The sequence below is a fragment of the Streptomyces sp. NPDC047043 genome (assembly GCF_040644055.1).
Classification (GTDB): Bacteria; Actinomycetota; Actinomycetes; order Streptomycetales; family Streptomycetaceae; genus Streptomyces.
The window spans coordinates 230,686-286,754 of the sequence record NZ_JBEYVO010000007.1 but is presented as its reverse complement, the minus strand read 5'-3'; the positions used below and the strand labels follow the sequence as shown (position 1 = coordinate 286,754).

General features: G+C 71.9%; 51 protein-coding genes (1 of these 51 running past the window's edge). 17 read left to right on the top strand and 34 right to left on the bottom strand.

The annotated features are described in order from the left end of the window. The 7 genes from ABZ880_RS13520 to ABZ880_RS13490 all read left to right on the top strand — a co-directional run. Window positions 1-141 carry the 3' portion of a hypothetical protein gene (locus tag ABZ880_RS13520; protein ID WP_361260979.1) on the top strand. It extends 198 nt beyond the left edge of the window, so only the last 141 of its 339 coding nucleotides appear in the window; the start codon falls outside the window, past its left edge; it ends in the stop codon at window positions 139-141. A 14-nt stretch (window positions 142-155) separates the two neighbouring features. Continuing rightward, window positions 156-713, top strand: a complete 558-nt coding sequence (gene grpE, locus ABZ880_RS13515) for a nucleotide exchange factor GrpE (RefSeq protein WP_361260977.1) — start codon at window positions 156-158, stop codon at window positions 711-713. Then, window positions 619-2,763, top strand: coding sequence for an Hsp70 family protein (locus ABZ880_RS13510; protein ID WP_361260975.1), 2,145 nt, complete (start codon window positions 619-621; stop codon window positions 2,761-2,763). The genes grpE and ABZ880_RS13510 overlap by 95 nt, the downstream gene beginning before the upstream one ends. Beyond that, window positions 2,760-4,541: an Hsp70 family protein gene (locus ABZ880_RS13505; protein ID WP_361260974.1), complete on the top strand. Its 1,782-nt coding sequence runs from the start codon at window positions 2,760-2,762 to the stop codon at window positions 4,539-4,541. The genes ABZ880_RS13510 and ABZ880_RS13505 overlap by 4 nt, the downstream gene beginning before the upstream one ends. 61 nt (window positions 4,542-4,602) lie before the next feature. Continuing rightward, window positions 4,603-5,970 carry a hypothetical protein gene (locus ABZ880_RS13500; protein ID WP_361260972.1) on the top strand — a complete coding sequence of 456 codons (1,368 nt, stop codon included), beginning with the start codon at window positions 4,603-4,605 and terminating at the stop codon, window positions 5,968-5,970. Continuing rightward, a complete protein-coding gene (locus tag ABZ880_RS13495; RefSeq protein ID WP_361260970.1) occupies window positions 5,967-6,464 on the top strand; it encodes a hypothetical protein in 498 nt (165 codons plus the stop codon). The genes ABZ880_RS13500 and ABZ880_RS13495 overlap by 4 nt, the downstream gene beginning before the upstream one ends. Before the next feature lie 13 nt (window positions 6,465-6,477). Beyond that, window positions 6,478-8,580, top strand: a complete 2,103-nt coding sequence (locus tag ABZ880_RS13490; RefSeq protein ID WP_361260968.1) for a hypothetical protein — start codon at window positions 6,478-6,480, stop codon at window positions 8,578-8,580. Window positions 8,581-8,611: 31 nt separating this feature from the next. Here the strand turns inward: ABZ880_RS13490 and ABZ880_RS13485 are convergent, their stop codons facing one another. From ABZ880_RS13485 to ABZ880_RS13450, 8 genes are all read right to left on the bottom strand, one after another. Then, window positions 8,612-9,961 carry a protein kinase gene (locus ABZ880_RS13485; protein WP_361260966.1) on the bottom strand — a complete coding sequence of 450 codons (1,350 nt, stop codon included), beginning with the start codon at window positions 9,959-9,961 and terminating at the stop codon, window positions 8,612-8,614. Window positions 9,962-9,978: 17 nt separating this feature from the next. Next, window positions 9,979-10,872: a protein phosphatase 2C domain-containing protein gene (locus tag ABZ880_RS13480; RefSeq protein ID WP_361260964.1), complete on the bottom strand. Its 894-nt coding sequence runs from the start codon at window positions 10,870-10,872 to the stop codon at window positions 9,979-9,981. Continuing rightward, a complete protein-coding gene (locus tag ABZ880_RS13475) occupies window positions 10,869-11,528 on the bottom strand; it encodes a tellurium resistance protein (RefSeq protein ID WP_361261087.1) in 660 nt (219 codons plus the stop codon). The genes ABZ880_RS13480 and ABZ880_RS13475 overlap by 4 nt, the downstream gene beginning before the upstream one ends. Before the next feature lie 190 nt (window positions 11,529-11,718). Next, complete coding sequence (locus ABZ880_RS13470; RefSeq protein WP_361260961.1) at window positions 11,719-14,172, bottom strand: GTPase-associated protein 1-related protein; 2,454 nt, start codon at window positions 14,170-14,172, stop codon at window positions 11,719-11,721. 116 nt (window positions 14,173-14,288) lie between these two features. Beyond that, a complete protein-coding gene (locus ABZ880_RS13465; protein ID WP_361260960.1) occupies window positions 14,289-15,041 on the bottom strand; it encodes an ABC transporter ATP-binding protein in 753 nt (250 codons plus the stop codon). Further along, window positions 15,038-15,814, bottom strand: a complete 777-nt coding sequence (locus tag ABZ880_RS13460) for an ABC transporter permease (RefSeq protein ID WP_361260958.1) — start codon at window positions 15,812-15,814, stop codon at window positions 15,038-15,040. Before ABZ880_RS13460 ends, ABZ880_RS13465 begins: the two co-directional genes overlap by 4 nt. Further along, on the bottom strand, window positions 15,811-16,632 hold the full coding sequence (locus tag ABZ880_RS13455) for an ABC transporter permease (protein ID WP_361260957.1): 822 nt from the start codon (window positions 16,630-16,632) through the stop codon (window positions 15,811-15,813). The genes ABZ880_RS13460 and ABZ880_RS13455 overlap by 4 nt, the downstream gene beginning before the upstream one ends. Before the next feature lie 4 nt (window positions 16,633-16,636). Continuing rightward, window positions 16,637-17,614, bottom strand: coding sequence for an ABC transporter substrate-binding protein (locus ABZ880_RS13450; protein ID WP_361260955.1), 978 nt, complete (start codon window positions 17,612-17,614; stop codon window positions 16,637-16,639). Between the two features lie 718 nt (window positions 17,615-18,332). Between ABZ880_RS13450 and ABZ880_RS13445 the strand changes: the two genes are divergently transcribed. Next, on the top strand, window positions 18,333-19,595 hold the full coding sequence (locus ABZ880_RS13445; protein ID WP_361260953.1) for a cytochrome P450: 1,263 nt from the start codon (window positions 18,333-18,335) through the stop codon (window positions 19,593-19,595). Window positions 19,596-19,598: 3 nt separating this feature from the next. Here the strand turns inward: ABZ880_RS13445 and ABZ880_RS13440 are convergent, their stop codons facing one another. The 3 genes from ABZ880_RS13440 to ABZ880_RS13430 all read right to left on the bottom strand — a co-directional run bounded on the left by ABZ880_RS13440 (window position 19,599) and on the right by ABZ880_RS13430 (window position 22,454). Beyond that, on the bottom strand, window positions 19,599-20,768 hold the full coding sequence (locus ABZ880_RS13440) for a damage-control phosphatase ARMT1 family protein (RefSeq protein WP_361260951.1): 1,170 nt from the start codon (window positions 20,766-20,768) through the stop codon (window positions 19,599-19,601). Between the two features lie 43 nt (window positions 20,769-20,811). Next, on the bottom strand, window positions 20,812-21,459 hold the full coding sequence (locus tag ABZ880_RS13435; RefSeq protein ID WP_361260950.1) for a ScbR family autoregulator-binding transcription factor: 648 nt from the start codon (window positions 21,457-21,459) through the stop codon (window positions 20,812-20,814). Window positions 21,460-21,572: 113 nt separating this feature from the next. After that, entirely contained in the window at window positions 21,573-22,454 is an 882-nt protein-coding gene (locus ABZ880_RS13430) for a ScbA/BarX family gamma-butyrolactone biosynthesis protein (RefSeq protein ID WP_361260948.1), read from the bottom strand. A 184-nt stretch (window positions 22,455-22,638) separates the two neighbouring features. Between ABZ880_RS13430 and ABZ880_RS13425 the strand changes: the two genes are divergently transcribed. Next, entirely contained in the window at window positions 22,639-23,274 is a 636-nt protein-coding gene (locus ABZ880_RS13425) for a ScbR family autoregulator-binding transcription factor (protein WP_361260946.1), read from the top strand. A gap of 84 nt (window positions 23,275-23,358) precedes the next feature. On the opposite strand, the gene ABZ880_RS13420 is transcribed toward ABZ880_RS13425, so the two are convergent. After that, entirely contained in the window at window positions 23,359-25,164 is a 1,806-nt protein-coding gene (locus tag ABZ880_RS13420) for a S8 family serine peptidase (RefSeq protein ID WP_361260944.1), read from the bottom strand. Between the two features lie 353 nt (window positions 25,165-25,517). On the opposite strand from ABZ880_RS13420, the gene ABZ880_RS13415 reads away from it, so the two are divergent. Continuing rightward, window positions 25,518-26,453, top strand: a complete 936-nt coding sequence (locus ABZ880_RS13415) for a lytic polysaccharide monooxygenase (RefSeq protein ID WP_361260942.1) — start codon at window positions 25,518-25,520, stop codon at window positions 26,451-26,453. 18 nt (window positions 26,454-26,471) lie between these two features. On the opposite strand, the gene ABZ880_RS13410 is transcribed toward ABZ880_RS13415, so the two are convergent. Further along, window positions 26,472-27,125, bottom strand: coding sequence for a Tat pathway signal sequence domain protein (locus tag ABZ880_RS13410; RefSeq protein WP_361260940.1), 654 nt, complete (start codon window positions 27,123-27,125; stop codon window positions 26,472-26,474). Between the two features lie 652 nt (window positions 27,126-27,777). On the opposite strand from ABZ880_RS13410, the gene ABZ880_RS13405 reads away from it, so the two are divergent. After that, a complete protein-coding gene (locus tag ABZ880_RS13405) occupies window positions 27,778-28,446 on the top strand; it encodes a DUF6230 family protein (protein WP_361260938.1) in 669 nt (222 codons plus the stop codon). Next, complete coding sequence (locus tag ABZ880_RS13400; RefSeq protein ID WP_361260937.1) at window positions 28,446-28,874, top strand: DUF6114 domain-containing protein; 429 nt, start codon at window positions 28,446-28,448, stop codon at window positions 28,872-28,874. Before ABZ880_RS13405 ends, ABZ880_RS13400 begins: the two co-directional genes overlap by 1 nt. Before the next feature lie 83 nt (window positions 28,875-28,957). Here ABZ880_RS13400 and tatA read toward each other — a convergent pair whose 3' ends face one another. Continuing rightward, window positions 28,958-29,179, bottom strand: coding sequence for a Sec-independent protein translocase subunit TatA (gene tatA, locus ABZ880_RS13395; RefSeq protein WP_361260935.1), 222 nt, complete (start codon window positions 29,177-29,179; stop codon window positions 28,958-28,960). A gap of 127 nt (window positions 29,180-29,306) precedes the next feature. Here tatA and ABZ880_RS13390 point away from each other — a divergent pair, with 127 nt between their 5' ends. Beyond that, window positions 29,307-30,854 carry an LCP family protein gene (locus tag ABZ880_RS13390; RefSeq protein ID WP_361260933.1) on the top strand — a complete coding sequence of 516 codons (1,548 nt, stop codon included), beginning with the start codon at window positions 29,307-29,309 and terminating at the stop codon, window positions 30,852-30,854. Between the two features lie 21 nt (window positions 30,855-30,875). Here ABZ880_RS13390 and mgtE read toward each other — a convergent pair whose 3' ends face one another. From mgtE to ABZ880_RS13295, 19 genes are all read right to left on the bottom strand, one after another. Beyond that, the gene (gene mgtE / locus ABZ880_RS13385) at window positions 30,876-31,919 is read right to left on the bottom strand and encodes a magnesium transporter (protein WP_361260932.1); all 1,044 of its coding nucleotides are present in this window, start codon (window positions 31,917-31,919) and stop codon (window positions 30,876-30,878) included. 289 nt (window positions 31,920-32,208) lie between these two features. Then, window positions 32,209-32,955, bottom strand: coding sequence for a VOC family protein (locus ABZ880_RS13380; protein ID WP_361260930.1), 747 nt, complete (start codon window positions 32,953-32,955; stop codon window positions 32,209-32,211). After that, complete coding sequence (locus ABZ880_RS13375) at window positions 32,952-33,572, bottom strand: shikimate kinase (RefSeq protein WP_361260928.1); 621 nt, start codon at window positions 33,570-33,572, stop codon at window positions 32,952-32,954. Before ABZ880_RS13375 ends, ABZ880_RS13380 begins: the two co-directional genes overlap by 4 nt. After that, window positions 33,569-34,753, bottom strand: coding sequence for a chorismate synthase (gene aroC, locus ABZ880_RS13370; RefSeq protein ID WP_361260926.1), 1,185 nt, complete (start codon window positions 34,751-34,753; stop codon window positions 33,569-33,571). Before aroC ends, ABZ880_RS13375 begins: the two co-directional genes overlap by 4 nt. Next, entirely contained in the window at window positions 34,750-35,676 is a 927-nt protein-coding gene (gene metF / locus ABZ880_RS13365) for a methylenetetrahydrofolate reductase [NAD(P)H] (protein ID WP_361260924.1), read from the bottom strand. Before metF ends, aroC begins: the two co-directional genes overlap by 4 nt. After that, window positions 35,673-36,587, bottom strand: a complete 915-nt coding sequence (locus tag ABZ880_RS13360) for a carbohydrate kinase family protein (protein WP_361260922.1) — start codon at window positions 36,585-36,587, stop codon at window positions 35,673-35,675. The genes metF and ABZ880_RS13360 overlap by 4 nt, the downstream gene beginning before the upstream one ends. A gap of 1 nt (window position 36,588) precedes the next feature. Continuing rightward, window positions 36,589-37,752 (bottom strand): methionine adenosyltransferase, encoded by a 1,164-nt coding sequence (gene metK / locus ABZ880_RS13355; RefSeq protein ID WP_361260921.1) that lies wholly within the window; start codon window positions 37,750-37,752, stop codon window positions 36,589-36,591. A 102-nt stretch (window positions 37,753-37,854) separates the two neighbouring features. Beyond that, window positions 37,855-38,478, bottom strand: coding sequence for an NAD(P)H:quinone oxidoreductase (gene wrbA, locus ABZ880_RS13350; RefSeq protein ID WP_361260919.1), 624 nt, complete (start codon window positions 38,476-38,478; stop codon window positions 37,855-37,857). Then, window positions 38,475-39,005, bottom strand: a complete 531-nt coding sequence (locus tag ABZ880_RS13345) for a flavin reductase family protein (RefSeq protein WP_361260917.1) — start codon at window positions 39,003-39,005, stop codon at window positions 38,475-38,477. The genes wrbA and ABZ880_RS13345 overlap by 4 nt, the downstream gene beginning before the upstream one ends. A 115-nt stretch (window positions 39,006-39,120) precedes the next feature. After that, on the bottom strand, window positions 39,121-39,759 hold the full coding sequence (gene phzG, locus ABZ880_RS13340; RefSeq protein WP_361260915.1) for a phenazine biosynthesis FMN-dependent oxidase PhzG: 639 nt from the start codon (window positions 39,757-39,759) through the stop codon (window positions 39,121-39,123). Between the two features lie 20 nt (window positions 39,760-39,779). Next, window positions 39,780-40,613, bottom strand: coding sequence for a PhzF family phenazine biosynthesis protein (locus tag ABZ880_RS13335; protein ID WP_361260913.1), 834 nt, complete (start codon window positions 40,611-40,613; stop codon window positions 39,780-39,782). After that, complete coding sequence (locus tag ABZ880_RS13330) at window positions 40,598-40,909, bottom strand: hypothetical protein (RefSeq protein ID WP_361260911.1); 312 nt, start codon at window positions 40,907-40,909, stop codon at window positions 40,598-40,600. Before ABZ880_RS13330 ends, ABZ880_RS13335 begins: the two co-directional genes overlap by 16 nt. Further along, window positions 40,899-42,779, bottom strand: coding sequence for an anthranilate synthase family protein (locus ABZ880_RS13325; RefSeq protein WP_361260909.1), 1,881 nt, complete (start codon window positions 42,777-42,779; stop codon window positions 40,899-40,901). The genes ABZ880_RS13330 and ABZ880_RS13325 overlap by 11 nt, the downstream gene beginning before the upstream one ends. After that, on the bottom strand, window positions 42,776-43,399 hold the full coding sequence (locus ABZ880_RS13320) for an isochorismatase family protein (RefSeq protein ID WP_361260907.1): 624 nt from the start codon (window positions 43,397-43,399) through the stop codon (window positions 42,776-42,778). The genes ABZ880_RS13325 and ABZ880_RS13320 overlap by 4 nt, the downstream gene beginning before the upstream one ends. 44 nt (window positions 43,400-43,443) lie before the next feature. Continuing rightward, the gene (locus ABZ880_RS13315) at window positions 43,444-44,658 is read right to left on the bottom strand and encodes a 3-deoxy-7-phosphoheptulonate synthase (RefSeq protein ID WP_361260905.1); all 1,215 of its coding nucleotides are present in this window, start codon (window positions 44,656-44,658) and stop codon (window positions 43,444-43,446) included. Window positions 44,659-44,727: 69 nt separating this feature from the next. Next, window positions 44,728-45,207, bottom strand: coding sequence for a PhzA/PhzB family protein (locus ABZ880_RS13310; RefSeq protein WP_361260903.1), 480 nt, complete (start codon window positions 45,205-45,207; stop codon window positions 44,728-44,730). 29 nt (window positions 45,208-45,236) lie between these two features. Next, a complete protein-coding gene (locus ABZ880_RS13305; protein ID WP_361260901.1) occupies window positions 45,237-46,409 on the bottom strand; it encodes an acyl-CoA dehydrogenase family protein in 1,173 nt (390 codons plus the stop codon). 178 nt (window positions 46,410-46,587) lie between these two features. After that, window positions 46,588-47,970, bottom strand: coding sequence for an FAD-dependent monooxygenase (locus tag ABZ880_RS13300; RefSeq protein ID WP_361260899.1), 1,383 nt, complete (start codon window positions 47,968-47,970; stop codon window positions 46,588-46,590). 317 nt (window positions 47,971-48,287) lie between these two features. Then, on the bottom strand, window positions 48,288-49,136 hold the full coding sequence (locus tag ABZ880_RS13295) for an SAM-dependent methyltransferase (RefSeq protein ID WP_361260897.1): 849 nt from the start codon (window positions 49,134-49,136) through the stop codon (window positions 48,288-48,290). A 258-nt stretch (window positions 49,137-49,394) separates the two neighbouring features. Between ABZ880_RS13295 and ABZ880_RS13290 the strand changes: the two genes are divergently transcribed. Further along, window positions 49,395-50,414, top strand: a complete 1,020-nt coding sequence (locus tag ABZ880_RS13290; RefSeq protein ID WP_361260895.1) for an Lrp/AsnC family transcriptional regulator — start codon at window positions 49,395-49,397, stop codon at window positions 50,412-50,414. A 159-nt stretch (window positions 50,415-50,573) separates the two neighbouring features. Here ABZ880_RS13290 and ABZ880_RS13285 read toward each other — a convergent pair whose 3' ends face one another. Next, window positions 50,574-52,025, bottom strand: a complete 1,452-nt coding sequence (locus ABZ880_RS13285; protein ID WP_361260893.1) for an MFS transporter — start codon at window positions 52,023-52,025, stop codon at window positions 50,574-50,576. 390 nt (window positions 52,026-52,415) lie between these two features. Between ABZ880_RS13285 and ABZ880_RS13280 the strand changes: the two genes are divergently transcribed. From ABZ880_RS13280 to ABZ880_RS13270, 3 genes are read left to right on the top strand one after another with little or no spacing between them, the layout of a single operon-like run. Continuing rightward, the gene (locus ABZ880_RS13280; protein ID WP_361260891.1) at window positions 52,416-53,438 is read left to right on the top strand and encodes an NADP-dependent oxidoreductase; all 1,023 of its coding nucleotides are present in this window, start codon (window positions 52,416-52,418) and stop codon (window positions 53,436-53,438) included. A gap of 42 nt (window positions 53,439-53,480) precedes the next feature. Beyond that, entirely contained in the window at window positions 53,481-54,581 is a 1,101-nt protein-coding gene (locus ABZ880_RS13275) for a phenazine antibiotic biosynthesis protein (protein ID WP_361260889.1), read from the top strand. Continuing rightward, complete coding sequence (locus tag ABZ880_RS13270; protein WP_361260888.1) at window positions 54,581-55,981, top strand: aldehyde dehydrogenase family protein; 1,401 nt, start codon at window positions 54,581-54,583, stop codon at window positions 55,979-55,981. Before ABZ880_RS13275 ends, ABZ880_RS13270 begins: the two co-directional genes overlap by 1 nt. The last annotated feature ends 88 nt before the right edge of the window (window positions 55,982-56,069 follow it).

The window sequence follows — 56,069 nt, the reverse complement described above, 5'->3', positions numbered from 1 at the left end:
GACCTGTTCCTGTACGACATCGGCGACGGACCGGGGGCGGACGAGGTGCCGGAGGAGAGCGGTGAGGCGGCGCGGCCCGCCGGACCGCCTCCGGTGTGGGCGGCCCGGCTGCTGGACGACCTGATCCGGTTCGACCGGTGACCGCGAGGGATGCGATGACCGAAGCAGACATGTCCGCGGCCCGGCTCGGCTACGAGCACGCGCGGGAGCTCGCGGCCCGCGAGGCCGCCCACCGGGCGCACCTGGAACGGCTGTTGCTGCTGTGCGCGGACACCCTCGACGACTTCGACCGGGTGCTGGCCGACGGGCCCGTGCGCGACGGCGAGGCCTACCGCGGCAGCATGCGGCGGATCGCCGAGCGCTTCGAGACCGCGCTGCGCGGCGAGGGCCTCGAGCCCATCGGCGTCCCGGGCGAGCGGGCGCAGCCGGCCACCCATCACGTGGTCGAGGTGCGGCCGTCCGCGTCGGCCGCCGAGGGCGAGGTCGTCGAGGTGCTGCAGCGCGGCTACGGCCACGACGGCCGGGTGCTGCGCCCGGCCCGCGTGACGATCGCCGTACCGGACGGTGAACGAGCCGATGAGAGAGGGAAGTTGGCGAACAAGGGGGGGGGGACCAGGGATGACGGCGATCGGTATCGACCTCGGCACCACCAACAGCGTGGTCGCACGCTACGACCCGGACCGCGGGGAGGCCCATGTGGTCCCCAACGGTGAGGCGAGCAACCTGACCCCGTCGGCGGTCGGCATGCTGCGCCGGGAGGGCTCGGAGCTGCTGCTCGTCGGGCAGGAGGGGCTCAACTGGGCGGAGGTGCACCCCGAGGACACGGTGCTGTCGGTGAAGCGGCTGATGGGCCGCGACTTCACCGACGACAAGGTGGCCCGGGCGCGCAACGAGCTCAGCTACGGGATCGTGCCGGGCGAGGACGAGGACCCGCGCGCCCATGTGGTGTTCGGCGACCGCACGGTCACTCCGGCGGAGGTCTCCAGCGCGATCCTCGGCAAGCTCGTCAAGGACGCCTCGCGCAACCTCAACGAGGACGTGACGCACGCCGTGATCACGGTGCCGGCGCACTTCGGCGACGCCCAGCGGGCCGCCACCCGGGAGGCGGCGGAGATCGCCGGGATCACCGTCAAGAAGATCATCGACGAGCCGACGGCGGCCGCGATCGCCTTCGGCATGGACAAGCGGGCCGGGGAGCGCAGCCGCATCCTCGTCTACGACCTGGGCGGCGGCACCTTCGACATCTCCATCCTGGACTCCACCAAGGGCCCTGACGGCACAGCCCAGTTCGCGGTCCGCAAGTTCGCGGGCGACGACTGGCTGGGCGGCGACGACTTCGACCTGGCGGTCGTGAAGCGGATCTTCGAGTGGGTCGAGCGGGAGTGCGGCATCGACCCGTCCGACGACAAGCAGTTCAGGTTCACCGCGAAGAAGTACGCGGAACTCGCCAAGAAACAGCTCAACACCCTGCCCGAGACCGTCGTCAACATTCCCGGCGGGTTCCGCCGGGACGGCGTGAACGTCGACGTCTACATGCCGCTCACCCAGGCCGAGTTCAGGCTGCTGACCGATCCACTGGTCCAGCGCACCATGGACCTGGTCACCGCGACCCTCGAGAAGGACCAGCTGACCACCGCCCAGATCACCGACGTGCTGCTGGTCGGCGGCGGGACGCTGACGCGTTCGGTGTACGAGGCCGTCGAGGCGCTGTTCGGCCGGGACAAGGTCCGCCGGCAGATCAACCCCATGGAGTGCGTGGCGCTCGGCGCGGGCATCCTGGCGGGGACGCTGGACGGGGTGGAGTGCCCGGTCAGGGGCTGCAGGACGGTCAACGACGAGGCGGCGACGGTCTGTTCGGCCTGCGGCACGAGCCTGGCCAACGCCCGCGCGGTGGGCTCGACCGGCCTGTACGAGGTGACGGGCGTGGCCATGGGCATCGCCGCGGTGCGCGGCACACAGCGCGACGTGTTCGTGCCGATCATCGAGAGCGGCACCGCGTATCCGCTGCCCAGTCCGTACACCAAGGTGTTCCACGCGACCGACCCCAAGGTCATCCGGGTGCCGGTGTACGAGGGCAACTCCCCGGTGGCGAGCAAGAACGACGAGCAGGGCGTCGTGGAGTTCGAGCTGTCCCAGGAGATCGAGCTCAACCAGCGTGTGGAGGTGTCGTTCAACTACGACGCCAACCGCACCATCACGGTCTCGGTCAACGTGCCCGGCACCGGCATCCAGTTCCCGCCGACCGCGCCCAAGCGCGAGAAGCCCCGCACCCCGCCGCCCGCCCCGGCCCTCGGCCCGGACAGCGCCACGCTGCGCCAGCGCCTGGAGTGGGCCAAGCGGGACACGGAGAAGTTCCTGCAGCGCTACGGCAACTTCGTCGAGGACCAGCAGGAGATGAAGGTCCGCCGGGATCTGGAGCAGGCCGAGCAGGTGCTCAGGCAGGGCGAGAGCGGCGAGTACAAGCGGCTCACCGAGCTGCTCCTGGACGACATGTACCACCACTGCGGCTACGCCAGTCAGTTCCTGCACGCCGAGGACGCCTCCTACGGCGCGCCCCCGGAGACGGCGGGCCTGATCAACGAGGCGGTCGGCTATGTGAAGAAGGCCCACAACGAGGGCAACCGCGTCATGGCCGCCCAGCAGGGCCGCAACCTCGCCAACCTGGTGGCACAGGCGTACGACGCGCGCCGGGTCTCGACGCTGCGCGACACGGAGCGCTTCGACGGGATCCTGCGGGTCCCCGACGATGCGGCGGACACGTGACGGCGGCGCACGGCCCGGACGTGCCGGGGCACGAGCTGGGGCTCGGCCTCGACTTCGGCAGCACGGGCCTGAGGGCGGTGTTCGGGCGGCCCGGCGGCCCGGTGCGCCGACTGGCGCTGTCCGACGCGGGGTGGCCGTGGCTGCTGTGCGAGCCGACGGTGGCCGGGCCGCTGCCGGTGACGTTCCCGAGCCTGAAGTCCCGGCTGGGCAGCGAGCGTCCGGTCCTGGTCGGCGGGGTGGCGAGGGCGCCGGACGAGCTGGTGACCGGGCTGCTGCGACAGGTGCGGGAGCGGGTCGAGGCCGAGGCCGGCGGCCGGATCACACTGACCGTGGTCAGCGTCCCGGTGGGCTACCGGTCGGCGCAACGCACCGCCCTGCTGCACGCGGCCCACCGGGCCGGACTGGACGAGGTGCGGCTGATCGGCGACGCGATGGCCGCGGTCATCGGGCACACCGAGGGCCGGGGCAGCACGACGTGCCTGGTCTATTCCATGGGGTACGGCGGTTTCGAGCTCGGCCTGGTGCGCGGTGCGCGGGAGCGGTACCGGGCGCTCGGGCACGAGTCGGCGTCGAGCACCGGCGGGCGGGCCTTCGACGACGCGGCGCTCACCGCCATGCTGCGGGCCGCCCGGGGCCGCGCGCACCCGGCACGTCTGCAGGAGGCGGACTGGCTGCGGCTGCGCACCCGGGTGGAGCGCATCCGGGAGGAGCTGTGCGCACCGGGCGGTGACGGCGGCGCGCTGCTGGAACTGGACCTGGGCGGCGGGCTGCCGGTCCAGCTGGAGTTCGACCGCGAAGTGCTGGCGGCGTATCTGGGGCAGCATGTGCGCCGCACGCTCGACCGCGCGCAGACGCTGCTGGACCGGACGGCGATGGACCGGCGGGAGGTGGACACGCTGCTCCTGGTGGGCGGCGGCACCCGGCTGGAGGCGGTCCGCTCGGGGGTGCGCGGGCTGGGGCGGGAGGTGGTGCGGGCTCCCGAGGACCTGCTCGCCAGGGGCGCCCTGCTGCACGCCTCGCAGCTCGCGGGCGTACCGGCGGCGGGCCTGGAGGGGCTGGCGCCGGCCCCCTCGGACACCTCCGACGACACCCTCTCGGACGCCCCGCGCCTGTCGGTGACACTGCTCCCGCCGACGCCCGCTGCGGAGGCCGCCCCGCCGGGGGCCGAGTCGGCCGTACCCCTGGATGTCGCGCTGGCACGGCAGTTGGCGGAGCAGGGGCGGGTGGCGGAGGCCCGGGCGCTACTGGAGGCGATCGTGTCCGAGGCCGGGGCGCTGCTGGAGTCCCTCACGCAGAGGTCCGGTGCGCCCGAAGCCGACGCCGAGGGCTGGATCGACCACAAGGCCGCCCGGCGGCTGGCCGCCGCACGGGACCTGTTGACCGAAGGGCGCTTCGAGGAGGCGGTGCAGGCCTCGCACGCCGCCTGGCACACGGCCGGGAGCGGCACCTCGGGGGCCGATGTCATGGACGCCATGATCGGCGTGCACTGCGCGGCGGCCATGGCCTCCTCCGCGCCCGAGCACTTCCCCGACGCCGAGCGCTGGCTGCGCTGCGCCTACGGCCACGACCCCACCAATGCGCGCGTGCGCGAGCTGCTGGCCGAGCGCACCTACCGGCACGCGGAGCGGCTCGAAGGGCGCGGGCGCCGCGAGGACGCCGTCGAGGCGCTCGAGCGGTGTCTGTCGTGGAATCCCGAACACGGGCCCGCACAGGCCCTGTTGGAGCGAATCAGCCATCGCGACAGGAACCACCGGGACAGAGGCGGCGTCCCCCGCTGAGGAGTGCCCGGCCGATCGCAGGAAGCACCGGACCATCCGGTGCCGAGTCAGGAGAACGCGCTTGCCCACCGCAGCCAATCCCCTCGGACCGACCTTTCTGGACCGCAAGGTCCTCAGCACTGAGTTGACGGACCTGCTCGACAAGCATCCCGACCGACTCGCCGCGCGCCGGCCCGAACTCACGACCCTCGCCGACGACCTGAACCAGGGCAACCGGCTCCAGACCTGGGCCGAACTCGACCTGATGGAGGCCTTCGTACGCCCGGAGAGCCTCTCGGCCCCGCCGGCCGGCCCGCCACCCGGCACGCCCTGGTGGCGGCGGGCCCCGCGCGACGGCGTGCTGGAGGCCGTGCTCGGCGTGCTGGTGTTCATCCCGCTGCTGGTCACCTGGTTCGGGCTGCGCGAAGCGGTGCGCGCCTACGGGGAGTTGAGCCGGGAGCACCCCGAGCAGGCGACGCGTCCCTTCCTGCAGCTGTGGCAGACCGGCTTCGGCGGGCATCTGACGGAGGTGGGCCGGTTCGAGAACGTGGCCCTCATGGCCGTCGTACTGATCACACTGCTCGTACTGCTGTCGGTGTGGCACGCGCACACGCGGACCCGGGCCGAGCGGGAGGAGGAGAACCGGCAGGCCGGTGACGAGCGGCTGCTGGGTTCGCTGGCCTCGCTGCTGAGCCGGGTGCAGCTGTGTCTGGCCCCGCACCGGGCCGCCTCCCCGGACCAGTTCTCGAAGGAACTCACGCGCGCCGCACAGCAGTTGCAGAACCTGCTGCGGACGGCCAACGGCAGCCACAAGCGGCTTGCGGACGGCGCGGACGCCGTCGCCAAGGCCACCGACGCGCTGCAGCAGGCGGCCGGGGCGCTGTCGGCGGAGGTGCCGCGCCTCGCGACCGCGGCCGACCGGGTCGAGGCCGCCGTCAAGGCCGGTACGAGCGCCACGGACCAGGTGCGGCAGGACAGCAAGGAGTCGGCGCGCGTCATCGCGGACCGGCTCCAGTCGGCGGCCGGGGAGGTGCAGACCGCGTTCTCGTCGCTGGTCGCCGAGCAGAAGGCGCTCGCATCCAAGTCGGAGGCCGCGGCGCAGGCGGCGCAGCAGGCGGCTCTGGCCATCGCCGCGGGCGCCGGACGTACGAACGACGTCGTCGACGGCATGCGGGAGGCCACCGAGCGCTGGGACGCGGCGGCCGCCCACTGGCAGGACGCGGCGGCGCGGCTGGATCAGACGATCCACGCCCTGGCCGTACGACAGGCACCGCCCGGGTCCGGTGAGTCCGGGCAGGTCAACGGCGTCCACGGGCCGAACGGCGGCCCGCCGGCGCAGCGCCAGGCGAGCGAGTACCCCGACGGCGGCAACGGCGCGCTCGGGACGCAGGGCACCATGCAGTTGCGGTTCGGCGGCCGACCCGGACAGGCCGACGGCGGTGAGGTGTGAGCGGGCGCCCGAGGCGCCGGCTGCGCGGTCCGGGCGCCGTCGTGCTCGCGGGCTGGCTCTTCGCCGACCTGCTGCTGGTGCTGGCGCTGGTGTCGATGGCCGACCGCCCGGACCCGCTGGCCAACGCCAGGCCCAAGCCGTCCGCGAGCGCCTCGGACTCCGCGTCGCCGTCGCCGAGCCCCTCGCCGACCGGGCCGCAGGGCGTGTCCAAGACACCTCAGCAGTTCCGGGTGCACGGCACGGACAAGAAGGCCCTGGAGCGCCAGATCCGCTCCGGCACGGCCAAGTGGAAGGGCCGTACGGCGGCCCTGGTGCTGACGTTCGGCGGCGGGCAGAACGGAACGGTGTACGCGCACAACGTCAACGGGCTGCTCTCCAAGGCACGGTCCGACATGTTCGGCAGGCGGATGGCCACGGACGACTTCCATGACCTGAGCGAGACACCGGACACGGCGCTGGTCCGCGTGTACTTCTACACGCAGTTGAGCGACTAGGAAGGACCAGGGCGTGGCACAGTGGCGGCCCGGGCAGCGGGCGGCATGGGACGAGTCGGGCGACGAGGTGGGCCCCCGGCCGCCGTTGCCCGATCTGCCCTGCTTCCCCGCGATGCGCGGCTACACCAAGCTGCGTGAGGCGCTCGACGCGCTGGACTTCCGGCATGTGGCGGACGCCCTGCGCGCGCCCGCGGCGGCCGGGAACGCGGCGTTCGGGTCGCTGCCGCGTGCCGACACCGACGACGGCTTCCGGGTGCTGGACGGGCTGTGGTTCCGCGGCCGCGGCACGCGCTGGGCGCGGGTGGACGAGGAGTACGTACGGCAGGCGCGGGCCGGCTGGCTGGCCTCCACCGATCCGCGGGCCGCGGGGGCGGCTGCCGTGGTGGACACACTGGAGGGGTTCGTCCGGCACGACCCGATGGGGCTACGGCGGCTGCTGCTGTGGCAGTTGGGCTGTCTGCTGCGCGACGACCCGGCCGGATCGACTCCGGAGGCGGCCGCCGCGCTCGGGGTGCACCGGGACGAGGCGGGGTATCTGGCGGCGGCGGTGGCGTTCGGGTTCCCCGAGGCCGGGCCGGCCCGGGAGGCCGCCGAGCACCTGGGCGACGTATGGCCGGACCGGCGGTTGCAGCGGGCCGAGAAGACGGCCGCGCGGGTGCCCGACACCGGGCGCGATCCCGAACTGACGTGGCTGCTGGGCGAGTTGAGCGCCCAGCGCGACGAGGTGCACCGGCTGATCGACACGGCGGCCCGGCTGGAGGCGGGCGGTTCGGTACGGGCCGCGGTCAAGGCCCGGTTCGGTGCCGCCCGCCGGGCCGTGGACGACCCGGCGGTCGAGGCGGGCCTGCTCGGCGCGGCGGCACGGCTGGCGGACACCGGCCGCGCGGACGCCGGCGCGCGCCTGGAGGCGGTCCTGGAGGAACGGACGGTACGGCTGGACTGGCCGGCGGCCCGGCCCGGCAAGTCCCCGGTCTCCTTCCGCCTGGTGCGCTTCCCGGAGGGCACACCGTGGGACGCGACGGAGCTGGCCGTGCCCGCGCCCGGGGAGGAGGGGCAGGCGGAGGCTCCGCTCCACCACGCGGACGCGGACGCCCCCGTCGGCCGGGCCCTTCGCTACGCCGTCGTGCCGTTGCGCCAAGGCGTGATCGCCGGGGTTCCGCTGGTGTCGCCGCCGGTGGTGATCGCGCCGGACGCGGCCGACGTGGTCGCCGAGCTCGTGCGGGACGGCGTACGGCTGCGCTGGCGGGTCGATACGGCCTGTGTCGCGGTGTCGGTGGAACGCGCCCCGGCAGGGGGCCGGCCCGAGCCCGTGCGGTGCGAGCGGGATGGCCTGCTCGACGTGCCGCTCGCCGCGGGCTCCTACTCGTATGCGATCCGCTGCGGCTATCCGGGGCCGGGCGGGCAGACGGTCTGGTCCGACGGGGTGCGGGTGAGCGTCGCCGCCAAGGAGTGGCCCGACCTGGTGGAGGACCTGATGGGCCGGCTGGTCGCCGGGGGCGAGCGGGTCGCGCTCACCTGGCGTCCGCCCGAGCGGGGCGGGAGCGCGGTGGTGGCGTGGCCGAGCGGTCCGGTGCGGCCGGGCAGGGACGTGTCGCGGCGCACGGACCTGACGGTGCCCGAGGCTCCCGCGGAGCCCGAGCCGTTCCTGGAGGTGGCCGTGCCGGAGCACTCGCGGGTGCGGATGACGGCGGTGAGCGCGCTGGGCGACCGGGCGCTGACCGGACCCGCCGTGGTGGTCGAACGGCCGGGAACCGTACGGGATCTGACGGCGCATCGGATCAGCGCGGACCGGGCGGGCGTACGGTTCGAGTGGCCGGAGCCCGCCGTGCTGGTGCTCGTGGCCTGGGAGGGCGGCGGGCGCCGCGAGGAGCGGCGGGTGGCCCGCAGCCGCTTCCTCGCCGACGGGCTCGTGGAGCTCCCGGTGACGCCGGACGCGTACCGGGTGACGGTCACCGCGGTGCCGCGCCCCGACGCGATCGCCGTCCCGGCCGACGCGGCGTACGCGGACCTTCCCGCGGTCCCCGTACCGCCCCGGCTGCTGCCGCCTGCTGCGCCGCTGTCGCCGTTCACCTGGTGGGGCCGCGTCCGGCGCAGGTGGTGGCCGTTCCGCCGCTGAAGTCCCGGGCGCTCAGCGCCTGTTCGGGCCTTCAGTCCCGTACGACCGCCTCGGCGCCGCTGCCGAACTCCAGCTGCAGGCCGGTGCTCAGGGCGACGGTGCGGCCGGGGTCGACGTCGTGCACGGAGCCGTCGGAGCGGCGGGCCGTCCAGCGGTTCTGCGAGCGGTTGGTGATGCCGAACCGGCCGCGCTGCTTGGGGTGTTCGGTGACCTCGGCGACGACGGCACCGAAGTCGTGCCGCTCCGTCTCCACGGCGAGGTGGTGGGCGTACATCCGGGCCTGCGGGCCGAGGCGGATGGACCGGGGCCGGTTGCGGGCCGTCGCGGTGCCGGTGGTCAGGTGCAGACGCGGCGGCAGGGTCAGCGGGCGGCGGCAGCTCCAGCAGTTCGGGGCGGGGCCGTCCGGTTCGGTGAGGTTCTGGCGGCCGCAGGACGCGCAGGCGCAGATGGTGTCCAGGACCTCGCTGAGCGCCGCGAGCCACGTCCCCTCACGGACGCGCCTGACCGGGTTCTTCAGCCCTTCGGTGAACGTCGCGACGAACAGCTGCTGCAGGATCGGCGGCAGCGCGCCCCACGTGGCGACGACGGTCTGCTGCTCCTCGGGCACCGGCCGGTTGCGGGTGTCGTTCGGGTCGTAGATGAAGACCGGGTCGGTGCCGTACAGCTTGGTGCGGGCCTTCTCGTCGAGGCAGCGGATCTTCAACGCCTCGGCGCCCTCCAGGGGGTGATGGTTCATCAGGAGGAGGAAGAGGAGTACGGCGAGGGAGTGCAGGTCGCTCTGGATGCCGGGCTGGGCGCCACGGTCGCCGCGGACCAGCTCCGGTGCCATGAAGTCCATCGTGCCGGCGACGCCCGCGCTTTCGCCCTCGAAGACCGCGTTGTCGTTGTCGCACACCAGGACGTCGCCGGTGCGCGGGTCGAAGAAGATGTTGCCCCAGTTGATGTCCCGGTAGGCGATACCCCTGCCGTGCAGGGCGCGGTAGGCCTCGACGGTGTGCAGGGCGGCCATCACGAGGGTGCGCTGGGTGGTCGCGGCGAGCGCGGGGTCGCGGCGGAACAGCGCGGGCAGGTCGTGGAAGCGCTCGGGCCGTACGTCCATCAGATAGCCGAAGCCGGGACGGCCGTCGGCGTCGACGACGACGGTCTGCGGCCACAGGAAGCGGTCGTCGCGCCAGCCGCAGGCGATGAGGCCCTCGAGGATCTGCCGCTGCCGGCCGTCGGCGAGCTGCGGGTAGTACCACTTCAGGGCACGGTCGCCCTTGCGGGTCTTCACGCGGTAGACCTCGCCCTGGCCGCCGGAGCCGAACATGTCGGCGACCTTGACCTTCTCCCCCTCTTCGGTCACCAGGGTCTGCCCGGGGGCGAGCATGCCGTTCACCATGCGGTTCCTCTCGTGGCTCACGTGGGTGGCGCGTCGTGCTGCCGGGGCGCGGCCGGGCCGACGGCCTCGAAGGCGCCCACGAGTGTCGTGTCGTCGCCGGAGTACTGGGCGGCGTGGCTGAGCCACTCCGTCAGCCGGCTGCGCACCGCGGACATCCCCAGCTCGTGGGCCCGGCCCTGCACACCGGCCGCGAAGTCGAGGAACCCTTGGTGGTCGGTGAAGCTCTTGGACAGGCCGTCGGTGGACAGCAGCATGCCCGAGGGGCCCTCGCTGGTCAGCGGCTGCCAGTGGCAGCGGGCGCGGTGCCAGGACTCCGGCGCGCACAGGGAGTCCGTCTCGTCGCCGAGGTCGGGGCCGGTGTACAGGGGCGTTTCCGGGGTGCCGGCGGCGTCGAGGACGACGATGTCGCCGTCGCCCAGCTGCCAGCACACCAGCAGACGGCGGGTGAGGACGGCGCCGACGAGGGTGGTGCCGTAGGCGGTGAGGTCGGGGCCCCTGGGCGCGCGCTGGGGTGTGCCGTGCGCCGGGGAGTTGTAGTCGTGCAGGGTGGCGCGCTCGTACCAGCGGTGGGCCACCAGTTGGGGCAACCGGCGGGCCTCGGCGCGCAGTTCGGCGAGCGCGCTCCACCAGACACTGTCGTCGCCCCGCCGCTCGGCCTCCTCGTCGTGGCGCACCGCCGCGAGGGCGAACTCCCCCGCGCACAGGGCGAATTCCTCGACGGCCCAGCGGGCGCCCAGGTCGCTGCGGAAGTGGGGGGCCGAGCCGTGTCCGTCGGCCACGGCGAGCACGACGGCGCGGCCCTCGGCCACGTGCCGTGCGGCGCAGCGGTCCTGGCTGTACTTCTTGCCCGCGCCCTTCACCGCTCCCTCGAGCAGTTCCCACCGCTCGACCGGTGCCACGACGCCCGTCACCAGATGGGGTCTTCGTCCTCGTCCTTGCCCAGCGCGACGGGCGGCGGGGCCTGTACGGGGCCTGCGCCGTCGCCCTTCGGGGTGGAGGCGGCCTTCACCGCGGTGGACATCCAGCGGATGGCGGCGGCGAGTTGGCGCGGGTTCTTCGCCTGCAGGGGCTCCAGCTCCGGGTTGGCGAGGAACTCCTTGAGCATGCTCTTGTCGGCGTCGTCGCCGATGGCGAGGGCGACCCGCACCGCGCGCTTGCCCCAGGGCGTGTCGTCGATGGCGCGCAGTCCCGCCCGCCAGTCGTCGGTGGGCTGGCCGTCGGAGACGAGCGCCAGCACCGGCGGCAGGGCGCGCTGCGGCATGGGCGGCGTCTGCAGTGCGCCGGCCGCGAGGCGGAACGCGGCGCCCATGTCGGTGCCGCCGTAGGTGTGCAGGTCCTCCCAGGTGAACTGGTCCACCGGCGTGGGGTCGTTGATGTGCCAGCTGGCGCCGCTGGCGAAGGACACGGCGCGCACCAGCAGGGTGGCTCCGGGATTGGACAGGGCTGCCGACTGCATCTCCGGGATCGCTTCGCGGATGGCGAAGTTCAGCTCGGCGATCTTTCCGTTCACACTCATCGAGCCGGAACAGTCGAGCAGCCAGATGAAGTGGACGGGGCGGCTGGCCATACTGCCGCCCGGCAGGTCGAAGGTGTCGCTCACGCTGGTCCTCTCCCCCGAGGCCGGGCCGTGCGGGGCCCGTGGACTTCCTTACCGGCAAGTCTAGTTGAGAATGCGGGCGAAGATCTGGTGCCCGGGACGATTGGCGGGGCAGGGGGATGTTCACCTGTTTCACATGCGCCCCGTGTGCGCCCCCCTGTCACCGCCGTCCGCTGCGCCAGTCGTCCCACGCCCGGACATGACGCTGGCCCACGTTCGTCAGCACGGCGGTCACCTTGCCGAGTTCGCGCTCGTCGAGGTGCGGCAGCACGGCACCGAGGACGTCGTACAGCAGCTCCTTGGACAGCTCGCGCCAACCGCCCTTGGCGCCCCGGTGGGACTCGTCCCAGATGACGAACAGAGCGGCCACGCGCTGCGGTTCGCGCAGTGCCGCGGGCGCCAGCCTGCCGCCCTGGCCCTGGGCGTGCCGCACGGCCTTGCCGTACTCGCGGATGAGTCCGACATGGCTGGTGGCGATGTACTCGAGGGCGTGGGTGCGGTACAGCTCGACGGGCTCGGCCTCGGCCATGCCGTGGGCGATCCAGCGGTCGATGCGGTACCGCACCGTGTCGTCCAGGCGTCCGGCCTCCTGCTCCAGTGCGTGCACGCGGTCCATGAAGGACCCGACCGTCTCCTCCCCGCGCGCGAAGTCGCGGGCGAGTACGACCAGTTGGGCCAGGGACCGCTCCGAGGTGGGCCTCCGGGACCCGGAGACCGCGCGGGCGAAGTCGTAGTACTCCTGGGTGACCTGCCCCGGGTGCTTGAGCCAGTGGCTGAGGCGGATCTCCCAGCCCGCCTCGACGATCAGCCGCGGGGGGCAGACCTCGGTGATCCTGCTCTGCTCCTGGTGGGGCGGTACGCCGCCCCTCGTCGGCCAGGCCAGCGCCCAGAGGATCCGCAGAGCGGGCACGTCGGGCACCTGTCCGCCCAGGTGCAGTTTTGCGAGTTCCGTCCAGAGTTCCACGCCGGTGCGGCCGTACGGGGGGCGGCCGAGGTCCGCCGCCGACGCGGCGACACGTACGACGAAGGGCGCCCCGTGGAGGTGGTCGTGCAGCCAGACGCCGTGCGGGGAGGCCGCAAGGTCGCGGATGGCGCCGACACGGCGGTCCTCCGCGCCCTCGGCGAGCCGTTCCAGGACCCGGCGGGTGAACGCCCGGTCGCCCAGTGCCGCGAGCAGCGCCACGGCGTCGGCGCAGGGCTGTCGGTCGTCGGGCCGGCTGAGCGCACGGGCGAGCCCCAGCACCGCGTCGTCCACGGTGGAGCTGCGCTCGGCGCCGGGGGTGAGCAGGGCGCGCAGCGGCTTCTCCCAGGCGGGGGACGGCTGTTGGCGCACCAGCCTGCGCAGCTCGTCCTCGGGCGGCGGGCCGAACTCGGAGCGTACGGTGCGCCAGGTTCCGTCGTCGGAGGGCAGGTCGCCACGGGCCGCCTCCAGCACGGGTACGACGTCCTGCGGGTGCGCCGCCTTCGCCTGGCGGCGGAGCAGGGCGGCGACGAGCGGCTGGACCGCGTCCCGCCGGTGTGCCGCGATCCGCCGGGCGATCTCCGCGAGGTCCGCCGCGGTGTCCTCGTCGAGCGGGTCCTGCTCGGCGGCGCGGGTGGCGGTGGCGAGGATCTCGTGGAGCAGGTCGTCGGGAAGGGCGGCGAATGCGTTTCCGCTACGGGCGGTGAGGGCCCGGCGGACGAGGGGGAGGAGGGCGAAGGGGCCCTGGGGAGGGGGGAGTTGAGGGTCCTGAACCTGTGCCGTGGCACCGGCGTCGGGTGCGGCGCCGGACCCGGTGGAGTCGGCGTCGCGGGTGGTGGTCGTGTCCTCGGGTGCTTCGGGCCGTGGGATCACCTGCTCCTGCCAGAGCCAGGCGGCGACCGTCGCCCAGCCGTCGGGCCGGGGCCTGCTGCCCGGGCCGCCGAGGCCGTCGTGGACGCGGAAGAGATGGGTGATGGTCGAGGGGTCGTGCCGGTCGAAGACCTCGTCGTCGGTCTCCGGGCCGATCCCGACAATCTGCTGCGGGGCGGCGCCGGGGTCGGCGCAGCCGGTGGTGAACGTCAGCGCTCGCGCGTACTCGGCGGGCAGGGAGGCGCAGGCGAGGGCGATCCAGCGGGCGACGGTCTCCTGGTCGCGCTCGGCCAGCACGATCTGGCGGCCGGCCGGGTCGGCGAACAGCCGGCGGACGTCGGCGAGGAACGGGGCGATGCGCGGGCCCTGTTCGGAGGCGAACTTCATCAGCAGTGCGTCGTCCCAGAACCAGCCGTCCGGCGCGAAGGCGTCGCCGCCGCCCAGGTTGCGCCTGCGGAAGGCGTCGACGGGCCAGCGCCGCCGGGATTCTTCGGGGTCGTCCGTGTCATCGGGGTCGACCGCCTCGTAGCGTGCGTCGACGCGCAGCCCGGCGGACTCCTCGTCCGGGCGTGCGCTGCACAGCAGGCCGCCGCCGTCGCGGTGGGGCAGGCGGGTGTAGCTGAGCACGGCTTCCGAGGCGGGTACGGCGCGGTGCGTGGCAGCGATGATCCGCCGCATCAGGTCCTCCGGCACGCCGTCGGGCACCGGGGCGACGGGGGTGAGCCGGTCGGTACCGGAGTCGGGGTCGCGGCGGAGCACGTAGCTGAGTTCGCGGATGGCCATGCCCCGATTCTGGCGATCCCGGCCGAACACCGCAGGAGGACGGGCAAGTTGGGACGGGGCGCACGGAAGCGGACGGGGTGCCTCGGGCTGCGGGGACGATCGGCCTCGCCCCGGTGTCAGGCCCCCCGCACCGCCCGCCCCACCTCCGTCCGCAACGCCACGAACTCCGGCAGTCCCCTGGTGGCGATCTGCTCGCGCTTGCCCGGGAGTCCGACCGGCAGGTCCAGGACGACATGGGAGGCCGGGCCCGGGGACAGGACGACGACGCGGTCGCCGACGTACACGCTCTCGTCGATGTCGTGGGTGACGAAGACGATGGTCGTGCCCTCGGTGCGGTGGACCTCGAGGAGGAGGTCCTCGAGGTCCTCGCGGGTCTGGGCGTCGAGGGAGCCGAAGGGTTCGTCCATGAGGAGCAGGGAGGGGCGGTGGACCAGGGCGCGGGCGATGGCAACGCGTTGCTGCATGCCGCCGGACAGCTGCCACGGGTGGCGGCGGCCGGCTCCGTCGAGGCCGACGCGCTCCAGGATGCGCTCGGCCTCGGCGCGCCGCCCGGCCCGCGGCAGGCCCCGGCGGCGCAGCGGCAGTGCGACGTTGTCGCGGACGGTGAGCCAGGGGAAGAGGGAGCGGCCGTAGTCCTGGAAGACGACGCCGAGCCGGTCGGGTACGCCCGTGACCGGGGCCCCGTCGACGGTGACCGTGCCCTCGTGGGCGGGCCGGAGTCCGGCGACGGTGCGCAGGAGTGTGGACTTGCCGCACCCCGACGGGCCCACCACGCACAGGAGTTGGCCGTCGGGCACCGTCAGCGTGATGTCGTGCAGGACGCGTTGGTCGCCGTAGCGCTGGCCGACGGAGTCCAGGCGGAGTGTCATGCCGTGCCTCCCCTGCCGACGAGCCGTCGTTCGACGGCGAGCAGCGCGGTGTTGAGCAGGTAGCCGAGGACGCCGAGCAGCAGCAGCGCCGCCCAGACGGTGAGCAGGTCGGAGCGGGACTGGGCGTCGGTGAGCGTGTAGCCGATGCCGTCGGCGGTGCCGGGCAGCAGTTCCGAGAAGACCATGAGGATGAGGGCGAGCGACAGGCTGAGGCGCAGGCCCGCGAAGATGCGGGGCAGCGCGGAGGGCAGGAGCAGGAAGTGGAGCCGTTCGAGCGGGTTCAGCTGCAGGACGGCGGCGACGTCGAGTCGTAGCGGGTCCGTGTTGCGCACCCCCTCCGCCGTGTTGACCAGCACCGGCCAGACGGCGCTGAAGGCGATCGACGCGATCTGCATGGGCGGACCGAAGTCGAGGACGACGACGAACACGGGCACCAGCGCCGGCGGCGGCACGGCCCGCGCGAACTGCAGCACGGGGTTGCACAGCGCGTACGCCCGCCGCGAGCGCCCGACCGCCACGCCCAGCGCCGTCCCGGCGACGACGGCGATCCCGAACCCGGCCGCCATCCGGCCCAGGCTGGGCAGGACGTCCCGGACGGCCGCCCCGGTCAGGAACAGATGCCGGACAGGCCCAGAGAACCACAACTCGTGGGCGCGGTGCGCGATTCGGCCCGGCGGCGGGAAGTAGACGCTGCCGTGTGCCTGGGCCGCCACCTGCCAGCCGGCGAGGGCGAGCAGGAACACCAGGAGGCGCAGCAGCACGTGCCCCTTCATGACCGCACCCGCTCCTTCAGGACGCCACCTCCGCGCTCGACCGCCCGCCTCTGCGGCGTCCACGGAAACAGCCGCCGTTCCCCCCACACCAGCGCCCCGTTGATCAACAGTCCGAGCACACCTGCCCACACCACTCCCGCGAGCACGTCGCGTGTGCCGTCCGTGGCCAGTTGTGCCTGGGCGATGAAGATGCCGAGGCCCTCGCCGAAGCCGGAGAGGAGTTCGGTGGCGACGGCGAGGACGAGGGCGACGGCCGCCGAGATGCGGATGCCTGCGGCGATGAACGGGGCGGTGGCGGGGAGTTCGACGCGCAGCAGTACCGCGAGGCGCCCGAAGCCGAAGACGCGCAGGGTTTCCTTGGCGAGCGGGTCGGTCTCGCCGAGGCCGTAGATCGTGTTGAAGAGGACGGGCCAGACCGAGGCGTATGTGATCAGCGCGACCTCGGTCCCGATGCCGACGCCCAGGAGCAGGGAGACGAGCGGGATCAGGGCAACGGACGGCAACGGCCTGAGGAACTCGATGATCACGCGTACGGCGGAGTCCACGACCGGCACGCTGCCGAGCAGCAGACCGAGCGGCACGGCGATCGCCACGGCGAGCGCGAGCCCCAGTGCCCACGCCCACAGGGTGGCGCCCACGCCGTCCAGGAAGGCACGATCACCCGCCAACTCGACGGCGCGGACGAGGACTTCGGAGGCGGGCGGCAGATAGCTGCGCCGGACGAGACCCGCCCGCCCCACCGCCTCGCAGACCCCGAAGGCCAGCAGCACCCCGAGGGCTCCGAGCCACAGCTCCTGACGCCGCCTCAGCCCCGTCACCCCTTCACTTGACCAGCAGCGTCGCCGGGTCGACGGCCTTCTTCAACAGCCCCTGCTTCTTCATGAGTTCGGTCAGCCGCTGCAGCTGAGCCGCGTCGGCGGACGTCGGATACGCAGGCAGCCCGATGGACTTGGCCTGGTCCGCCGTCACCTTGGTGTACTTGGGGAGTTCCTCCCGTACGGCCGCCGGGTCCTCGGCGGCGATCTTCGAGGCCGCCTCGATGGCACGCCGGAACGCGGCCGCCGTCTCGGCGTGCTCGGCGGCGAACTTGCGCGTGGTGACATACCCGCTGATGGGCAGCGACTGCACGGGCGCCGACCCGCCGTCCAGCAGCACCCTCGCCTTCAACTCCCCCTGGATCGCGCTGTCGAACGGCTCCACCGCGTGCACGGCGTCGACCTGTCCCCGCTCCAGCGCGGGCCCCATCTGCGGGAACGCGATCTGCCGGTAGACGGGCCGGCCGATGCCCTTCGCGTCGAGGATCGCGTTGAGCGTGAGCGACTGGATGTTGTTGAGGATGTTGACGGCGACCTTCTTGCCCGCGAGGTCGGCGACGCTTTTGATCTTCGAGTCCTTCGGCACCAGTACGTCCATCATGTGCGGCGCGACCCGTACGCCCTCGGCGAGGATGCGGACGTCGAGGGTGCCCTTCTCGTCGGCCTGCAGGAAGGTCACGTAGTTCGCGCTCGCGATCACGTCGACCTGCCCCTTGGCCAGGGCGGGCAGTGCCTGGATGCTCTGTTGCACGGGCCGGATCGTCACGTCCAGCCCTTCCTTCCTGAACAGCCCGCGGTCCCGGGCGATGTAGAGGGCGGCGGAGTCCGTCAGCGGCAGGGCGGCGACGGTGATCTTCGTGTGCCCGCCGCCGCCCGTGGAGGTGGAGCCCCCGTCGTCGTCACCGCAGGCCGCGAGAAGCAGTGTCAGGGCGGCCGCGAGGGCCGCCGTTTTCCCGATTCCCGTCCGCAATCGACGTAACGCCATGCGGCATGACTATCAGGGAATTGTCATGATCACCACATAGCCACCAGTTGAACCGTCACTCTTTGGAGAAATGCGAAAGCGGTTGCCCGGTCACCCCTTCGCGGGCCGGGGATTGCCGGGTCCGCGCATCGCCGCCCTGTGGAGCTGCTCCACCTCGTAGCAACCGGCACGGTCCGGCTCGTTCCCCGGGAACACGAGACCACGCTGCCGTCCCGCGCCACGACGGTGCGTCTGGTGCCCCAGTCGGCGCTCTCCCCGCTCCCGGTGCGCCACGCCTTGAGGTGCATGGTGAGATCGGTCCACCGATAGGCCCGCAGGACATCGCCGGTGGCCACCACGACGCCGAGTTGGAAGCAGTACAGCCGGGGGTGGGGCCGCCTGCGCGCCGCTCGATCCGGGACACCAGGGTGCAGTAGGCCAGAAACAGGGTCTGGAGCCCGGCGAGGGGGGGCGAACCAGCCGTGCCAGATGCCGCCCTCCCCCTTGAAGATGTGCATGAGATCGAGCGTGGTGCCCACCCCCATGCCCACTGCCAGGGGCCCGAAGAAGATCCAGGCGTGCGAATAGGCAGGGCACGCGAACCTCACGTACCGGCCGTATCGGGCGTCCGCCCCCATGGCAAGCGCCTTCTCCCGCTCACGCCTGCTCTTTCCCACAACGCCTCCTCCACGTACTGAAAGGTGTTGCCCCCGCCCGGCCATGGGCGATAAATGGTGGCATGACCGTGCGCGAGGCCCCACCCGTTCCGGATGTCTTCGATCCGCGGCGGTATGCCGCGGGCGTGCCGTACGCCGACTACCGCGTCCTGCGCGACCACCACCCCGTGGCCCGACAGGACGAGACCGAGGTGCTGGGCTGGCCGGCCGGGCCCGGGTTCTGGGCGGTGACCCGGCACGCGGACGTCGTGCGCGTGCTGAAGGACTCGGCGACGTACTCCTCGTATCTCGGCGCGACCCAGATCCGCGATCCCGATCCGGCGGACCTGCCCTTCATCCGGCGCATGATGCTCAATCAGGATCCGCCGGGGCACGGGCGGTTGAGGCGCCTGGTCAGCCGGGCCTTCACCCCGGGCCGCATCGACCGCTTCACGGCCGTCGCGCAGGAGCGGGCCCGCACGCTGTTCGCGCAGGCCCTGCGGACGGCCCGCGCGGCGGACGGCACCGTCGACCTCGTCACCGCCGTGACCGACGACTACGCCCTGCTCAACCTCGCCGACCTGCTGGGCGTCCCGGACAGCGACCGCGGACTGCTGCTGCACTGGACCAGGCGGGTCATCGGCTACCAGGACCCGGGCGAGGCCGGTGCGCCGGTGCTGGACGCGGCGGGCAAGCCGGTCAACCCGCGCTCCCCCGCGATGCTCCGGGACATGTTCGCCTACGCCCAGCAGCTCGCCGCGCACAAACGGCGCCACCCCGCCGACGACGTCATGACCACGCTCGCCCAGGATCCCGAACTCGCCGACGCCGAACTGGAGATGTTCTTCTTCCTGCTCACCGTCGCGGGCAACGACACCGTCCGCAGCGCGGCCCCCGGCGGACTGCTCGCCCTGGCCGAGCACCCGGAGGCGTACGAGCTGCTCCGGGCGGGAGAGGCCGAACTTCCGGTCGCTGTCGACGAGTTGCTCCGTCTGCATCCGCCCGTCCTCACCTTCCGGCGCACGGCCCGGCACGACACCGAGCTGGCCGGGCAGCGCATCCGCGCGGGCGACAAGGTGGTCGTCTTCCACGCATCCGCCAACCGCGACGAGCGGGTCTTCACCGCCCCGGACCGCCTCGACCTGTCCCGCACCCCGAACCCGCACGTGTCCTTCGGCGACGGCCCGCACGTCTGCCTGGGCGCCCACTTCGCCCGGCTGCAGCTGCGGGTGCTGTACGGGGAGGCGCTGCGGGCGCTGCCGGTGCTGCGGGCGGCGGGGCCGGCCGGACGACTCACGTCGAACTTCATCAACGGGATCAAGTCGCTGCCGGCGCGGGTGAGTTGAGGGTCAGGCCCGCACCTGGATCAGCGCATGCGTCCCGCCCGTCCGCCAGCGCTGTCCCTCTGCCGCCACGAGCGCGGCCTCCGTTTCGGCGGTCAGGCCCGTGATCACGTCGGACTTCAGGGTGCGCAGGGCGGCGACCGGGCCGGGGAAGTGGGCGGTGACGGCTCCGAAGGGGGTCGTCGGGGGCCAAAGCCGGTCGCCCACCAGGCGACGGTAGTTGAGGTCGCCCTTCACGACGGTGACCGTGGCCGCGGCGAGTTCCGCCCGGAGGTCTTCGGGCATGTCCGCGTACGGCAGCGGGGCCGCGCTGAAGGGGTGGGCGCGGAGCGTGAGGCGGCCGTCGGTCATCGCCGACCACAGGAGGCGGCCGTACTCGACGGCGGCGCCCTGCGCCTCGGTCAGCCTCCGCAGGGCGTCGAGCACGTCGGCCGTCGTCGCGTCGGAGACGTAGTACGGGTACGGCTTGACGTGCAGGACCGCCCGTTCGACGCGCCCACGCTCGAGGAGATGGGCGATGAGGAGGAGGTCGGGGATGAGTTCGCGGCCGGCGTTGTCGGCGATGAGGTGCAGGGTGGCCGCGCCGGAGGGCGGGAGCAGGGACCACAGCGTCTCGCTGTCGTCGGCGACCAGGCCGGGGGCGGCCTCCTTGGTGTCGGCGGTCGCGTCGGACAGGCGGAAGCCGAGGTCGGCGCGGTTGCCCCACAGGGAACCGTGCAGAAGGGCCCGGTCCTGGTCCTCGGCGGACAGGGCGTCGAGGGCGGCCAGTTCCTCGTCCGTCTCCGGGGAGTCGAGCTCGGCCAGCTTGAAGGGGCGGAACGGGTCGATGCCCTGCCAGGGGCCGGGGGCGAAGTAGCCGACGGCTTCGAGGAGTTGGCGGTAGAAGTAGCTCTCCGACCAGAGCCAGGGGACGTCGTACCAGGAACGTCCGGCGTACTCGGCCACGCCCCAGGCCTGCCAGCGCTCCCGGTCGTGCGCGTCGGCGGGGAGCGGTTCGATCACGCCCTTGGTGCAGCTCGCGAGGAGCGCGTCGAGCGCGCGGTGCCGGTCGGGGCCGTACGGGAAGGCCTCCCGGACCTGACGGATGATCGCGGGATGCCGCTCGGCGAGCACGCTGTGCGGGAACGAACCCGGCTCGTTGCCGAGGATCACGGGCGCGAACGGGATGTCGGACATGCGCCTCACCATAGAGCCTGCGGCACGCCGATCCGGTCTCCCGCTACGCCGTTCTGCTCTCCCGTTCCAGGCGTGCCGCCAGGCTCAGATAGCGGGCCCGGCGGGTCACCGGGACCAGGCCGCGGATCATGACGTGCCACATCTCGGCGACCCGGCGGGGCTGGCGGGCCACGGGTTCGAGGGAACGGCCGACGACCCGGGTGCCGACGAAGAAGCTGACGAGGGAGTGGGCGACGGCGTCCACGTCGATGTCCGGGTGGACGTCGGACTCCTTGATGGCGCCGAGGAGTTTGCGGCCGGCTATGTCCCGCCACTCGGTGAACGGATGCGTGAGCGGCGGCCGTACGGGAAGTCCCCCGGTGGCCAGGCGCAGTCCGGCCCGTGGGATGGGGCCCTCCACGGACAGCCGCGCGATGCCGAAGGTGATGCGCATCAGGGTCTCGAGAGAGGAGTAGCCCCGGCCGTCCAGCTCGGTCGTCACCTCGCGCGAGGCCTTGGACTGCAGCTCCATGATGGCGTGCGCCAGATCCTCCTTCGCCGCGAAGTGGAAGTACAGGGCGCCCTTGGTGACTTGAGCGTGTTCGACGATGTCGCTCAGGCTGGTCGATTCGTATCCGCGGCGGTCGAACAGGTCTGCTGCGGCCGTGATGATCGTCGCGCGGGTCTGCTCGGCGCGTAACTGCCTCGCCATCGGTTGAACTCTCCTGGGACCGGAACCGAACACTCCTGGGAAGAAACTGAACCCTTCTGGGACGGGAAAGAACGGGTCATGCTGTTTGTTTCTTACTCCGTGTACACGATATCTCACCGTGCGGCGGCGTCGACGGCGCACTCGAACACCGTGGACTCGCCCTGCCTTCCCACCAGTTGGAGGTCGCTCGCCTTCCCGTCCGTCGCCTCGATCCACACGGGTCGGTCCAGCTCGGCGTACCTGTGGAAGATGGCGTGGAAGGAGGCCGCGGATCCCGGCTCGGCGGCCCGCACCCGCGCCGCCTGGCGGGCCGCCTCCAGAAGGAGCATGCCGGGTATGTGATCGAGTGGATGGTCGAAGAAAACGGGATGTGCGGTATCCACTCGTAACTGCCAGCGGTCGGGGCGCTCGGGCGGGGCCAGGACCACGTCCGCCGGCAGGGCGCGGCCCACCGCGGTCGCCGGCAGACCCGGCGGGAGGGGCAGTGCGGAGATGTTCGCCGGGGTGCGGCCGCCGCGCAGTCGCCGGTAGACGGACTCGCTGGTCCAGCTGACGGCCAGGTACGCGGTGGCGACACGCTCTCCGCCGAGGCGTACGGCGGTGTCGTACGCGAACGCGATGGGACGGCCGGCGCGCCGGCGGATGTCCACGACGGTGACGTCGAGGGTGGGTTCGGCGGGTACGGCACCGACGGCGAGGTGCTCGGGACGCGTGGTGAACTGCAGTTCCTGGAGGACGAAGCAGTGGTCGAGCGGGGCGTCGTACTCGGCGTGCGCGAGGAGCGCCCCGCACTGGCGGACGGTCTCCGCGACGAGCAGCGGCTCGTACGCGGACCGGTCCGACGACACGTGTAACTGATGTGCCCGCGGCCACTGGCCGAATAGCGTGAACTGGTCCGGTCCGGTCTGCCGCCAGCCCGTCAGGAACGTTTCCGCAACTGCCGCGCGGTGCACGAACTCGCGGGGCACGGTGGCCGTCAGAGTCATGTGCGACATGTCCCTCCCTCGGTCCCCCTGAAAGCGGACGACGGACCAGAGGGCGAGGTGCCCGAGCCGGTGAGCGCTAGAGTACGAGGCGACCGGTTGGTTTTCAATGAGACATAGGTGACCCCGAAGGGCGTGCGACCGGTTCCGCGTAGGTCCGGGGCATCGGCCAACTCGGCGTGGTGGAGGGGCACTTATGGTGAAACAGGAGCGCGCCGTCCGGACGCGCAGAGCGATCCTGGAAGCGGCGGGCGCGGTCTTCGACGAGCACGGCTACACATCCACGACCATCGCGATGGTGCTGGAGCGGGCCGACGTCACCAAGGGCGCCCTCTATTTCCACTTCCCGTCCAAGGAGTCCCTCGCCCAGGCCGTGCTGGACGAGCAACTCCCCCTCGGTGCCGTGCCGCCGCAGCCGTGCAAGCTCCAGGAGATCATCGACATCACCTTCGTCTTCGGGCAGCGGCTGCTGAGCAACGCGCTGCTGAAGGGGAGCGTCCGGCTGACCGTGGACCAGTCCGCGCCGCCCGGTGTCGATCACAGCGGGCCGTTCAGACAGTGGGCGGACCATCTGGTCGAACTGCTGCAACAGGCCGACAAGCAGGGCGAGTTGCTGCCCACGGTGCAGCCGAGGGACACCGTGGAGCTGCTTGTCGGCGCGTTCGCCGGGATCCAGCTGATGTCACGGGCGCTGACCGACCGGGACGACCTCGCGCACCGCATCTCGGTCCTGTGGTCCCACATCCTGCCCAGTGTCGCGGTGCCCGGGCTGCTCCCCCGTATCGACGCCGCCCCCGACCGCGGACCCCGGGTCCTGGCCACCATGCCGTGACGACGACGGGCCGGCCGGTGCCCCATCCGCACCGGCCGGCCCGCCCGTTCGGGGGCACCGCCCAAGAAGGTCCTCGGACGCTCGTCAGAACGTGAGCTTCCAGCTGTTCAGCGTGCCCGTGTCCTGCGCCGCCGTGTCCTGCACGCGCAGCTTCCAGGTGCCGTTCGCCGTCTCGCTCGACGCGTTCACGGTGTAGGTGGTGTTGACGTTGTCGGCGGAGTCCGAGGAGCTCGCGGACTTCAGGCGGTAGGTCGAACCGTCCGGTGCGACCAGGTCGATCACCAGGTCACCGCGGTAGGTGTGGGTGATGTCGACGCCGACCTGGAGAGCGGAGGGCGCGTTCCCGCTGCGGCCGCTGACGGCGATGGAGGACTCGATCGCCGAGCCGTTGTCCGGTACGGCGACCGCGGTGGTGTTGGAGAAGGTGGTGCCCCCCGTGGAGCCGCCGGAGCCGCTCACCGCCTGCACCGTCCTGGCGGCGTCCGCCAGACCCGCACCGCAGCCGCCCGAGCAACTGCCCGGCAGGGCACGGGCGTTGTTCTTGATGGCGGTCTCGATCTGCGCCGGGGTCAGGGACGCGTTCGCGGACTTCACCAGTGCCACCAGGCCCGCGATGTGCGGGGTGGCCATGCTGGTGCCCTGGTAGTAGGCGTACGACTCCGAAGAGGGCGTCTTCGTACCGGAGTTGAGCGTGGACAGGATGCCGTTGGCGGTCCCGGTGCTGGTCTGCCCGCCGGGCGCCGAGATGTCCACGAGCGAGCCGTAGTTGGAGTACGAGGCCTTCGCGCCGGAGCGGTTGGTGGCCGCGACCGAGATGACGTTGTTGCAGTTGCCCGGCGAGTGGTTCGCGACGTTGTCGTTGTCGTTGCCCGCGGCCACGACGACGGTGGTGCCGCGGTTCACGGCGGCGGTGATCGCGCTCTGGGTCGCCGAGGAGCAGGCGCCGTCACCGCCCAGGCTCATGTTGATGACCTTGGCGACGTTGGAGTTGGCGGGCACGCCGGAGACGCTGCCGCCGGACGCCCAGGTGATGGCGTCGATGATGTCGGAGTCGTAGCCGCCGCACTTGCCGAGCACCCGCAGCGGGGAGATCTTCGCGCCGTACGCGATGCCCGCGACGCCCTTGTTGTTGTTCGTGACGGCGGCGATGGTGCCGGCGACGTGCGTGCCGTGCCAGGAGGAGCCGGAGGCCGGGATCCCGGAGCCGCAGTCGCCCGCGTTGTACCAGTCGCCAGGGTCTGCCGGGTTGCTGTCACGGCCGTCGCCGTCCACCGATACGGCGGTGTCGGCGATGAAGTCGTAACCGCCGACGATGTTCGCCGCGAGGTCGGAGTGGGCGACGTAGCCGGTGTCGATGACGGCGACGGTCACGCCGGAGCCGGTCGACGTAGGCCAGGCGCCGGGCACGTTCATGCCGGCCGTCGACTCGAAGAGGTCCCACTGCTTGGCGTACTCGGTGTCGTTCGGGTCGGCCTGCGGCCGGTTCAGACGGTCCGGTACGACGTAGGCGACCTGCGGGTCGGCCTTGAACTCGGCGACCACGTCGGCGACTTGGGCGGTGCCGGGCCTGTCGCCCAGGTCGACGAGGGCGGCGCCGGTGCCGAGGCGGCGGCGGAAGTCGACGTCCTCGCCGGCCTCCTTGCCCTTGGCTTCGGCGTCGGCCGCGGCGGCCTTGTTCGACCTGGCCTCCTCGGCGCCGGACTTGTAGCCGACGATGAGGCGCTCGGCCGGGGTGCCGGGGGCGGCCTCGGCCTGGGCGGCCGGGACGGTGGCCCGCTCGGTGGCGGGTTCCTGGGCGACGGCGACCGAGGCCGTGGCCGCGGTGATGAGGGCGGCCGAGGCCGCGGCGACGGATATCAGCTTCCGTCCGCCGGTTCGGGGTGTACGCACGGGCGTGCCTTTCGTGGCCGGCTCCGGACAGCGCGGAGCGGCAGGGGGAATCGCTTCGTCGTCGAAGCGGCGGGGGGTGGTGCGAAAAGCGGTGCGGCGCGGTGGCCGGCCAGGCGCGAGCGCGAACCCGTTCGGGGTTGCCTGTGGGTCGGCTGTGCAGGAACGATAGGCAAAGAGATGGTCATGGGGATACAGGGGAAACCCTCGATCAGGCCGGAAACACACCCTCGACGTCGGCCGGTTGACCTGCCTTGCCCCGTTTCACCTCGAACGTCACACGGTGAACGCGCCGGGCCGTTTCCCCGTAATCCACGGGAGCACCCGTTCCCGCGCCGGCCGAGGAGACGTTCCGGATGTCCCGGATGACCGCACACCGCACCGCCCTGGCGGCCGCCCTCGCGACCCCGTTCCTGCTGTCCCTGTGGGCGGCGGGCCCCGCACAGGCGCACGGCGCACCGACGGATCCGGTCAGCCGGGTGTACGCCTGCTCCCCGGACGGCGGCGCGAACGCGAAGACGGCTGCCTGCAGGGCTGCGGTGGCCGCGAACGGCGCCCCCTTCACGTTCTGGGACAATCTGCGGGTGGCGGGCGTGAACGGCCGGGACCGTCAGGTCATCCCCGACGGAAAGCTGTGCAGCGGCAACCTGCCCGCCTACAAGGGCCTCGACCTCGCCCGCTCCGACTGGCCGACGACGAACCTGACGCCCGGCGCGACGATGACCATGAAGTACGCCTCGACGATCCCGCACACCGGCACGTTCAGGCTCTACCTCACCAAGCCCGGCTACGACCCGACGAAGCCGCTGAGCTGGTCCGAGCTGCCGGCGCAGCCCTTCGCCTCGGTCAAGGACCCGGCACTGACCAACGGCGCCTACCGCATCACCGCGAAGCTGCCGTCCGACCGGACCGGGCACCACGTGCTCTACACGATCTGGCAGAACAGCAGCACGACGGACACGTACTACTCGTGCTCGGACGTGGTGTTCCCGGCTGCCAAGAGCAGTGGTAGGAGCGGTGGCTCCGCGGTGTCGGCCTCACCGAACGGCGGCGAGAAGAGCGCGAGCAGCAGCCCTTCGGCAACTCCCGGATCCCGTGCGACTCCCTCCCGCACCGCCGAAGCCGCGGCGAGCCCGCAGCAGAAGGACACCGCCGCCCCCGACAGCACGCCGGTGGCCTCGACGTCCGCCGCCGACTCCGGCCCGTCCGCGCCCATGCTGGCGGGCGGCGCCGCTGCGGTGTTGGTCCTCACCGGCGGCGCCGCCCTGGCACTGCGTCTGCGTCGACGCTGAACTACCCCTGCTGGAGCGTCAGTTGACGTAGACCGTGGCGCCGTTGTCGGTCACCGGGGCGTACTTGGCGGTGAAGTAGCCGCTGCTGAAGCAGAGCGACGAACCGGACGACTTGGTGAACGCCTGGTTGGTGAAGTTGATGCTGTTGTCGTCGTTGCTGGCCGTGCCGGTCAGGCTGGAGGCCTGGTAGACGCAGCTGATGCTGCCCAGCAGGGTGGTCAGCTTGACGGTGGTCTGGATGGTGGAACCGCTCGCCGGGGTCACGGTGATGGTGCCGTCGGAGGCCACGCTGGTGGTGTACGGCAGGTTGTCGACCGTGATGCTGCTGACGCCGAGCACACCGACGACGTTGCTGGTGCAGCTGCTGCTGTCGAAGGTCTGGGCGCTGACCGACTCGGTGGCCGTGCCCGGCGCGGCCGGGTTGTCGGTGACGGTGGCGGTGAACGTGGACGACGTGCACTTCACGCCACTGGTGCCGGTCGCACTGGAGTAGAGGGTGGCGCTGGTGCCGCTGGCCAGCGGGGCGGAGAGGACGTCGCCGACCGCGACGGCGGTGCCGCCGGCCGAACCGGTGGTCAGGACCGCGGTGTCGGCCGCCGAGGCCGGGACGGCCGCGGGGATCGAGAGGGCGGCGACGGCGCCGAGAAGGGTGACGAGGGTGCGAGTGCGCATGCGGGGGTCTCTTTTCTGAGATGTGGGGGCTACTTCTGAGGGTTTGGGGGGCTGCTTCTGCAGAGTTGGGATGAAACAGGCGTGGGGGGACGCGAATCGGCGTCCGCCGTTGCCGGCCCGTGACGCCTTCTCCGTACGTGACGGACCGGCAACGACGACCGGCCGGTGACCGACCGAAGACCCGTGGGGAGGGCCGCCTGCCGAACCGGGCGGGAGAGGCGGGCCCGCACGGACCAGGGGGGAAGTGCCCGTGCGGGACCGTCGGAGGGCGTGGGGGTTTCCGGGAACGCGGGCGATGCCGCGCGGCGGGATCCGGCGCCACGGATCCGGGGGAAGCCAGGGGAAGTTGTAGACCTGATGGTCAGTCAACGTCAAGGCGGATCAAGGGAGTTGACGATCGTTCAAGAGGCTGCCGGGAGTCGTCGCACACCACCGACGCACAGGTGGGGCACAACGAACACTCTTTTTTCACAACTCCCTTGACCCTTAAAAGTAACCACGGGTAACTTCCTCGACGGCTACTGCGGAGTACGAGAAAGCCCTTACACCCGCCGGGAGTTGTGAGGAGTCGTGCGCCCCAGTGCGCTGTCCGCGCCAGGACAACGTGCCGCTGACGCCCAACCCGCACTGACTAATGCACATGGGAGCAGAAATGGCCTCGTCCTCGGACGTCAACCCGTCCGCCGACCACACCCCCGGGACCGAAAGCGGTTCCACGCCCGACCCCGTGAGACGCGGGCGGGTCCGGCTGCGCCGTGCCGCGGTGATGGCCGTTCCGGCCGTCGCGGTCGCCGCCGGCCTCGCGATCATGACCGCCGAGGGGGCACTGGGGGTCTCCTTCTCGATCTCCGGCATGCCCTTCACGGTCACCGCCAAGTCGCTCGACGGCACCGGCTTCGAGCAGTTCGGCGCGCTGGACAGCATGATCGAAAACAGCCCGAACGCGGGCGACACCGGCGGCCAGGTGCTGGTCGTCACCTCCGCCATCAAGAGCGCGACGCTGGACAGCCTGTGCCAGAGCGTGGACCTGGGCGGCACGAACCTGCTCATCAAGGCGGGCAGCGGCTCGTCGAAGGTGCAGGCGACCGATCTGACCACCGACTCGACGGAGCTGTCGGGCGACGCGTCCTTCAACAACATCGAGATCGGCAACGACGCGAGCACGCTCACCAAGGCCGGGGTCAAGGGTCCGAAGGGCGTCTTCAGCCAGCAGGCCGACACGGTGCACATCGACAACCTGCGGCAGACGAACTACGCGACCACGGCAGGCGTGTTCAAGCTTCCCGGCCTGAAGCTGTCGTTCAGCGACTCGGGTTGCTGATGTCGGAAACCCCGAAGCAAGGCGTGCGGCCCGCTTTCCGTGAGTGGCGGGCCCGCCGTCCTTTCTGGGGCGGGCTGCTGCTCGCCCTGGGCGGGGCGGAGATCCTGCTCACCGAGAAGGCCTCGGTGAAGGTCATCATGCACTCCGGTGCGCAGAACCTGGCCGGCTACCTCCTGCCCACCGTGATGCTGCTGTGCGGACTGCTGATCCTCTTCAGCCCCTCGCAACGCCTGTTCTACTCGATCATCGGCGTCCTGGCCTCCCTGGGCACCTGGCTCACCTCCAACCTGGGCGGCTTCTTCGTCGGCCTGCTCCTGGGAGCCGTCGGCAGCTGCCTCACCTTCGGCTGGCTGCCGGACCAGGAGCCGCGCGTCAGCCGCCGGCAGCGCCGGAAGCAGGCGCGGGCCGCGGAGGCGGTCCAGCTGTAGGCGTCGGCCCAATTCGAGCGGGCCGAGCGGCGCCATTCGACCCGACCCCGGAGGCCCGTACCTCCGGGGTCGTCGGCCTCTGCTCAGGAAGCGGCCGGGCCCCGGGTCACGTCCGTCGGCTCCACGACCGTCGGGACGGCCGGGTGGTCGCCCTCGTCCTTCATCGCCTTCGCCTCGCTCTTGAGGATGCGCATGGACTTGCCCAGGGCGCGGGCGGTGTCCGGGAGCTTCTTCGAGCCGAAGAGCACGATCACGACGATCGCCACGATCAGCAGATGCCAGGGTTCCAGTCCGTTGCGGAGCATCGCCACACCCTCCCTTTCCTCAACTTCTTCTTACGTCGGCAGGGGACACTTGCCGCTGCTCGCCCGCACATCGACGGTTGCTACATTGCGCAACTGTACAACCATGGCAGCGACGTAAGAGGCGCCGATGACCGTCACCAACAGCCGGACGACAGCACCCCCGCGCCACCGCGCCGGCCAGGGCGGCCCGGGCGAGGGCGGTGCCCGGTCGGCCGCCCGCGAGCGCAGACGCCGGCGTGGCCGCCGGATACGTTTCGCGCTCGCGTTCGTGCTGTCGCTGCTGGTGCTCGCGCTCGCCGGAGCGGGCTGGCTCTATCTGAAGCTGGACGGCAACATCAACACCTTCGACTCGGGCGGCCTGTCCGACAACCGCCCGAAGGCGGGCTCCTCCAAGGGCGAGAACGTCCTGGTCATCGGCTCCGACACCCGCACCGGCGGCAACGACAGGCTCGGCGGCGGCAACAAGGACGACGTGGGCCGCTCCGACACCGCCTTCCTGCTGCACATATACGCCGACCACAAGCACGCCCTGGCGGTCTCCATACCCCGCGACACCCTCGTCACCATCCCGCCCTGCAAGCTGCCCGACGGCACCTGGACGAAGACCCGGACGGACACGATGTTCAACGCGGCCTACTCCGTCGGCGAGACCGCGAAGGGCAACCCCGCCTGCACACAGAACACGGTCGAGCAGCTCACCGGACTGCGCGTGGACCACACGGTCGTCGTCGACTTCAAGGGTTTCGCGAGCCTGACGTCGGTGGTCGGAGGTGTGAAGGTGTGCCTGCCCAACGACGTGTACGAGAACGACCTCAACCCCAACCGCACCACCCGCGGCAAGCTGCTGTTCAAGAAGGGCGAGCAGACCGTCTCCGGGCAGAAGGCGCTGGACTACGTCCGCATCCGGCACGGCATCGGCGACGGCTCCGACATCGGCCGTATCAAACGCCAACAGGCCTTTGTGGCAAGCCTGTTGAAGGAGGTCAAGAGCAACGGCCTGACGCCGACCAGGCTGCTGCCGCTCGCCGACGCAGCCACCAAGTCGCTGACCGTCGACCCCGGCCTCGGCTCCGCCGACAAGCTCATGTCCTTCGCCATGTCGCTGAAGGACATCGACCTGCACAACACCAAGTTCGTCACCGTCCCCTGGCGGTACGACGGTTCGCGGGTGGCCGTCGTGCAGCCGGACGCCGACGACCTCTTCGCCGCACTCAAGGCGGACCACACGATCGACGGCAAGAACGCGAGCGGCAAGAAGAGCGGCGCCAAGGCCGGCGCGTCCCCCTCCCCCTCCGCGTCCCCCGTGTCCGGCACCGGCATCGACGTCACCGTCTACAACGGCACCACCGTCGGCGGCCTGGCCGCCCGCGGGGCCGCCACGCTGACCTCGGACGGCTTCACGGTCACCGGTACGGCGACAGCGTCCACGCAGGACCACACCACGACGCTGGTCGAGTACGGCGCCGGGGAGCAGGCCGCCGCCGAGACGGTCGCCAAGGCGTTCCCGGGCGCCCAGCTGCAGTCGGTGACCCGGGCCGGCATCAGCGTCGTACTCGGGCAGTCTTACGCGAACACGCCCACCGCCACCGCCTCCCCGACGGCCGTCCCGAGTTCGGTCGCCGCCGGCGCGCGATCCGCCGACGACAACCTCTGCTCGAACCTGACGTACGGCTGACGGCGCAGACGCACCGGCCGGTCAGATGCCGAGCACCGCTCGGGCGGTGAGGAAGTAGATGACCAGGCCGGTGGCGTCCACCAGGGTCGTCACCATCGGGGCCGAGACCACCGCCGGGTCGATGTGCAGGCGCTTGGCCAGCAGCGGCATGGTGCCGCCGACCGTCGCCGCCCAGCCGCAGATGACGACCAGGGCGACGCCGACCACCACTGCGATGTGCGCGCCCACGAACAGCGTGCCCAGCACCAGGCCCAGCCCGGCGAGGATCGCGCCGAGCACGACGCCGACCCGGCACTCGCGCCAGACGACCGCGGGCAGGTCGCAGACCCGCACCTCGCCCACGGCCAGCGCCCGGACCGCGGCGGTGGCCGCCTGCGCGCCCGCGTTGCCGCCGGTGCCGATCAACAGCGGGATGAACGTGGCGAGTTGGGTGACCTTCTCCAGGGTGCTCTCGAAGGCCTCGGTCACCGTGACGGTGAGGGTCGCGGCCAGCAGCAGGAGCAGCAGCCACACGACCCGGTAGCGCGCCAGCTGCCACACGGTCGCCGCCATGTAGTGCCCGGCCCACGGGGCCGCCCCGGACTGCCGGGCGACGTCCTCGGTGTCGGCGTCCTCGATGACGTCCACGGCGTCGTCGATGGTCAGCAGCCCCACGAGCCGTTCCTCGTCGTCGACGACGGGCAGGGCGAGCGCGTCGCTCTCGCGCATCAGCCGCGCCGCGTCCTCCGCGGAGTCGGCGGCGTGCGCCCGCGCGGCACCGCTGACGACGTGGTCGGCGAGGTCGTCGTCCGGCGGGCTGAGCACCAGCTCGCGCAGCGAGACGACGCCCGTCAGCCGCCGCCCGCGGTCCACGACGGGAAGGGTGTACACGGTCTCGGCGTCGGCGCCCTCCCGCCGCACCCGCTCCAGTGCCTGATGGATCGTCAAGTGTTCTTCCAGCACCAGCACTTCGGAAGTCGTGCGGCGCCCGACCGAACCCCGGGGGAAGCCGAGCGGCGTGGGTCGGTCGGGCAGCGGCCGGGCGTGCAGGGCGTGGCGGTCTTCGGGCAGCTGGGTGTACGTCATGGCAGGTCACCTCGGCAGGACGGCGGGACGCGGGGCGGCGGGTGCACGGGAGCTGACTGGGAGGTTCGCTCTGCACGGCGAACCACCTCCCTCCGCATGCGCGTCGCGTACGACGTCCTGGGCCGACAGCCAGATGGTGCGCACCGCCGCCGGCTCGGGCGAGCGGTGCGGCACATCTGCCGGTTTTCCTCCATGCCGGTCGGGTGGGCCGAAGGATGCGTGCAGGTGATCAAGGGGCCGCCCCGGTGGGGAACGCTGGGCCCACCGGGGCGGTGTGGGGGGCGCCGGGTCAGGTGAGCTGGACGAGGCCGAAGGTGACGCCTGCCGGGTCCCGGAGTACGGCGGTGCGGCCGACGCCGGGCAGTTCGGTGGGCGGCGTCAGGACGGTGCCGCCGAGGGCGGCCGCCGCGACCGCGGAGCCGTCGATGTCCTCGACGCCGAAGTGCAGGGTCCAGCCGGCCGTGCCCTCGGGCCCGCTCGTGATGCCGCCGAACTCCGCCCTGCCGTCGACGAAGGTGAGGTGGGCGGCGGCGCCCCCGGCCGGCGGTACGGCGGCGCTCCAGCCGAAGACCTGCCCGTAGAAGGCCTTGGCGCCCTCGGTGTCCGGGGTCCTGAGCGTGAACCAGGACGGTGTGCCGGGCTCGCGGACGAGGCCGGAGCCGGGGTGCTTGTCCGGCTCCCAGGCACCGAACAGGGCGCCGTCGGGGGCCTGGTGGACGGCGGCGCTGCCGGCGACCGACACCTTGGTGGGCGGGCTGACGACGCGTCCGCCGGCGGCCTCGACGGCCTTCGAGGTCGCGGCCAGGTCCTCGGACATGAAGTAGACGCTCCAGCCGGCCGAGTGCTCCTGGCCCTCCCGGAGCTTCACCGCGCCCACGATCTTCTCCCCGTTCAGCGTGAAGTTCACGTACCCGGTGGGGAGTTGGAGGGCTTCCCAGCCGAAGAGGGAGCCGTAGAAGGCGCGGGCGGAGTCGACGTCGGGGGTGTCGAGGTCCGCCCAGCAGGGCGCGCCGGCCGGGTGGCGAGAGATCTTCATCGGTTCTCCTCGGGTCGCAACGATCGATCTTCGTCCAGCCTGGCCGCGCCCCACGGACCGCTCCAGCCGGCGCCGGCAACTCGCGGATTCCTTCCATGCGCCCCGGCCTTCGCGGTGATTTCGTCCACCGCGATCGCTGCGGCGACTTCTTCGGGAGTACGGCCGTCGGTCGCCACGACGGCCGTGGCGACCTGCTCGTACAGATGCCGGCGTGCCTCGGCCAGCTCGCGCCAGCGCGTGCGCGGGTCGACGGCGAGGAGGGGGCGGTCGGCGGTCAACCCCGGGCGCCGCAGGGCCTCTTCGACGCCCATCGTGAGGTGGACGACCGGCTGCCCGGCCAGCAGCGCGCGCGTGTCCGCGTCCAGGATCGAGCCGCCACCGAGGGAGAGGACGCCGTGGTGTTCGCCGAGCGCTCGGTGCACGGCCCGCTTCTCGGTCGCGCGAAAGGCGGCCTCGCCGAAGTCGCGGAAGAGCTCCGCGACGGTCCGGCCCTCGGCGGCCACGATGTCGTCGTCCGTGTCCCGGTGGGCGACGCCGAGCCGTTCGGCCAGCAGCCGCCCGACCGTGGACTTCCCGACACCCGTCGGCCCGACCAGGACGACCAGCGGACCGCTCATCGGATCGCCAAGTGGTCCAGATACGACCGCACGTTGCGGCGGGTCTCGGGCACGCTGTCGCCGCCGAACTTCTCCGCCACCGCGTCCGCCAGCACGAGCGCGACCATCGCCTCGGCGACGATCCCGGCGGCCGGCACCGCGCACACGTCGGAGCGCTGGTGGTGGGCCAGGGCGGTTTCGCCGGTGGCCACGTCGACCGTCCGCAGGGCCCGCGGCACGGTGGCGATCGGTTTCATCGCCGCCCGCATCCGCAGCAACTCCCCTGTGGTCAGGCCCCCTTCGGTGCCGCCGGAGCGGCCGGAGGACCGCTGGATGCCGTCCTGCGTGTTCACGATCTCGTCGTGCGCCCGCGAACCCGGCACCCGGGCCAGTTCGAAGCCGTCGCCGACCTCGACGCCCTTGACGGCCTGGATGCCCATCAGTGCCGCGGCCAGCCGGGCGTCCAGCCGCCGGTCCCAGTGCACATGCGAGCCGAGGCCGACCGGGACGCCGTACGCCAGCACCTCGACCACACCGCCGAGGGTGTCGCCGTCCTTGTGGGCCTGGTCGACCTCGGCGACCATCGCCTTCGACGCGACCGCGTCCAGGCAGCGCACCGGGTCCGCGTCCAGCCTCGCCACGTCCGCCGGGGTCGGAAGGATGCCGTAGGGCGCCTTCGCGGCGGCCAACTCGACGACGTGCGACAGGACTTCGACGCCGGTCGTCTCCTTGAGGTACGACCGCGCCACCGCGCCCAGCGCCACCCGGGCCGCGGTCTCCCGCGCCGAGGCCCGCTCCAGGATCGGCCGGGCCTCGTCGAAGCCGTACTTCTGCATCCCCGCCAGGTCGGCGTGGCCGGGGCGCGGGCGGGTCAGCGGGGCGCTGCGGGCCAGGCCCGCCAAGACCTCCGGGTCGACCGGGTCGGCCGCCATGACTTGCTCCCATTTCGGCCACTCGGTGTTGCCGACCAGGACCGCGACCGGGGAGCCGAGGGTCAGGCCGTGCCGGACGCCGCCGAGGAAGGTGACCTCGTCGCGCTCGAACTTCATCCGCGCACCGCGTCCATAACCGAGCCGGCGCCGGGCCAGGTGATCCGCCACCGTCTCCGTGGTGACCGGCACCCCGGCCGGAAGCCCCTCCAGCGTCGCCACGAGTGCCTGGCCGTGGGACTCCCCCGCGGTCAGCCAGCGCAGTCTGCTCACCTCGGCTCCTCCGGTGCGGTCGGCAGGCGCAGCCCGCGGTGGATGTCCATGGCGGCCGAGGAGTGGTTGAGGGTGATGTAGTGCAGGCCGGGGGCGCCCTCGTCGAGGAGGCGCTGGGCGAGGGCGGTCGCGTGGTCGACCCCGATGCGGTGGGACTCGGCGGGGTCGTACTGCGCGGTGCGCAGGCGCAGGGCGAGGTCGTCCGGGAAGGTCGCGTTGCTGAGGCGGGCGAAGCGGGCGATCTGTTCGTAGCGGGTGGCGGGCATGATGCCGGGGATGACCGGGGTGTCGCAGCCCGCGGCGGCGAGGCGGTCGCGGAGCCGGAGGTAGTCCTCGGCGCGGAAGAACATCTGGGTGATGGCGTAGTCGGCGCCGGCCCGGCACTTGGCGACGAAGTGGCGGACGTCGCTGTCCCAGTCGGGCGAGCGCGGGTGACGTTCCGGGAAGGCGGCGACGCCGATGGAGAAGGCGCCGCAGGAACGGATGAGTTCGACGAGTTCGGCGGCGTGGCCCAGGCCGTGGGGGTGCGGGATCCAGGGGGCCAGCGGGTCGCCGGGCGGGTCGCCGCGCAGCGCGAGGACGTCGCGGATGCCGGCGTCCGCGTAGCGGCCGATGATGCCGCGCAGTTCGTTGGTGGAGTGCCCGACGGCGGTGAGGTGGGCGACCGGGCGCAGGGTGGTGTCCTCGGCGACGCGGCGGGTGAGCTCGGTGGTGAGTTCGCGGGAGGAGCCGCCCGCGCCGTAAGTCACCGACACGAAGGCCGGGTTGAGGGTCTCGACGCGGCGCAGTGCGCTCCACAGGGCGCGTTGTCCCTTGCCGGTCTTCGGCGGGAAGAACTCGAAGGAGTAGGAGCGGTGGCCTGCCGCGATCAGTTCGGCGGGGCCCCGGCGGGGGCGGGTGGCCACGGGTGCGGGTGCCGTCATGCCGGGTCGCCTCCGGTCGCGGTGTAGGTCTGGGTGCCGATGCGGGACAGGGCGAGGGTGGCCAGGGCCGAGCCCCACCGGGCGCGGCGGACGGTGTCGTGGCCGGCGGCCAGGGCGGCGAGGTATCCCGCACGGAAGGCATCGCCCACGCCGGTCGGGTCCACGGCATCGGCGGCCGGGACGGCGGGGACGTCCAGCGGGGGGTCACCGGCGCGTTCGACGCGGCTGCCCTTCTCGCCGAGGGTGGTGACCCAGGTGCCGACGCGGCGCAGGACCTCGCCGTGGGTCCAGTCCGTCTTGGCGAGCAGCAGGGCGTGTTCGTACTCGTTGGTGAACAAGTGGTCTGCGCCGCCGACGAGTTCACGGATCTCGGCGCCGTCGAGCCGGGCCAGCTGCTGGGAGGGGTCGGCGGCGAAGGGGATGCGATGGGTGCGGCACGCGCGCGTGTGCCGGAGCATCGCGGCCGGGTCGTCGGCGCCGACGAGGACGAGGTCGGCGCCGCCGTGCCGGCGCAGGGCCTCGGTGAGGTCGATGTCGGCGGCCTCGGTCATCGCGCCCGGGTAGAAGGAGGCGATCTGGTTGCCGTCCTGGTCGGTGGTGCACAGGAAGCGGGCGGTGTGGCGGGTGCGGGAGACGTGGACACCGGAGACGTCCACGCCGAGCGCCGCGAGCCGCTCGCCGTACGGGGTGAAGTCCGCGCCCACCGCCCCCAACAGCAGGGGCCGGTGGCCGAGTTGGGCCAGGCCGTAGGCGATGTTGGCGGCCACTCCCCCGTCACGCACCTCGAGGGTGTCGACCAGGAAGGACAGCGAGACGTGGTCGAGACGGTCGGCGAGGAGCTGGTCGGCGATGCGGCCGGGGAAGGTCATCAGATGGTCGGTGGCGATGGAGCCGGTGACGGCGATCCGCATGTCAGGCCCCCGCCGCGAGCCGCAGCGCGTCCACGCGGTCCGTCTTCTCCCAGGTGAAGTCGGCCAGTTCGCGGCCGAAGTGGCCGTAGGCGGAGGTCCGGGCGTAGATCGGGCGGAGCAGGTCGAGGTCGCGGATGATGGTGGCCGGGCGGAGGTCGAAGACCTGGCGGACGGCGTGCTCGATCGCCGGCTGCGGTACGGCGGCGGTGCCGAAGGTCTCGACGAACAGACCTACGGGCTCCGCCTTGCCGATGGCGTAGGCGACCTGGACCTCGCAGCGGCGGGCGAGGCCGGCGGCCACGACGTTCTTCGCCACCCAGCGCATCGCGTACGCCGCCGAACGGTCCACCTTGGAGGGGTCCTTGCCGGAGAAGGCGCCGCCGCCGTGGCGGGCCATGCCGCCGTACGTGTCGATGATGATCTTGCGGCCGGTGAGGCCCGCGTCGCCCATCGGGCCGCCGATCTCGAAGCGGCCGGTGGGGTTGACCAGGAGGCGGTAGTCCTCGGTGTCGAGCTTGATGCCGTCGTCGGCGAGGCGGGCCAGTTCGTGCTCGACGACGTGGGTGCGGATGTCGGGGGCGAGGAGCCCGTGGAGGTCGACGTCGGCGGCGTGCTGGGTGGAGACGACGACGGTGTCGAGGCGGGCCGCGCGGCTGCCGAGGTACTCGATGGTGACCTGGGTCTTGCCGTCGGGGCGGAGGTAGGGGGTGACACCCTGTTTGCGGACCTGGGCGAGGCGGTGGGCGAGCCGGTGCGCCAACTGGATGGGCAGGGGCATGAGTTCGGGCGTCTCGTCGCAGGCGTATCCGAACATCAGGCCCTGGTCGCCCGCGCCGCCGGTGTCGACGCCCTGCGCGATGTCCGGGGACTGGGCGCCGATCGACACGGACACCCCGCAGGAGCGGCCGTCGAAGCCCTTCTGGGAGGCGTCGTAGCCGATGTCGAGGACGGCGTCCCGGACCAGGCCGGGGATGTCCGCGTACGCCGTGGTGGTCACCTCTCCGGCGACGTGCACCTGGCCGGTGGTGATCAGCGTCTCGACGGCGACCCGGGCGTGCGGGTCCTGGCCGATGAGGGCGTCGAGGATCGTGTCGCTGATCCGGTCGGCGATCTTGTCGGGGTGTCCCTCGGTGACGGACTCCGAGGTGAACAGGCGGCGGGACATGGCTCTCCCTGGGTTGCAGCGGCTGCTGACTGATGAGTGGAGGGTGAGGGGCCGGAGAGCTCCTCGGGGGATGTGGAAGCTCTCCGGCCCGGCTGAAGGGGGTCAGAGACGGGCGGTCGTGAGCGCCCGCGCGATGCGCACCACGCGTTCGGCCTGGACGCGGGCCGCGTTGCGGGTGACGTCGCCGACCGGGAGCGTGCCGCCCGCGTCGTGGTGGGCGGTGCCGTACGGGTTGCCGTCGGCGAACTTGTCGGGGTGGGTGAAGCCGGGGGCGACGACGATGCCGCCGAAGTGGTGGAAGGAGTGCATGAGGGCGAGCAGTGTGGACTCGTTGCCGCCGTGCGGGCTGCCCGTGGAGGTGAAGCCGCTGTAGACCTTGTCGGCCAGTGCGCCCTTCTTCCAGGCGCCGCCCAGGGTGTCGAGGAACTGCTTGAGCTGGGCGGCGACATTGCCGAACCGGGTCGGGGATCCGAACAACACGGCGTCGGCCCACAGGACGTCCTCGACGCCGGCGAGGGGGATGTCGGCGGTCGCCGCCTCGTTGGCGGCCCAGGCCGGCTGGGACTCGACGGCCTCGCGCGGGGCGAGTTCCGCAACCCTGCGGAGGCGGACCTCGGCGCCCGACTTCTCGGCGGTGTCGGCGAGTTCGCGGGCGATCTCGGCGACGTGGCCGGTGGCGGAGTAGTAGACGACGGCGACGTTCACCGTGTCCGTCGCGGCGCTCACCAGTCCGCCAGGTGGAGGGAGGCGAGCGGGTCCGGTACGTCGAGCGCGGAGGCCGGGTGGGTGAACGTCCGGTCGTAGTAGAGGAGCGGGGTGCGGTCGTCGTCGACGTGGGTGTCCAGGACACGGCCGACGAGGATGCTGTGGTCGCCGCCGTCGAGCACGTCGTGCAGGGCGCAGGCGACGCGGGCGCAGGCGTCCGGGGAGCCGGGCAGGCCCAGTTCGCAGGGTTGCATGTCGCCCTCGGCGAACCGGTCGACGCCGGAGCGGGCGAAGCGCCGGGCGACCTGCTCCTGGCCGTGCGCGAGGAGGTTGACCAGGAAGCGGTCGGTGGTCGTGAACGCGATGTGGGTGCTGGCGGTCTTGTTGAGGCAGACCAGGACGAGGGGCGGGTCCAGGGACAGGGAGGAGAAGGAGGTCGCGGTGAACCCCCGGCGCCGTCCGGTGCCGTCGACGGTCGTCACGACGGTCACCGGTCCGGGCACCCTGGACATGGCGTGGGTCAGGGCCTTGCCGCTTGCGGCAGACATGGGTTGCTCACTCTCCGGTGTCATGGCGGTCAGGGCTGGAGGCGACTGGCGCACCACCCGCCGTCGCAGCGGACAGGGCTGGAGGCGACTGGCGCACCACCCGCCGTCGCAGCGATCAGGGCTGGAGGCGACTGGCGCACCAGCCGCGGTCGCAGCGGTCGTAGCGCAGCCGGCGGTGCAGTCGGTCGGAGTCGGCGGCCCAGAACTCCACGGCGACCGGGGCGAGCAGATAACCGGCGTAGCGGTCGGGGCGCGGCAGCGGGGTGCCGGGGGCGGCGAGGCGGTCCGCCTCGGCGCGCAGGGCGGCCGCATCCCGCAGGGGTTCACTCTGCCGGGAGGCCGCGGACATGGAGTGCATCGGGACCGGCCGGCCGGACCACAGCGCGTCGGACTCGGCCTGGCTCAGCCGGGACACCGGCCCGGAGAGGATGAGCTGCTGGCCGGTCTCGCGCCAGTAGAGCAGGCCCGAAGCCCAGCCGGTGGCCGCCATTTCGCGGCCCTTCTGGCTGGTGGAGTGGCTGGCGAAGACCAGCCCGCGTTGGTTGATGTCGGTGACGGAGATGATGCGGTTGGAGGCGCGTCCCCGGCTGTCGGCGGTGGCGAGCGCCAGGGCGCGCGGTTCGCGCACACCGCGGGCGGTCGCCTCGGCGATCCACTGGTGGACGAGGCCCATGGGTTCGGCCGGCGGGTCGTCGTACTCGGGGAAGTCCAGGTCGACTTCGCCGGTGAGGCTTTCGAATCGGCTGCTGTTCACGAGTTCCTCGCTGGAGGGGATCAGACGTGGAGGGTGCCGTGCGCGGCGACGACGCCGTGGCCGCCGACCTCGACCGAGTGGACCGTGTCGCCGGCGCCCTCGGCGGTGGCGAGCATCAGGGAGGGGCGGCCCATCTCGACGCCTTGGAGGATCTCCAACTGCCGCCCGTATGAGGTGAGTCGGTGCCTTGCCAGGTGGATGGCGAGGGGACCCGCCGCCGAGCCCGTTGCCGCGTCCTCGACCACTCCGTAGGCGGGAGAGAACATGCGAGTACGCCAATGGGTGCCCGCACCGGCGAAGCAGTTCGCGGCCATGTCCGGGAAGGCGCCCAGGGCGCGGTGGTCGGGTCGGAGCGCGGACAGGGCGGCCACGCTCTCGACACCGACGAACACATGCCGGGGCCCGTTGCGGTAGATCTCGACGGGCGCGACGGTCTCCTCGACACCGAGCGCCGCGAGCAACTCCTCGCGGTGTTCGTACGGCTCCCAGGTGGGCACCGGCTGCTGCATGCGCACCCTCGACACCCCGTCGTCATCGGCGAGTTCGAAGGGGACGACACCCATGGCGGTCTCCAGCCGCAGCCGGTCCTCCTTGAGCGTGCGGCCGAGCGCCACCGCCGTGCCGAGCAGTGGGTGCCCCGCGAACGGCAGCTCGTTGACCGGCGTGAAGATACGGATACGGGCGTCACCGCCCTGCTCGGGCGGCAGCACGAAGGTGACCTCGGAGAGGTTCATCTCCCGGGCGATGCGCTGCATCAGCTCGGCACTCAGGTCTGCGGCGTCGAAGAACACCGCCACCGGGTTGCCTTCGAGCGGAGTGCGCGCGAAGGCGTCGACGACTATGTACTCGTGCACGGTGGCTCATCCCCTGAAGTAGCTGCCGTTGCCTGGACGTCGAAGCGGCCGCGGTACGAGGGCGGGCCGCCGATCAGCCGCGCTGCCCGATTGGGCGGCAGCTCCTCCGGGCGGTCCGCCTCCCACAGCATCACCGCGCCCCACCGGTTGGACTCCCGGTCGGCCAGCCACAGCTTCAGCCGCAGCCCCGGTACGTCGTTCCACTCGGCGACCGCCCCGTCGCCGAGGTCGGCGCGCAGGGAGTCGATGGTCTGGCCGGTGCCGTCGAGGTCCCACCAGGCGATGTCAACCCGCACGGCCGAGCACCTCCCGGATGATGCCGCCGACGATGCGCGGCCCGTCGACGGTGAGCACCGACTCCGCGTGGAACTGCATCGAGGCGAATCCCGGCCCGCGCAGGGCGTGCACCTCCCGGGTCACCGGGTCCCGGCTGACCTCCACGAGCCCGGCCCCGGCGAGGTCCAGCTTGTCCTCGGCGCTGCGGGCGGCGAACGTGTTGTAGAAGCCGACGCGTTCACGGCTGCCGAACAGGTCGACCTCCCGCTGTACACCCTGGTTCGGCACGTCCCGGCGGGCCAGGTCGAGGCCGAGGCTCAGGCCGAGCACCTGGTGGCTGAGGCATACGGCGACGAACGGCCGCTGTTCGGCGAGGAGTCGACCGATCGCCGTGCGGAGATGGCGGATCTTGGGGTCGTCGGTCGCCCGGGGGTCGCCGGGGCCCGGGCCCATCACGACCAGGTCGTGGCCGTCGAAGGCGTACGGCTCGTCGAAGCGACGTACCGTCACCTCCAGTCCCAGCGACCGGAGTTGGTGGCCGATCATCGCCGTGAAGGTGTCCTCCGCGTCGACGACCAGTGCGCTCAGGCCCGTCAACTCCGGTACTGCGGGGTGTCGTTCACCGCTGCCCTTGAGCCAGAACTCCGCGATGCCGTCGTTGCGGCGGTCCAGTGCCGCGCGGACCTCCGGGTGGCTGCCGTAGCGGATGGCCCGTCCGGACTCCAGGGCGCCGAGCAGGCCGGCCGCCTTGGCGCGGGTCTCGGCGACCTCCGAGTGCGGGTCGGAGTGCCGTACGAGCGTGGCGCCGACCCCGATCCGCACCCGGCCGGTGGTGTCGATGTCGGCGGTGCGGATGAGGATGGCCGAGTCGAGGGCGCGCTCGCCGTTGCGGTCGCGGCCGACCAGCGCGGCCACACCGCTGTAGTAACCGCGGCCCTCGGGCTCGTACTTGGCGATGACACGGGCGGCGCTCTCCAGCGGGCTGCCGGTGACGGTGGGCGCGAACAGGGTCTCGCGCAGGATGTCGCGCACGTCGCGGTCGGTGCGGCCCTCGATGAAGTACTCGGTGTGGGCGAGGCGGGCCATCTCCTTGAGGTAGGGACCGAGGACCCGGCCGCCGCCCTCGCAGATACGGGCCATCATCTTCAGTTCCTCGTCGACGACCATGTACAGCTCGTCGGTCTCCTTGGGATCGGCGAGGAACTCGGTGACGCCCTCGAGCGTCGGGCCGGCCGGCGGGTAGCGGTAGGTGCCGCTGATCGGGTTCATCACCGCGGTCCCGCCGCTCACCGAGATGTGCCGCTCGGGCGTGGCGCCGACGAAGGTGCGCTCGCCGGTGTGGACGACGAACGTCCAGTACGCGCCCTGCTCGCGCTCCAGCAGCCGACGGAAGAACACCAGCGCGTCCCGGAGCGAGTAGTCGCCGATGTCGGCCAGGAAGGACCGCTTGACGACGAAGTTGGCGCCCTCGCCGGTGCCGATCTCGTCGGCGACGACCCGGCGCACGGTCTCGGCGTAGCGCTCGTCGTCGACGTCGAAGCCGTGCGCGGTCACGGAGGTCGGCGTGTCCGGGAGCCGGAGCAGGAGTTCGGGCAGGGACACCCGGTCCTGGCCGGTGACGGACAGCGCGACCAGGGGCGCGCCGTCGTCGGGGGCGGTGAAGCCGCGCTCGGTGAGACTGCGGTACGGCACCACGACCAGGACGTCGTGCTCGGTGCCGGAGCCCGCGGTGAGCGGGATGTCGGCCAGCGTCCCGGGCAGGGTCACGTCGCCGACGAGGATGTCGACGGTGTCCGGGACGCCGGTCTCGGGGCGGTGCAGCAGGGCGAAAGCGGGTACCTGGAGGTCCAGTACGCGGCCCAAGAGGTCGTTGCCGTGCGACGCGTTCATATGAACACCTCCGTGGACGGGAGGACCACCGCGCAGCGCTGGGCCGCGTAGTCCAGGGCCAGCCGGTGGTGGGCCTCGGAGAAGTCGCCGAGGGCGTCGGCGGCGAGGAAGGCCTGGATGTCGTTGGCGTATGCCTCGAGGGCGGTGGCGAGGACGCCGACATGGGCGTACACCCCGCACAGCACGAGCTGGTCGCGGCCGGCCGCCCGCATGCGGGTGAGCAGGTCGGAGCGGAAGAAGGCGCTGTAGCGCCACTTGGTGAACACCCAGTCGTCCTCGGTGGGCGCGAGTTCCTCCGTCACCTCGCGGTCGGCCGGGTCGGTGCGCATGCCCGGGCCCCAGAAGTCCTTGAGCAGGCCGCGCTGCTCCTCGGTCATGCGGCCGGGCTGCGCGGTGTACGCCACCTGGACGCCGAGGGCGGCGGCGCGCTTGCGCAACTGCGCCGCGTTGTCGACGAGTCGGCTGCGCAGCGGGTCGGGCAGCGCCTGGAGGAAGTAGCGCTGCATGTCGTGGACGAGCAGGACGGCACGGTCCGGGTCCGGGCGCCAGTGCGCCACGTTCTCGGGGAGGTCGGGGGCGCTGGGCAGGGGGTACGACGCGATGGGGGGCAGGCCGGCCATGGGTCGGCTCCTTTCGGTGGGGTGGCCGCGTCGGTGGGCGTGGGTCAGAGCGCGTCGGCCCAGGCCGTGACCAGGGAGACGGCCTGCCGGGAGTTGAGGCGCGGGTCGCAGAAGGTCGTGTGCCGCTCACCGATCAGGCCGAGCGCCGAGGCGTCCGCGGCGCACTCCGCCACGTCGTCCGGGGTGGTCTCCAGGTGGAGGCCGCCCGCGATGCCGCCGCCCGCCGCGACCGCGTGGCAGAAGTCCTGGACCTCGCGGGCCATCGTGGTGAGCAGACGGGTCTTCTTGCCGCCGGGGGCGGTGATGGTGTTGCCGTGCATCGGGTCGCACAGCCAGATCACCGGGTGGCCCGCGGAGCGGACCGCCGCCACCAGGCACGGCAGCCGCTCGCTCACCACGTCGGCGCCCATGCGGGAGATCAGGGTGAGGCGGCCGGGTTCGCGCAGCGGGTCGAGGCGCTCGCACAGCGAGGTGATCTCCTCGACCGTCATGGACGGGCCGACCTTGCAGGCGACCGGGTTCTCCACGTCCGCGAGCAGGTCGACATGGGCGCCGTCGAGCTGGCGGGTGCGCTCGCCGATCCACGGCCAGTGGGTGGAGCCCAACCACCGTGTGGCCTCGCCGAGTTCGCGGATCATGGGCACCTCGTAGTCGAGCAGCAGCGCCTCGTGGCTCGTCCACACCAGGGGCTCGATGCCGGGCCAGGCGCGCAGTGCGGGGGCGCGCCAGCCGAGGTGTTCGACGATGTCGCCGGCCGCCATGTACCCGGTGAGGATGCGCAGCGGGTCGGGGCGCCGGCTCTCGGGATCCGGCTCGGGGCTGTTGACCATGTGCCCGCGGTAGACGGGCAGGGCGAGTTCGCCGATCTGCTCGAAGTTGTTGGAGCGGGGCTTGGCGAACTGGCCGGCCAGCCGCCCCACGCGCAGGACGGGCTTGCCGGTGAGCATCTTCAGGGTGCTGGCCAGCAGGTCGAGCACGGCGGTCTTACGGCGTACGTGCTCGGCCGTGCACTCCTCCGGGTCCTCGGCGCAGTCGCCCGCCTGGACGACGAGCGCCTCGCCGGTGGCGACGGAGGCGAGCAGCGACCGCAGGGTGCGGACGTCGTCGAAGCGGACCAGCGGTGGACGGGAGCCGAGGATCTCCCGCACCCGCTGGACCTGGGCGGGGTCGGGCCATTCGGGCTGCTGCAGGGCCTTGGCCCGCTGGATCTCGGCCCGCTGGATCTCGGTCCTCTGGATTTCGGACAGTGCTTGTCCCACGACAATTCCCCCGTGGACGGAGAGGGTTTACGTTCGGGTCATGACGGGCCGCGGTTGCGGTACGACGCGTCAGGTGGGGATTCCTTCGCGCTGAATGCGCGGGACGTCGATTCCCAGGGCCTTGAACTGCCGGCAGGGATTCATGAACTCGCGCTGCTGCCTGATTTTTCCGTCCTCGAAGAGGAAGGAATGCAGGAAGTGATTGCGGTAGTACCCGTCCGGATATCCGGGGAAGAGAATCTTTCCCTCGCCGTCGCATTCGACCCAGAAGCGGTCCGGGTCCTGGGTGTCGAAGATCTCGATGTTGGTCCAGGCCCAGTCGGGAAAGCACTTGAGCGACCAGACGGCGTGCTCGCCCAGCCGGTCGCGGCCGCGGATGACGATCGGTTCGCCGCTCTCCGTGGTCCACAGACCGCCGGTGCCGTCCTCGGTGAACAGCAGGTGGCGGCGGAGCCGGTCCGCGCCACGGGTGTTCATGTACTGCTCGACGACGGCCCGGTTGTGGGCGCGCAGTTCGTTCTGGTCGGTGGGTATTCGGGGGTCCGACATGGCTGTCCTTCGTGGTAGGGGGAGGCGGTTCAGACGATGAAACTGATGTCGCGTGGGTCGCCGCCGACGAGGGCGCGGCCGTACACCTGCTCGGGGATGCCCATGCCGAAGCCGGCGTGCCGGCTGCCGACATTGATGTCGCGCCACAGCCGCTGCAGCGGGTTGGACTCGTTGAAGGCGGAGGAGCCGTGGGCGGTGAGCAGGGTGTCGACGGCCTCCCGGCACAACCGTCCGACCTGCGCGGACTCCAGGCGGTTGCGGGCGCGGACGGTGAGGCCGGCGTTGACGCCCGCCCGGGCGAGCTCGTCGACGGTGTCGGCGATCCGGGCGGCGACCAGCTTCGCGGTGTCGATCTTCGAGGTGGCCTCGGCGAGGTCGAGCTGGAAGGTCGGGGACTGCGTCTGGTCGCGGTAGGTCGTGCCGGCCACGGGGCGGGTGGGGCCCTTGGCGCGGACGAAGTCGAGGGCGGCCTCGGCCCCGCCGATCAGGGCGCCGATCAGCCCGATGGCGAACAGGCCGGTCAGGCTGTTGCGGTAGGGCAGGGACGGGTCGACGACGCCGTCGGTCTCGCCGTTGAGGACCGGCAGGTAGGGCACCAGTCGGTGGTCGGGCACGAAGATCCGGTCGGCGACGATCGTGTTGGATCCGGTGCCGCGCATCCCGGCGAAGTACCAGGTGTCCTTCACGGCGACCTCGTCGGTCGGCATCAGGGCGAACTGCACGTCGGGGCGGCCCGCGTCGGTCGGTACGGCGATCAGGGCGCTGACCCACTGGGCGTGCAGACAGCCCGAGACGTACGCCCACTCACCGCTGACGATCACTCCGCCGTCGACCGGTTCCACGGCCGGCGAGGGCATGCCGAGGACCAGTGCGCACCGGGCGTCCGGGTCGTCGCCCCACACCTCGTCGCCGGCCGCGGCCGGGAACAGGCCGGCCATGAAGTTGCCGGCGTTGAGGACGCCCGCGATCCAGGCGGCGGACGGGCAGCCGCGGCCGAGGGTGGTGGCGACGTCCAGGAGGGTGCGCATGTCGGTCTCGTGGCCGCCGAGGCGGCGCGGGGTCTGCAGGCGCAGCAGTCCGGCCTCGGTCATGGCGGTGACGACCCGGTCGGAAAGGCGCCGCTCGCGCTCGCACTCGACGGCGTCCTCCCACAGCAGGTCCCGCAGACCTTCGGCCCGTGCGACGAGTTCTGCACGATCCACGGAATTACTCATTCCGAATCATTCCTTTCGAATTTCTCGGACGTTCGGCACGCTATGGGTCCGAAAACCCGGGAGTCAAGGGCGATTTTCTTCGCTTCACCGGGAATTCGGAATGCTGGAAATTGGCAGGGTTCAGCGACGCGGCGCGTTTTACGGGCCGCGTTTCCCGAGCGCCTCTTCAGTGGCGTCGAATCAGATTTCCGAGTACGACCCGGCCGACCGTGACGGGGTTGAGCAGGATCAGGGGCGACGACAGGAGCGAGCTGACCTTGACGAACTCCTGGGTGAGCGCCGGGTCCCGCTCCGCCGCGGTCAGCAGCGCGCCGAAGTAGGCGTTGGTCAGACGCACCGGGAGCGGCCGGGGCCCGGCGACCTCGGGGAGCGACAGGTCGCTGCCGACGGCCATCTGCCAGGCCACCTCGATCCGGCGTGCGGCCGCCCGGAAGAAGCGGTGCGCGAGCCGGTCCGGCCCGCCGGCGAGGCACTCGCGCAGGACCTCGGCCTGCAGGGCGGCCGCGGACATGCCCTGGCCGTAGACGGGGTTGAAGCTGCAGATCGCGTCGCCGAAGACGAGGAGTCCTTCGGGGAAGCGGTCGAGGCGTTCGTAGCGGCGGCGGACGCTGGCCGGGTAGCGGTGGGCCACCAGGTCGTCGAGCGGCTCGGCGGCACACAGGGCCTCGAAGACGTCCGACGGGAGGATGGGCTTGGCGAACTCGAGGAAGTCGCTCGGATCGGTCGGCGGGTGGTGGCCGCCGTAGCCGATGAGGGTGAGCATCCAGCGGTCGGCCTCGTGCTGGAGGAAGGTGGCGCCGGTGGGCCGTCCCGGTTCGGCGCCGACTATCACGACCTTCCTGCGGCCGAGGGCGCCGGGTGCGAGACGCAGGTTCTGGCTGACGTACTTGATGTCCACGGCGAGCTTGTCCTCGCGGGGCTGGTCGTAGCCGAGGTCGGCGAGCCAGCGGGTGGTGCGGCCGCCGCGGCCGGTCGCGTCGACGACGAGGTCGGCGGCGAGCTCCCGCTCCGTGTCGTCGTCGCGCCGGACCAGGCGTACGCCGGTGACGCGGGCGCCGTCCGGGGTGCTGATCAGTCCCGCCGCCTCGCACCGGTCGACGATCTCGACGCCGGGCAACTTCCGCACCCTGAGCCGCACTTGGCGTTCCAGTTGCGGCCGGGTCGGCTGGTAGGTGGGGGTCGGGTCGGCGTAACGGCCTTCCTGGCACAGGAGATGGCCGCCTGGTGCGAAGTGCATCTCGGTGGGTTCGCGGACCACCGGGACCCCGCTCGCCTCCAACTCCTCGAGCAGACCGGGGAACATCTGCTGCAGTCCCCGGGTGCCGGCGGGCAGGATCGCGTGGGCGTGCCGGCCCTGCGGCACCCCGCGGCGGTTCTCGTCCGCCTCCGGGAGCGCGTCCCGGTCGACCACCGTGACCCGGTCGAACATGCCGGACAGCACCCGGGCGGCGAAGAGGCCGGCGATGCTCGCCCCGAGGACCACGCAGTGCCCGCTGCTGCGGGCGCGCGGCTCCTTGGGGCCGTGGGGGTGTGCGGTCTCGTGAGACATGCGAATCCTTCCGGAAAAGAGGGGTGTCGTGCAATTTCCGAAACCTTCACCGGCAGATGTTCCGGCAGACGCCATAACCCGCTGCGAAGTTGCCTCGATTAACGGTGAGATGAACCTCACGGAAAGAGCCCGTACGGGATCGCACTCGGCGCTCCTTCCCCTTTCACCACCTCAGGCAAACCCGAGGCGTACGGCTCATCTCGGCCAACCGTCAGGACGGCGTCGGCGCGATGGCGGAAAACAAGTCCCCGACAATGGCACCGGCGGCGGAATATCTAATTCCGAAAAACCGGGACAGGGGTCCCGCGGAGTTTTCGTCAGACCCCGGGACCGGTGCGCGCCGCCGTCGCCAGCCAGCACGCCGGCAGCGGCGCGACCGTACGCCCGTGGCCGATGCGCGGGTCGTCGCCGGCATACACCCGGGCCTGCCAGCCGTGGCCGCCGAGCCACTGCTCGAGGTCGTCGCGGGCGGACAGCCAGGTGGCGCCCTGCTCCTCGACCCGCTCGCGCACGGGCCTGCCCTCCTCCTCGAGCATGGCCGCCTTGAGGTGCTCCAGCATGAGCCGGCTGCCCGGTGCGGAAAGCGCGCCCACGCCGGCCAGGAGCGCCTCGCCGGCCTCGTCGGTGAGGTACATCAGCAGCCCCTCGATCAGCCAGACGGTCGGCTGTTCCGGATCGAAACCCGCAGCTTGCAGGGCTGACGGCCAGTCCTCGCGCAGATCGGCGGCGACCCCGCGGCGCTCGCAGGCGAGCGGCAGGCCGGAGCCCTCGACGAGGGCGTCCTTGAACTCCTTCATCTCCGGCAGCTCGACCTCGAACCAGCGGGTCCCGGCGGGCAGATCCAGTCGTACGGTACGGCCGTCCACGCCGGCCGCGAGCGTGACGACCTGGCGGATCCCGCCCCGGACACCGGCGAGGATCTCGTCGTCGAAGAAGCGCGTGCGCACGGCGAAGTAGGTGGGGAAGCCCGCCGCGCTGGTGTGGGTCTGCCTGATCACGGCGGCCACGTCGGCCAGGACCGGGTCCTCGGCCAGCGCCGCGAGCATCGACGCGGCGAGCGGATCCCGGAACAGCGCATCCGGACGCTCGCTTTCCAGTTGCCGCATCCAGGCGATGAACAGTGCGGTCTGGCCGACCCCGACGGAAGGCGTCTTCAACTCCACCATAAAATCCTCCCCAAGACGAGTTCAATTCAACGGAAAGGGCGCGATCTACGCAGGTAGATCGTCAAGCGTGAAACATCTCGCCAAAATCGCTTACGATTTCCTGGCGGATGGGGCGCGGAAAGCCCTCTCATCTCCGCCCGAGCACTGAACCGGGTGAACTGATGGAATTCTGTGGGGCCTTGCGGCTGCGATGGTAGCGTGCTCTGCGCTATCTTCAACTTTATTCCACGGAGCAGGCCCCCACTGAAGGATGTGTGCATGCTGGACGACCTGGACCGTGCCCTGATCCACGCGCTGCACATCGACGGCCGCGCGCCTTTCAGCCAGATCGCCGCCGCGCTGGATGTGTCACCGCAGACTGTCGCGCGCCGTTATCGGCGGCTGCGTACGGAGGCGTCGTTACGGGTCGTGGGGCTGTCGGACCCTCATCAGGCGGGCCAGACGCAGTGGATCGTGCGCCTGACCGCGGCGGCGAGTTCCGCGCAGGACCTGGCGCATGCGCTGGTACGCCGGCAGGACACCTCATGGGTGAAACTGACATCCGGCGGTACGGAGATCGTGGCGATCATCCACACACCGACGGACGCGGCGGCGAACAACTCCCTTCTCCTGCGCGACATTCCACGCACGAACAACATCACCGCGGTGTCGGCGCACTGTCTGCTGCACACATACCTCGGTGGTCCGACGAACTGGCGGCGCAGCGCCAACTCACTGGACGACAAGCAACAGTCGATCCTGCGGGAGCACGAGGCGGCCGACACCTCGTACGTGCCCGTGCCGCGTCAACTGGCCGACGGGGACGCCGACTTGCTGGTCGCGCTGCAGAAGGACGGGCGGGCGACGCACGCGGAGCTCGCCCAGGCGACGGGCTGGTCCCCGGTGACCGTCGCGCGCCGGCTCGCGGATCTGCAGGCGGGCGGGGCGATCTTCTTCGACGTCGAGGTCGACACGGGGCACTTCGGGGCGAACACGCGGGCGCTGCTGTGGATGTCGGTGAGCCCGGCGCACCTTGAGCATGTGGCGACGACGCTGGCGGGCCACGACGAGCTGGCCTTCGTGGCGGCGACGACGGGCCCGACGAACCTGGTGGCCCAGGCGCTGTGCCGCGACCCTGCGGACCTGCACCACTACCTGGCCCGCCGCCTCGGCTCCCTGGACGCGATCCACACCCTGGAAACCAGCCCGGTCCTCCAGAACCTCAAGGCAGCCAGCCCGATCATCACGGACCTCTCCCGAACAAGACGCCCCACCGCACCGAGCCGCCCTCGGGGATGACCGTCCAGCGGGTCCAGGGGCGGAGCCCCTGGGGATGGGACGGGTAGGGGCGGCGGGGCGAGGAAAGCCTCGGTGCGGCACCCCAATGCGTCCGCGCATGCCGATGCGGCGACCCGAAGGCCGCCGCACGTACTCCGCTAACCGCTCGGAAGGGCCCGGCTAATGTCCCGCCCCGGCATCCACCGGCGCGTTCCTGTCGATCATCATCCGGCTCGTCGCAAAGCTCACGACCACCAGAGCCACCGCCACCCAGAACGCCAACTGCACGGCATGCAACGCCGATCCCGCGTCCCCGGAGTGCGCGCTGCCCAGGTACACACTGCCGAGGATCGCCACCCCGAGCGTGGCCCCCAGCTGCTGCACCGCGTTGAGCAGCCCGGCAGCCGAGCCGATCTCCTGCGGCTGCAGCGGCTTGAGGGCGATCGTGAAGAACGCCGGGCTGAACAGGCCCACACCGAGTCCGACCACCCCGAGCGCGAACAGCAGCGGCGTGGGGTACTTCTCCGGGTCCGCCGAGTGGTACACCGCGATCGCGGCCAACGCACCGACCAGCAGCACCGCCAGACCGAGCGACATCATCCGGTGCCCGTACCGCTTCACCAGGTGCGCACCCGCGATCCAGGACGCGACCGCCAGCCCCACCGACCACGGCGCCAGCGTCAGGCCGGCCTTCAACACGTCCGTCCCGAGCCCCAGTTGGAGCTGGAGCACGATCACCATCATCAGCCCGTTGGTGACGGCGAAGAAGGTCGTCGAGGTCACCAGCGCGGCCGGGAAGCCGCGGTGACCGAACAGGCTGGGCTCGACCAACGGGCTGCGTCCGCCCGCCGCCACGCCCCGCTGATGCACCGCGAACACCACCATCAGGCACAGCCCGGCCACGATGGCTCCCCAGCTCCACCCCGACAGCGCGGCGAGATCCGCACCGATCAGCGGGTAGACCACGAGCCCGATCCCGGCCATGGCCAGCAGCGTGCCGGTCACGTCGAGCGTGGGCCGCTTCGGCGCCCGGTTCTCCATCAGCTTCGGCGAGATCGCCAACACCACCAGCGAGACAGGCACGTTCACCAGGAACGCCGCCCGCCACGACGAGCCGAACAGGTCGGCATGGGTGAGCACACCGCCCAGCACCGGCCCGCACACGGCCGCCAGACCCATCACGGGCCCGATGCTGCCGAGCGCCTTGGACATCTCCGGCCCGGCGAACATCGTCTTGATCAGACCGATGGTCTGGGGAATGATCACGGCCGCCGCCGCTCCCTGCACCACCCGGAAGGCGATCAGCAGCCCCACCGAGGGCGCCACGGCGCACGCGGCGGACGCGAGCATGAATCCCGTGACGCCGGCCACGAACAGCCGCTTGCGGCCGGCGATGTCCCCCAGCCGGCCACCGGTGATCAGCAGCACCGCGAACGGCAGGGTGTACGCGGTCGTGAACCACTGGATGTCGGACACCGACCCGCCGAGGTCGGCGTGGATCGCCGGTGCGGCGACCTGCACGATGGTCGCGTCCAACAGGTTCATCGCCTCACCGAGCAGCAGGGCGGTGAGCGCCAGCCACCGCCATCGGTACGCCGTGGGAGTCGGCGTCAGCACACGCTCAGCAGTCATCGGGATTCCTCTCCACCGTTGTCGACACGCCGGCCGGTCCCCTTCGGGCGGGGCACCCCGGCCGACCACGACTCAGCGTGGAGGCGGGGAAAGAGGGTCCTCCAGCCACGGCCGGGAGATGGCGGATTCCTTCCACCGGCCGCCTCCGCGGTGTCGATTTCCCACACCACCCCCCGGCGCGCGTACGTCCCCGCCGGAACCACAGGCCGGGCATCCCGCCCCACGCGCCGTGTCAGGTTCCTTCACCGGAACGCCCCGGATGGAAGAAATGCTCCAGTCCGCCGCCGCGACTGGAGCGGACGACCGTGATCACTTCACGCTGGAGTCCTCCGGTCACCCCCTGTGTTCCGGGGGTTCACTCCGTTACGTTCATCCTGTTCAGGAGCGTGCATGGCAGTCCTGCCCGCCACCCAGAGAGAAGTCCGCCTGCTCGCCAAGCCGACCGGGCTGCCCCGGCCGGAGCACTTCGGCGTCGTGGAGACACCCGTCGTACCGCCCGGAGAGGGCGAGGTGCTGGTGCGCAACCTCTTCTTCCATGTCTTCGCCACCCTGCGCATCCTCATCGCGGGGGCGACCCGGGACACCCCGTTCCCGGTGCTGAACCCCGGCGACACCCTGGTCGGGGCGGCGGTCGGCGAGGTCGTCGAGGCCCCCGAGGACAGTGATCTCATGCCCGGCGACCTGGTGCAGCACTGGCAGGGCTGGCGCGAGTACGCCCTCGTGCCGGCCGCCGAGTGCAGCCCGATCGACCGTACGGTGCTGCCGGACCCGGCCGCCCATCTGCAGCAGGGCTGGACGGCGTACGCGGCGCTCACCCGCGGGGTCGAACTCCGGCCCGGGGACACGGTGTTCGTGTCCGCCGGCGGCAGCGGGATCGGCTCGATGGCCGGGCTGATCGCGCGGCGGCTGGGTGCCGGGCGGGTCATCGCCAGCGCCGGCTCCCGGGAGAAGGCCGAACGGCTGCGCGCCGAACTCGGCTACGACGACGTGGTGGTCCGCGGCGAGGGCCCGCTCGCCGAGCAGCTGGCGAAGGCGGCGCCCGACGGCATCGACGTCTACTTCGACAACGTCGGCGGCGAGCAGCTGCGGGCGGCGGTGGACGCTGCCCGGCCCGGCGCCCGCTTCGTGCTGATCGGCGCGCTGTCCGGGCAGTTGGCCGAGGAGGGCACCGGTACGTCGGCGCCGGTGGAGCTGGACTCGCTGCCGCTGATCCACAAGCGGATCGAGATGCGCGGCTTCAGCTCGGACGACTTCGCCGACAAGCACGAATGGACCGAGCGGTTCGGCGCCTGGCTGAGGGCGGGCGAGATCATCTTCCCGCACGTACGCGTGCAGGGCATCGAGAACGCGCCCCGCACCCTGCTGGAGGTGATCGAGGGACGGCACATCGGCGCCGTCGTCGTCGAGCTGTAGCTCCGTAACCGCCTTACATCTCCGTCGAGTTCAGGAGTCCCCGTGTCGCGAGCTGCCACCGAGATCCTCGATCTTCCCCTCGATGTCCGGCCCGAGCCGGACGAGTTGATCCGTGCCGCCATGGAGTGGCACTTCGGCCCCGGGACGGGGTCGCCGTTCTGGCTGGAGCGGGCCAAGAGCCTGCCCTTCGATCCGCTGACCGACATCAGGACGCACGACGACCTCACGCTCTTCCCCGATGTGACGGCCGAGCTGCGGGACGTGCCGGTGCGGGACCTCGTACCGCGCGGGTACGGCCGGTCCCCGGACGTGGTCGGGGTGTTCGAGAGCGGCGGGACCACCGGCGCCCCGAAGCGGGTCGTACTGCTGCGGGACTGGCTGGAGCGGATGCTCCACTGGAGCAACCGCAACCTCGACGCCCACGGCTTCGTGCGCGGCGCCGACTGGCTCGGCCTGGTGCCGACCGGCCCGCACATCGTGGGCGAGTACTTCCGCCGGTCCGCGGCCACGCACGGGCGGCACGGCTTCACCGTCGACCTGGACCCGCGCTGGGTGAAGAAGCTGATCGCCGCCGGCCGCGGAGCCGACGCGGACGCGTACGCCGAACACCTCGTCGACCAGGCCGCGTTCGTACTGCGCACCCAGGACATCGGCGTCCTGACGGTCACGCCCCCGCTGCTCGAACGCATCGCCCGGCGCGACGACCTGGCGGAACTCGTCAACGAGAAGGTACGGGCGATCCGTTGGGGCGGCACACAACTCGATCCCGACTCCCGGTACCTGTACAAGACGGAGGTCTTCCCGGACACCGTGCTGTGCGGGAACTACGGCAGCACGATGATCCTCGGCTTCGCCGGCGAGCGCCCCGGTCTGCCCGACGACGCCGGCTGCGTCTTCGACCCGTACAGCCCGTACGTCACCTTCTCCGTCGTCGATCCCGAGACGCTGCGGCGGGTTGCGTACGGCGAGCGCGGGCGGGTGTTGGTCCATCACGTCAGCAAGTCGTTCTTCCTTCCCAACAACCTCGAGCGGGACGTGGCGACGCGGATCGAGCCGCTCGACGGGCAGGCCGGGGACGCGGTGGCGGACATCGCCCCGGTGGCGACCTTCGAGAACGAGGCCGTGATCGAGGGCGTGTACTGATGCCCCAGACGCAGAAGCCGGCGACGCACACGGACGTGGTCGCGCTCGACGCCCTGGGTCCAAGGGGGCCGTACCGTGCCCGCAATCGCCTCACCGTGACCGACGTCGCGGGCCGGGAGAGCGCCGAACTCAGCCTCGTACCGCCGCTGTTCGTGGACCGTACGCTGAAGGCGCTGCACCGTGCCGACCCGCCCGGGCCCGACGAGCGGATCGGCATGATCGGCCGGGCCGCCGGACTCTTCGCCACGGCCACCCTGAACGGGCTGACGGCCGAGGAGTACGCGTACCGGGTCAGCCGGGCCGGCGGGACGCCGATCTCCGTCGTACGCGCCACCGTCGCGGCGATCGCGGCGCGGCTGAGGAAGGTGCACCACAGCGTGGACAACGCGCGGCCGGCCGGTGCGGTCGGCCGGTGGGACGATCCGCTGACCCGTGCCGGGCGTGCGGTGTGGGTGCGGCGCGGGAACGTGTTCGCGGTGCACGCCGCCGGCAACCACCCCGGCCCGCACAGCCTGTGGCCGGAGGCGCTCGCGCTGGGCTACCGCGTCGCCGTACGACCCTCCCGGCGCGAGCCGTTCACCCCGCACCGCCTGGTCACCGCGCTACGGACGGCGGGCTTCGGGGACGACCGGGTGGCGCTGCTGCCGACCGACCATGCCACCGCGGACGCGCTGCTGCGGGGCGCGGATCTCGGGCTGGTGTACGGCGGCGAGGACGTGGTGCGCAAGTACGCGGGGAACCCGTCGGTGCTGCCGCAGGGGCCGGGCCGGTCCAAGATCCTGCTGACCCGGGAGGTCGACTGGCGCGAGCACCTCGACACGATCGCCGACTCGGTGAGCGGTCACGGCGGCACGGGCTGCGTCAACACGACGGCCGTCTTCGTGGAGGGCGATCCGGCTCCGCTGTGCGCCGCGCTCGCCGAACGGCTGGCGGCCGTACCGAGCCTGCCTCCGGAGGATCCGGCGGCGGTCTTCCCCGTCCAGCCGCTCGCCACCGCGAAGGCGCTCGAGGCGCATCTGCTGCACCGGGCGGCCGGTACCCGGGCGTGGCTCGGCGGCGACGGCATCCTCGGCGACCTGGGTGACGGCAGCGCCGCACTGCGCGCGGCGGTCCACCAGGTGGCGAGCCCCGACGCACCGCAGGCCGCCGTGGAGCTGCCGTTCCCCTGTGTGTGGGTGGCGCCCTGGAGCCGCGAGGCCGGAATCGGACCTCTCCGCAACAGCCTTGTCCTTACGGCGATCACGAGCGACGACCGGCTGGTGGCCGAGCTCGTGCAGGAGCCGTCCATCGGCAATGTGTACGTGGGGGACGTGCCGACGTACCGGATGGAGCCGGGGCTGCCGCACGACGGGCACCTCGCCGAGTTCCTGATGCGCTGCAAGTCGGTGATCAGGGACTGACCGACAGCCGTTGTCCCCGGCGGTGATCCCCCACCGCCCCCGCCGACGGGGAGATCCTGCGGGAGGGTCCTTCCCGTCGGCGGCCGTG

What these genes read in the sequence shown, in the direction of transcription:
- metF (WP_361260924.1), bottom strand. Translation starts at nt 35,676, where the DNA reads ATGACGGCACCCGCACCCGTGGCCACCCGCCCCCGCCGGGGCCCCGCC.
- ABZ880_RS13450 (WP_361260955.1), bottom strand. Translation starts at nt 17,614, where the DNA reads ATGGCGTTACGTCGATTGCGGACGGGAATCGGGAAAACGGCGGCCCTC.
- ABZ880_RS13430 (WP_361260948.1), bottom strand. Translation starts at nt 22,454, where the DNA reads ATGTCGCACATGACTCTGACGGCCACCGTGCCCCGCGAGTTCGTGCAC.
- ABZ880_RS13400 (WP_361260937.1), top strand. Translation starts at nt 28,446, where the DNA reads ATGTCGGAAACCCCGAAGCAAGGCGTGCGGCCCGCTTTCCGTGAGTGG.
- ABZ880_RS13485 (WP_361260966.1), bottom strand. Translation starts at nt 9,961, where the DNA reads ATGGTGAACGGCATGCTCGCCCCCGGGCAGACCCTGGTGACCGAAGAG.
- ABZ880_RS13285 (WP_361260893.1), bottom strand. Translation starts at nt 52,025, where the DNA reads ATGACTGCTGAGCGTGTGCTGACGCCGACTCCCACGGCGTACCGATGG.
- ABZ880_RS13390 (WP_361260933.1), top strand. Translation starts at nt 29,307, where the DNA reads ATGACCGTCACCAACAGCCGGACGACAGCACCCCCGCGCCACCGCGCC.
- ABZ880_RS13460 (WP_361260958.1), bottom strand. Translation starts at nt 15,814, where the DNA reads ATGAAGGGGCACGTGCTGCTGCGCCTCCTGGTGTTCCTGCTCGCCCTC.
- ABZ880_RS13425 (WP_361260946.1), top strand. Translation starts at nt 22,639, where the DNA reads ATGGTGAAACAGGAGCGCGCCGTCCGGACGCGCAGAGCGATCCTGGAA.
- ABZ880_RS13270 (WP_361260888.1), top strand. Translation starts at nt 54,581, where the DNA reads ATGCCCCAGACGCAGAAGCCGGCGACGCACACGGACGTGGTCGCGCTC.
- ABZ880_RS13435 (WP_361260950.1), bottom strand. Translation starts at nt 21,459, where the DNA reads ATGGCGAGGCAGTTACGCGCCGAGCAGACCCGCGCGACGATCATCACG.
- ABZ880_RS13415 (WP_361260942.1), top strand. Translation starts at nt 25,518, where the DNA reads ATGTCCCGGATGACCGCACACCGCACCGCCCTGGCGGCCGCCCTCGCG.
- ABZ880_RS13470 (WP_361260961.1), bottom strand. Translation starts at nt 14,172, where the DNA reads ATGGCCATCCGCGAACTCAGCTACGTGCTCCGCCGCGACCCCGACTCC.
- ABZ880_RS13300 (WP_361260899.1), bottom strand. Translation starts at nt 47,970, where the DNA reads ATGTCTCACGAGACCGCACACCCCCACGGCCCCAAGGAGCCGCGCGCC.
- ABZ880_RS13295 (WP_361260897.1), bottom strand. Translation starts at nt 49,136, where the DNA reads ATGGTGGAGTTGAAGACGCCTTCCGTCGGGGTCGGCCAGACCGCACTG.
- ABZ880_RS13345 (WP_361260917.1), bottom strand. Translation starts at nt 39,005, where the DNA reads ATGTCTGCCGCAAGCGGCAAGGCCCTGACCCACGCCATGTCCAGGGTG.
- ABZ880_RS13375 (WP_361260928.1), bottom strand. Translation starts at nt 33,572, where the DNA reads ATGAGCGGTCCGCTGGTCGTCCTGGTCGGGCCGACGGGTGTCGGGAAG.
- ABZ880_RS13360 (WP_361260922.1), bottom strand. Translation starts at nt 36,587, where the DNA reads ATGCGGATCGCCGTCACCGGCTCCATCGCCACCGACCATCTGATGACC.
- ABZ880_RS13290 (WP_361260895.1), top strand. Translation starts at nt 49,395, where the DNA reads ATGCTGGACGACCTGGACCGTGCCCTGATCCACGCGCTGCACATCGAC.
- ABZ880_RS13445 (WP_361260953.1), top strand. Translation starts at nt 18,333, where the DNA reads ATGACCGTGCGCGAGGCCCCACCCGTTCCGGATGTCTTCGATCCGCGG.
- ABZ880_RS13310 (WP_361260903.1), bottom strand. Translation starts at nt 45,207, where the DNA reads ATGTCGGACCCCCGAATACCCACCGACCAGAACGAACTGCGCGCCCAC.
- ABZ880_RS13510 (WP_361260975.1), top strand. Translation starts at nt 619, where the DNA reads ATGACGGCGATCGGTATCGACCTCGGCACCACCAACAGCGTGGTCGCA.
- metK (WP_361260921.1), bottom strand. Translation starts at nt 37,752, where the DNA reads ATGTCCCGCCGCCTGTTCACCTCGGAGTCCGTCACCGAGGGACACCCC.
- grpE (WP_361260977.1), top strand. Translation starts at nt 156, where the DNA reads ATGACCGAAGCAGACATGTCCGCGGCCCGGCTCGGCTACGAGCACGCG.
- mgtE (WP_361260932.1), bottom strand. Translation starts at nt 31,919, where the DNA reads ATGACGTACACCCAGCTGCCCGAAGACCGCCACGCCCTGCACGCCCGG.
- ABZ880_RS13325 (WP_361260909.1), bottom strand. Translation starts at nt 42,779, where the DNA reads ATGAACGCGTCGCACGGCAACGACCTCTTGGGCCGCGTACTGGACCTC.
- ABZ880_RS13405 (WP_361260938.1), top strand. Translation starts at nt 27,778, where the DNA reads ATGGCCTCGTCCTCGGACGTCAACCCGTCCGCCGACCACACCCCCGGG.
- tatA (WP_361260935.1), bottom strand. Translation starts at nt 29,179, where the DNA reads ATGCTCCGCAACGGACTGGAACCCTGGCATCTGCTGATCGTGGCGATC.
- ABZ880_RS13440 (WP_361260951.1), bottom strand. Translation starts at nt 20,768, where the DNA reads ATGTCCGACATCCCGTTCGCGCCCGTGATCCTCGGCAACGAGCCGGGT.
- ABZ880_RS13280 (WP_361260891.1), top strand. Translation starts at nt 52,416, where the DNA reads ATGGCAGTCCTGCCCGCCACCCAGAGAGAAGTCCGCCTGCTCGCCAAG.
- ABZ880_RS13465 (WP_361260960.1), bottom strand. Translation starts at nt 15,041, where the DNA reads ATGACACTCCGCCTGGACTCCGTCGGCCAGCGCTACGGCGACCAACGC.
- ABZ880_RS13380 (WP_361260930.1), bottom strand. Translation starts at nt 32,955, where the DNA reads ATGAAGATCTCTCGCCACCCGGCCGGCGCGCCCTGCTGGGCGGACCTC.
- ABZ880_RS13320 (WP_361260907.1), bottom strand. Translation starts at nt 43,399, where the DNA reads ATGGCCGGCCTGCCCCCCATCGCGTCGTACCCCCTGCCCAGCGCCCCC.
- ABZ880_RS13410 (WP_361260940.1), bottom strand. Translation starts at nt 27,125, where the DNA reads ATGCGCACTCGCACCCTCGTCACCCTTCTCGGCGCCGTCGCCGCCCTC.
- ABZ880_RS13475 (WP_361261087.1), bottom strand. Translation starts at nt 11,528, where the DNA reads ATGGCCAGCCGCCCCGTCCACTTCATCTGGCTGCTCGACTGTTCCGGC.